The sequence below is a fragment of the Pseudomonas sp. B21-036 genome (assembly GCF_024748925.1).
Lineage (GTDB): Bacteria > Pseudomonadota > Gammaproteobacteria > Pseudomonadales > Pseudomonadaceae > Aquipseudomonas > Aquipseudomonas palmensis.
Map to the genome: position 1 here is coordinate 3,292,673 of NZ_CP087178.1, position 57,200 is coordinate 3,349,872.

Genomic DNA, 57,200 nt, shown 5'->3' on the forward strand with positions numbered 1-57,200 from the left:
CGAATGGTCGGTCATCGGCCCCGAGCGCACGTCCACATCCCGCCAGTACTGCCCCATTACCTGCCACTGCTTGCCCAGCATGGTGGTCGCCGACAGGCCGACCGTGCCGTTGTTGTGGCTGGTTTCCAGGGTCTGCCCGTCCAGCGTCTCGCGCGAGCCCCAGTTGTGCCGGTACGACAGCGCCACCGAGGTGGCCGGGGTGAAGTTGTAGCGCAGGTGGTTGTGCAACTGGATCAGCGGGTCACGGTGCGCACCGGTGTCGCGCTGCTCCTGGTAGAACTCGGTCTCGGCGATCACGTCCCACGTCCAGCGCTCGTTGAAGCCGTGCACATAGCCCACCTGGAAGTCCGCCGCCCAGCGGTTGCCGCTCAGGGCAAAGCCCTGGTTCTTGTCGGCGCCGGTGGGCGCGGTGACGAACAGCGACCAGCCCAGGTGGCGGTTGCGCTCCATGTCGGCCAGGCTCCACACCGTGGCGCCGAAGGTGATGTCGCCCAGGCCGCTGTTCTTCTGGCCGGTGGCGCCGATTTCCTGATGGCCGTAGGGGATGATGATCTGCGGGTCCCAGATCAGGCCGGTGTTGAAGAACTCGGTGAAGTGCACCAGACGCAGCACGCCCACGGTCAGGTCCAGGTCGAGGTTGTCGGCGGCGCGCTTGCCGCCCATGTACGAGCGGTCGATCCGCGGGTTCTGCTGGTACAGCAAGGCCAGGTCGGTGCCCGGTGGCAGCGCGGCATAGTCGCCGGAGTCGGGGCGTACATCGGCCAGCGCGGGGCTGGCGCACAGGGCAAGGAACAGCGAGCACGGCAATGCGCCGCCTTTGTGCAAAAGCGCTTTCATGGGGGTCACCTGTCTACCGGTTAATTGTTATTGGAACGGGTTGAGGCTGCCCCGCTCGCACGCCTGGCGAGCGGGGTCGAGGGGTGGCTTACTGCGCCGCAGTGGCGTCGGCGGCGGCGCGCAGGTCAAGGCTGCGCTTGATGATGTATTGCTGGATCAGTTGCATCTGCGGCATGTCCAGCACCCCGGCAAAGCTCGGCATGCCCTTGCTCATGAACGCACCGCTGACGATGCCGACGAAGGCCTGGTGCTTGTCGGCGCCCAGGTAGCGCAGGTCGGGGATCACCCCGCCGCTGGCGGCGTTGAGGCCGTGGCAGGCGCCGCACATGCCGTTGAACAGGGTGCGGCCCTGGGCGATTTCATCCGCCGAGGCGGTCAGCGCGGGCACTTGCGGTGGCAGCACCGGCGCCTTGCGCGGCGGCGGCAGTTCGCCCTTGGCGCCAAGCTTGAACACCAGCACGCGGGACTCGGGTTGCACCTTGCCCTTGTCGGTCAGGCCGCCTGCGATCAGCGGCATGATGCCGCCCCAGCCGGCCATGAACGCCACGTACTGCTCGCCCTTGACCTCATAGGTGACCGGCCCGCCGAGCACGCCGGAGTTGGCGCGGTGCTCCCACAGCTGCTTGCCCTTGTCGGCGCTGAAGGCCATGACGCGGCCGTCCGAGGTGCCCTGGAACACCAGGTTGCCGGCGGTGCTGAGGGTGCCGCCGTTGCCGGACTCGACATAGTCGTGGGTCCAGGCGGCCTGCTGTTTGACCGGGTCCCAGGCAATCAGGTGGCCGCGCCAGGCGCTGCGGATCTGGTTGAACACCTTCGGGTCTTCCGGCAGGTCGGGCACGTCCAGGCCGAAGTTGACCACCGACTTGGTCGGCAGGAACAGTGGCTTGTCGGCGGCCTTGAGTTCGGCCACGGTGTCCTGGGCCGGGATGTACACATAGCCGGTGTTGGGGTTGTACGACATCGGGTGCCAGCTGTGGCCGCCGAGGAAGCTTGGCTGTATCACCTTCGGCGCCTTGGCGTAGTCGGCCTGGTCGGTGAGGATGGGGCGCCCGGTCTTGGGGTCCAGGCCGCTGGCCCAGTTCACCTGCACGAAGTTGTTGCCCGAGATGAACTCGCCGTTGGTGCGGTCGATCACGTAGAAGAAACCGTTCTTGGGTGCCTGCATCAGCACCTTGCGGGTCTTGCCGTCGATCTGGATGTCGGCCAGCACGATCTGCTGGGTGGCGGTGAAGTCCCAGCGATCGCCGGGCGTCACCTGGAAGTGCCACACGTATTCGCCGGTTTCCGGGCGCAGCGCGACGATCGACGACAGGTACAGGTTGTCGCCCTCGCCCTGGCTGCGGAACTGGTAGTTCCACGGCGAGCCGTTGCCGGTGCCCACGTACAGCAGGTCCAGCTCGGGGTCGTAGGACATCGAGTCCCATACGGTGCCGCCACCGCCCCACTTGACCCAGCCATTGCCCTTCCAGGTTTTCATGGCCTTGGCCATGGCCTCGTTTTCCGGTGGCAGCGCCGGGTCGCCGGGCACGGTGAAGAAGCGCCAGGCCTGCTTGCCGGTATCGGCATCGTAGGCGGTGATATAGCCGCGCACGCCGAACTCGGCGCCGCCGTTGCCGATCAGCACCTTGCCTTTGACGATGCGCGGGGCGCCGGTGATGGTGTAGCTCTTGTTGGGGTCCAGAACGGTGTCGACGCTCCACACCTCCTTGCCGGTGGCCGCATCGAGGGCGATCAGGCGCCCATCGAAGCTGCCCACGTAGACCTTGCCCTGCCACACGGCCACACCGCGGTTGACCACGTCGCAGCAGCCCTGGCTGAGTTTCTCCATGGGGATCTTGGGGTCGTACTTCCACAGCGGCTTGCCGCTGGCGGCGTCGAAGGCATACACGATGCTGAAGGCACCGGTGGTGTACATCACGCCGTCGACCACAATGGGGGTGGCTTCGGTACCGCGATCGATGTCGAGCTTCTGCGTCCAGGCCAGGCCAAGCCCGGCGACGTTCTGGTCGTTGATGCGGGTCAGCGGGCTGAAGCGTTGTTCGTCGTAGGTACGCCCGTGGGCGAGCCAGTTGGCGGCGTCCTGGTTGGCGTTGAGCAGTCGGTTGGCGTCGATGTTGCCGGGCGTGCCGGCGTGGGCGAGCGTTGACACGTAGAGCACGGCAAGCGGCATCAAGCGTTTCATTTTTTATTGTTATCCCGTTCTGGGTGGATCAATGAGTGGCGTGGCAGGCCATGACGGGATTAGAGCAAAGTCGGAGGGGGTAAAGCGCTTGCGTGTGTGCCAGGTATTTTTGTGTGCGTGCCATATTGGTTTGCAGGCCCGGCCCCTTGGTCTGTAGGAGCCGGCCTTGCCGGCGAAGAGGACATGGCACGCTGGCCAGTCATGCCCCTTCGCCGGCAATGCCGGCTCCTACAGGCGAACAAGGTCAGGCCGGGCGCTTGAGCACCAGCGTCAGGATGTCGTAGCTGGCCACCAGCTCACCCAGCTGGTTGGTCACTTCCACATCCCACGCCACCACCCCTTGCGGCTGGCCCAGCGGGCTGGATTTGCCCTGATCGATCTTGCGCTTGCAGGTCAGGCGCGCCTGGATGGTGTCGCCAATGCCCACCGGGCTGATGAAACGCAGGGTGTCCAGGCCATAGTTGGCCAGCACCGGCCCCTCGCCCGGCGACACGAACAGCCCCGCCGCCGCCGACAGCACGAAGTAGCCATGCGCAATGCGCTTGCCGAACTGCGACTGCCTGGCCGCAATGTCGTCGAAGTGCATGTAGAAATGATCCCCCGACAGGCAGCCGAAGTTCACCAGGTCCGCCTCGGTCACGGTACGCCGATGGGTCAGCAGCGACTCGCCGATGCGCAGCTCTTCGAAGTGACGACGGAACGGGTGCACCTCGCTCTCGAACACCTGGGCACCGCGCACATACTCGCCGGTCACCGCCATCAGCATGCTCGGCGAACCCTGCACTGCCGCACGCTGCAGGTAGTGCTTGACCGCCCGCAGCCCGCCCAGCTCTTCACCGCCACCGGCACGCCCAGGGCCACCGTGCTTGAGTTGCGGCAAGGGCGAACCGTGCCCGGTGGACTCCGCCGCCGCCTCGCTGTCGAGGATCAGCAACCGACCGTGCCAGGCCGCGGCCACCGGAATGGCCTTGGCTGCCACCTCGCGGTCGGCGGTCACCAGGCTGGCCACCAGGCTGCCCTTGCCGCGCGCGGCCAGCGCCAGCGCTTCATCCAGGTCGTGGTAGGCCATCAACGTGCTCACCGGGCCGAAGGCCTCGATGTCGTGGGCACCGCCATCGGCGTGCGGGTCGCGTGCCTGCAGCAGGGTCGGCGCAAAGAACGCCCCTTCGCTCACGCCCTCGCCCCGTGGCTCGAAACCATCGCTGGCGCCGAACAGCTGGTCGCAGCTCTGCAGCAGGCTGCGCACCCGCTCGCCCACGTCGCGCTGCTGGTCATGGGAAGCCAGCGCGCCCATGCGCACGCCCTCCACCGACGGGTCGCCCACCACTACCTTGCTCAGGCGCTCGCGCAGGCGCGTGGCCACGGCGTCCAGGTGCTTGGCCGGCACGATGGCGCGGCGGATGGCGGTGCACTTCTGCCCCGCCTTGGTGGTCATCTCGCGCACCACTTCCTTGATGTACAGGTCGAACTCGGCATCGTCCGGCTTCACGTCCGGGCCCAGGATCGCGCAGTTGAGCGAGTCGGCCTCGGCGGTGAACGGCACCGAGTGGCGGATCAGGTTCGGGGTCACCCGCAGCTTGGCCGCGGTGTCGGCAGAACCGGTGAAGGTCACCACGTCCTGGCCTTGCAGGCGGTCGAGCAGGTCGCCGGTGCTGCCCACCACCAGTTGCAGGCTGCCGGCCGGCAGTAGGCCGGACTCATCCATCAGGCGCACCACCGCTTCGGTCAGGTAGCTGGTGGAGGTGGCCGGCTTGACGATGCACGGCATGCCGGCCAGAAAGGTCGGCGCGAACTTTTCGAGCATGCCCCAGATCGGGAAGTTGAACGCGTTGATGTGCACCGCAAGCCCCGCACGCGGCACCAGGATGTGGCTGCCGGCGAAGGTGCCCTGCTTGCCCAGCGGGATGGCCGGGCCTTCGTGCAGCAGGTTGCCCGAGGGCAGTTCGCGGCTGCCGATGCCGGCATAGGCGAACAGCGTGGCGTTGCCGCCCTCGATGTCGATCCAGCTGTCGGCGCGGGTTGCGCCGCTGTGGTGGGACAGTGCGTAGAGCTGTTCCTTGCGCTCGGCCAGGTACAGCGCCAGGGCCTTGAGCCGCGCGGCACGCTGCTGGAAGTCCATCGCCATCAGGCTGCGCAGGCCCTCACGGCGCGCATGCTCGATGGCTTCGGCAAAGTCGGGCCGCTCTTCATGGCTGTACGCCAATACGTGCCCGTCCAGGGCGCTGCGTAGCGGCTGCGCGCCATGCTGGCCGAGCCAGCGGCCGGCGATGAAGCTTTGCAAGGTTGGGGCAACAGACATGAGGTGTCCTCCGGTTCTTTTAAGGGGCGCGCTTACCACAGCGCCAGGGTGTAGCCGATGATCAGGCGGTTCTCGTCCAGGCTGTTGGTCAAGCCGTTGCCTGAGCGGAAGGTGACGTTGCGCCAGCGCAGGCTGACGTTCTTCAACGGGCCGCTCTGCACCACGTAGGTGATGTCGGTGTCGCGTTCGCGCTCGCGGCCGTTGTCCACGGTCGCGGTCCTGGCATGACGCCCGTCGGTGTAGCGGGTCATGAAGCTCAGGCCAGGGATGCCCAGGGCGACGAAGTCGTAGTCGTAGCGCAGTTGCCAGGAGTCGAGCCCGGCGCGGGTGTAGGTGTTGTAGGTCACCAGGTTGACGGTGTACGGGTCGCCGCCGTTGAGGAACGGGAAGGCGCTGTCGCCCGACATCTGCTGGAAGGTGGCACTGACCTTGTGCGCGCCGCTGGCCAGGGTGAACATGCCGTTGAAGTTGCGGTTGTCGATGCGCCCTGCCCGCTCGGCGCCGTCGCCACGGCTGTCGAAATAGCGCAGGTCGCTGCGCAGGCTCAGGCCCTCGCCCAGCGGCTGGGTGTGCACCAGGCCGACGAACTGCTGACGGTAGATCTGGTCGAGCTTGGCGTAGTAGTACGTCAGGTTCAGTTGCGGGGTGAAGGCATAGGTGCCGCCACCAAAATCGAAGCGGTCGCTGCTGGCCGCGCCGTAGCCGATGTCGTCGCGGCTGGAGGAATCGCGCAGGTTGGCCTTGGTCAGCCGCCCGGCGTTGAACGTCAGGCCGTCGATCTCCTGGCTGGTCAGCAGGCCGCCCTGAAAGCTGGCGGCCAGCAGGCGGGTGTCGTTGTATACCACCACCGGCAGGATCGGCTGCAAGGTACCCAGGCGCAGCACGCTCTTTGAGGCGCGCAGCTTGGCGGTCAGGCCCAGCTCGCTGTAGTCGTCGGCCGGCTCCAGGCTGTCGGGCCCGAACGGCAGCAGCCCGGTGCCGCGCCGATCACGGCTGGAGTCGAGCTTGATGCCCAGTTGCCCCATGGCGTCGACGCCTACCCCGATCGGGCCATCGGTGAAGCCGGACTCGAACTTCACGGTAAAACCCTGGGCCCACTCCTCGGCCTTGGATTGCGGCGCGTTGCTCTGGCGAAAATCGCGATTGATGTAGTGGTTGCGCAACTCGACCTTGGCATGGCTGTCGTCGATGAAGTCGGCCAGGGCCGGCGCGGCGACCAGGGGCAAGGCAAAGCCGGCCAGCAGCGAAGCCGGCATGAAGCGAATGTGGTTCATTATTTTTATACCCGACAATCGTTTTGGTTTATTAGTGTTTGCTTGCGCCTGCGGCACCGATGCCGGTCATCGAGCGGATGAACTGCGCCAGGTAGCGGCCGCGTTCCTGCGCTGCCCGCTCCGAGGTGTCGGTGACCGAGAACACCCAGGCGCCCAGGAACGCCAGGCTCATGGAGAACAGCGCCGGGTTGCTGTAGGGGAACAGCGCCGTTTCGTTGTGCAGCACGTTGACCCACACCGCCGGGCTGAGCACCAGCAGCACGATGGCCGAGACCAGCCCGCTCATGCTGCCGATCACCGCGCCACGGGTGGTCAGGCCCTTCCAGTACATCGAGAGGAACAGCACCGGGAAATTCACCGAGGCGGCAATCGCCAGCACCAGCCCGGACAGGAACGCGATGTTCTGCGACTCGAACATCAGGCCCAGGATGATCGCCAGCACGCCGATGGCCAGGGTGGCGATGCGCGACACGCGCATCTCTTCCTTCTCGGTGGCCTGGCCCTTGCGGATCACGCAGGCGTACAGGTCGTGGGACACCGCCGAGGCGCCGGACAACGCCAGCCCGGCCACCACTGCCAGGATGGTGGCGAAGGCCACGGCCGAGATGAAGCCCAGGAACAGGTTGCCGCCCACGGCCTGCGCCAGGTGCACGGCGATCATGTTGCCGCCGCCGATGATCGCGCCGTTGACGTCGCGGTAGCTTGCGTCGGTGCCGACCATCACGATGGCGCCGAAGCCCACCATGATCAGTAGCAGGTAGAAGTAGCCAATGAAGCCGGTGGCGTAGAACACGCTCTTGCGCGCTTGCTTGGCGTCACTCACGGTGAAGAAGCGCATCAGGATATGCGGCAGCCCGGCGGTGCCGAACATCATGCCCAGGCCCAGGGAAATCGCGTCGATGGGGTTGGACAGCAGCCCGCCCGGGGCCATGATCGCGGTGCCCTTGGCGTGCACCTCGGTGGCGGCGCTGAACATCGCCTCGGTGCTGAAACCAAAGTGTTTGAGCACCATGAACGCCATGAAGCTTGTGCCCGAGAGCAGCAGCACGGCCTTGATGATCTGTACCCAGGTGGTGGCGAGCATGCCGCCGAAGGTCACGTAGAACACCATCAGCACGCCCACCAGCATCACCGCATACAGGTAGCTGATGCCGAACAGCAGCTCGATCAGCTTGCCGGCGCCGACCATCTGCGCCACCAGGTACATCAGTGCCACGGTCAGGGTGCCCAGGGCCGAGGTCAGGCGTACCGGGGTCTGGTCCAGGCGGTACGACACCACGTCGGCGAAGGTGTACTTGCCCAGGTTGCGCAGGCGCTCGGCAATCAGGAACAGGATGATCGGCCAGCCGGCCAGCACGCCCAGGGCGTACAGCAGGCCGTCGTAGCCGTTGAGGAACATCATCGCGGAAATGCCCAGGAACGAGGCGGCGCTGATCATGTCGCCGGCGATGGCCAGGCCGTTCTGAAAGCCGGTGAGGCCGCCGCCTGCGGTGTAGAAGTCACTGGCCGAGCGGGTGCGCTGTGCGGCCCAGCGGGTGATGCCCAGGGTGAACACGACGAACAGCAGGAACATGCTGATGGCTGTCCAGTTCATTTCGCGCACTCCTGGCGGACCTTGTCGTTGAGCGGGTCGAGCACGTTGTTGGCGCGGTACACGTAGATCCCGGTGAGGCCGAAGGACACCAGCACCACCAGCACGCCGACCAGCATGCCGACGGTGGTCACGCCGCCGCTGAGCGATTGCCCCAGGGTGCTGGGGGAGAACGCCACCAGCAGCACGAAGCCGTAGTAGATGACCAGCATGGCCAGGGTCAGCGACCAGTTCAGGCGCTGCTTGCGCCGTACCAGTTGCTTGAAGTCGGGGTGCTTGCAGATGCTGTCGATGTCTTCGGGGGTCATTGGGGCGCTCTCTTGGTGTTGTTGTTTTAGTTTTCAGGGCACACAGGTGTTGCGGTGTTCAGGCGGGCCTCATCGCCGTGTAGGAGCCGGCCTTGCCGGCGATGGGACCGACGCGTTATCAGACCTGATCGAAGTCCAGCACCACCCTGTCGCTGACCGGGTACGTCTGGCACGACAGCACATACCCCGCCGCCACTTCGTAGTCCTCCAGGGCGTGGTTGCTGTCCATCTCCACCTCCCCTTCGATGACCTTGCACTTGCAGGTCGAGCACACCCCGGCCTTGCACGAGTACGGCAGCTCGGCGCCGATGGCATTGCCGGCATCCAGCACGCTGACGGTGTTGCGCGGCAGGTCGAAGGCCAGCGCCCGACCGTCGCTGATCACGGTGATCTGGCTGACGGCGGCGTCCAGCTGGCGCGCCGCCTCGCGGGCTTCACGCTTGCGTTCGTCGCCCGCCGCTGCAAACAGCTCGAAATGGATCTTCTCCCCCGCCATGCCATTGGCCTTGAGGCTGTCGCGCACGGTCTCGGTCATCGCCTGCGGGCCGCAGATGAAGGCGGCGTCCAGCGCCCTGGGGTCGAGCCAGCGCGAGAACAGCTGACCGCACTTGTCGGCGTCGATGCGCCCGTTGTACAGGTCCACGTCCTGCTGCTCGCGGCTGAACACGAAGATCAGGTTCAGGCGTTGCAGGTAGCGGTTCTTCAGGTCTTCGAGCTTGTCGCGAAACAGCGCGCCGGAGCTTGAGCGGTTGCCGTAGAGCAAGGTGAAGCGACTGTCGGGTTCGCGCTCCAGGGTGGTCTTGATGATCGACAGGATCGGCGTGATGCCGCTGCCCGCCGCCACCGCCAGGTAGTTGCCGCGACGGGTCGGGTCCAGTGGCACATGGAAGCTGCCCGAAGGCGGCATCACTTCGAGGCGGTGGCCGACCTTGAGCACCTCGTTGGCAAACGCCGAGAAGCGCCCGCCGGCCACGCGCTTGATCGCCACGCGCAGCTCGCCGTCTTCCACGCCGCTGCAGATCGAGTAAGAACGGCGCACTTCCTCGTCGTCCAGTTGCGTGCGCATCACCAGGTACTGGCCCTGGGTGAAACGGAAATCGTCCTGCAGGTGCGCCGGCACCTCGAAGGCAATCGACACCGCATCGCGGGTCTCGGCGCGCACATCCTTGATGGTCAGGCTGTGAAATTGACTCATGCTGTTCTCCCGCTGCACGGCGCCAGCGCGCTCAGATGCATTTGAAATAGTCGAAAGGTTCCAGGCACTCGCGGCACCGGTACAGGGCCTTGCAGGCCGTGGAGCCGAACTGGCTGAGCAGCTCGGTGTGGCTGCTGGCGCACACCGGGCACAGCACCTGCGGGCTTTCGCCCAGCAGGCTGCGCTTGCTGGCACTGCCCACGGGCGGCGCGATGCCATAGGCACGCAGGCGCTCGCGCCCCTGCTCGGTGATCCAGTCGGTGCTCCAGGCCGGCGTCAGGCGCCGCTCCAGGCACGGCGCGGCGAACCCGGCCTGCTCCAGCGCCTGGCGGATATCGCCCTCGATCACCTCGGTGGCCGGGCAGCCCGAATAGGTCGGCGTGACCACAAGGTGCAGGTGGCCGGCCTGCCAGTGCAGGTCGCGCACTATCCCGAGGTCGACCACGCTGACCACCGGCACTTCCGGGTCCATCACCTGCTCCAGCACCGTCCAGGCGTGGCTCAGGTCATCGGCCCGCAGTGCCCGCGCACCGTGGTCGCTGGCGATCAGCTCACCAGGTTGCATCGGGGTAGGCCCGTGGCAAAAACTGCATTTCGGCCAGCAGGATGCCCAGGTGCTCGGTGTGCATGCCGGTACGCCCGCTGAGGTAGAAGTGGCTGGCCGCAGGCGGCAACGGCAGTTCGACCGAGGCGAAGGTGGCCTCGACCTGGTGCAGCCATGCCGCGCCGACCTGCGCCGGGTCGGCGCCGATGCCCGCTGCGGCCAGGCGGGTTTCAGCCTCGCTGCCGCTGGCCAGCTCCACGGTGAAGCGCCACACCTGCGTGATGGCCGCGAGCATGCGCCGGCGACTTTCGTCGGTGCCGCCACCCAGGCGCTGCACCCATTCACTGGAGCGACGCAGGTGGTAGGTGACCTCCTTGAGCGCCTTGGCGGCGATGCCGGCGATGCGCAGGTCGGTGGAGTCGCACAGGCCCTTGAGCACCTGCAGGTGCCAGGCGTCGAACAGGAACTGCTTGGCCATGGTCACGGCGAAATCGCCGTTGGGCTGCTCCACCAGCAGCAGGTTGCGGTAGGCGCGCTCGTCGCGGCGAAACGCCAGGTCGTCGGCATCGCGGCCGTCGGCCAGCAGCTCGGCGGCGTAGTCCAGCCAGTTGCGCGCCTGGCCCACCAGGTCCAGGCCGACGTTCATCAGCGCCAGCTCTTCCTCGATGGCCGGCGCCTTGCCGCACCACTCGCAAAGGCGCTGGCCCTGGATCAGGGCGCTGTCGCCCAGCAGCAGCAGGTAATGGATCAGATCGTCTTGGGTGCTGTTCATGGTCGACCTCACATGTGTCCGACTTCGTCGGGCAGCTCGTAGAAGCTGGCGTGCCGGTAGACCTTGTCGTCGGCCGGGTCGAACAGCGGGTCCTTCTCGTCCGGCGAGGAGGCCACGATCAGCGCCGAGGGCACCACCCACAGGCTTACGCCTTCGCTGCGGCGGGTGTACAGCTCGCGGGCGTTCTCGATGGCCATGGCGTCGTCGGCGGCATGCACACTGCCCACATGCTTGTGGTTCAGGCCGTGCTTGCTGCGCACGAACACTTCGTAGAGGGTCCAGACAGACATCGTGTATCTCCCATCAGTCGCCGGTTCAGGCGGCGTTCTTGTTCTGTTGTTTGCGGGCGTAGGCGACGGCGGCTTCACGCACCCAGGCGCCGCTTTCGATGGCATTGCGCCGGGTGGCCAGGCGTTCCTGGTTGCACGGGCCGTTGCCCTTGAGCACGTCGAAGAATTCCTGCCACTGGATGGCGCCGAAATCGTAGTGGCCGCGCTCGGCGTTCCACTTCAGGTCGGGGTCGGGGGCGGTGCAGCCCAGCAGTTCGAGCTGCGGGATGGTCTGGTCGACGAAGCGCTGGCGCAGTTCGTCGTTGCTCTGGCGCTTGATCTTCCAGGCCATCGACTGCGCGCTGTTGGGCGAGTTGTCGTCGCTGGGGCCGAACATCATCAGCGCCGGCCACCACAGGCGGTTGATCGCGTCCTGCACCATGTCCTTCTGGGCCTGGGTGCCGTGGCGCATCATGGTCAGCAGAATCTCGTAGCCCTGGCGCTGGTGAAAGCTCTCTTCCTTGCAGATGCGCACCATGGCCCGTGCGTAGGGGCCGTAGGAGGTGCGCTGCAGCACCACCTGGTTGACGATGGCCGCGCCATCCACCAGCCAGCCCACCGCGCCCATGTCGGCCCAGTTGAGGGTCGGGTAGTTGAAGATGCTGGAGTACTTGGCCTTGCCGCTGTGCAGCTTGGCGATCTCTTCGTCGCGATCGGCGCCCAGGGTTTCCATGGCGCTGTACAGGTACAGGCCGTGGCCGGCTTCGTCCTGGATCTTGGCCATCAGCTGCAGCTTGCGCTTGAGGGTCGGGGCACGGGTGACCCAGTTACCCTCGGGCAGCATGCCGACGATCTCGGAGTGGGCGTGCTGGGAAATCTGGCGGATGAGGGTCTGACGGTAGGCGTCGGGCATCCAGTTCTTGGCTTCGATCTTGATTTCGGCGTCGATCTTTTCCTGGAAGGCACGTTCCTGGGGCGACATCTCGTCCAGGGACTTGATGCGTTTGACGCCGGTTTCGACAAGCTGTGCGTACATGTTCGGGCTCCCGCCTCAAGGCTGGTTGGGCATGGGAGTATTTATAAGCGATACACAATTCAATATCAAACAGCTTTTTAGTGTATCTAATGTTTTTTTGTATCGCTTTGCTCTGAAAGCGGACCGCTACGCGCTCCATCGCGGGTCAAGCCCGCTCCCACAGGAACACGCTTTACCCAAGAACAAAAAAAAGCCCCGACCAGGTCGGGGCTTCGGCAGCCATCAGCTATCAGCTGGCCAGACGCTTGTCGTACACATGACAGGCCTTGCCTTCCGAACGTTTCAGCGTGCCCAACGGCTGCAGTACGATGCGCGTGCTGATGCCGATGTAGGTCTTGATCTGCTTGCCCAGCTCGGCGGTCAGCAGCCTGCGCTGGGCCTCGTCGTAGTGCTGGCATTCGGCACGCAGCTCCACGTGCACATCCACCGTGTCGAGATTTCCATCACGATACAGATAAATCTCATAGCACCCTGAAAACTGTTTTATTTTCAGAACCTGTTCCTCGACCTGGGTCGGGAACACGTTGACCCCGCGCACGATGAGCATGTCGTCGCTGCGCCCGGTGATCTTGTCGATGCGCCGCATTGGCCGCGCGGTGCCGGGCAACAGTCGCGTCAGGTCGCGGGTGCGGTAGCGGATCATCGGCAGCGCCTCCTTGCTCAGCGAAGTGAACACCAGCTCGCCCATCTGCCCGTCGGGCAGCACCGCACCGGTCACCGGGTCGATGATTTCGGGGTAGAAGTGGTCTTCCCAGAGGGTCGGCCCGTCCTTGGTCTCGGCGCACTCCATGGCCACGCCCGGGCCCATGATTTCCGACAGCCCGTAGATATCCAGCGCGGTGATACCCATGCGCTGCTCGATGGAGCGGCGCAGCTCGTCGGTCCACGGCTCGGCACCGAAGATCCCCAGGCGCAGCGCCAGCTTGTGCGGGTCCAGCCCCTGGCGCTCGATCTCGTCGGCCAGGTTGAGCATGTACGAGGGCGTGACCATGATGATGTCCGGCTGAAAGTCGTTGATCAGCTGCACCTGCTTCTCGGTCTGCCCGCCCGACATCGGGATCACCGTGCAGCCCAGGCGTTCGGCGCCGTAATGCGCGCCCAGCCCGCCGGTGAACAGCCCGTAGCCATACGACACATGCACCTTGTCGCCCTTGCGCCCGCCCGCGGCGCGGATCGAGCGCGCCACCACGTTGGCCCAGGTGTCGATATCGTTCTGCGTGTAGCCCACCACCGTCGGCTTGCCGGTGGTGCCGCTGGAGGCGTGCACCCGCACCACGTCATGCATGGGCACGGCGAACATGCCGTAGGGGTAGTTGTCGCGCAGGTCGGTCTTGGTGGTGAACGGGAATCGGGCCAGGTCGTCCAGCGAACGCACCTCGTCGGGGTGCACCCCCAACTGGTCGAAGCGCTGGCGGTACAGCGGCACGTTCTGGTAGGCGTGGGACAGGCTCCAGCGCAGGCGGTCAAGCTGGTGCTGGCGCAGTTCATCGATGCTGGCGGTCTCCAGCGGGTCGAGTACAGCAGTGTTCAAGGCGGCCATGTTCATGTGTTCACTCTGATTCTTTTTATGGTTCAGCCCCTGACGGGCCCGAGTGTGGGAGCTGCACGGCTCCCGCTGTGTTGCCGGCTCAGGTTCGCTCGATGATCATCGCGATACCCTGCCCCACGCCGATGCACATCGTACACAGCGCGTACCGCCCGCCGCGCTGCTCCAGTTCCACCAGTGCGGTGGTCACCAGGCGAGCGCCGCTCATGCCCAGCGGATGCCCCAGGGCGATGGCGCCACCATTGGGGTTGACCCGCGGGTCGTCGTCAGCCAGCCCGAGCTCGCGCAGCACCGCCAGGCCCTGCGCGGCGAAGGCTTCGTTCAGCTCGATGACATCCATGTCGGCCAGGTTCAGGTTGGCCAGTTCCAGCACCTTGCGCGTGGCCGGCACCGGGCCGATGCCCATGATGCGCGGCTCGACGCCGGCCGTGGCCATCGCCACCACCCGCCCACGGGCCTTGAGCCCGAAGCGCGCAGCCTGCGCCGGGCTTGCCAGCAGCAGCGCACAGGCACCGTCGTTGACCCCCGAGGCATTGCCCGCCGTGACACTGCCGCCCTCGCGAAACGGCGTACCCAGGCGTTGCAGCATCTGCAGCGTGGTGTCGCCACGCGGGTGTTCGTCGTGCTCGACGCGCCTGGGCTCGCCCTTGCGCTGGGCAATCGACACCGGCACGATCTCCTGCGCCAGGCGCCCGCTGGCCTGGGCAGCCGCCGCACGTTGCTGGCTGCGCAGGGCGAAGGCGTCCTGGTCGGCACGGGAAATGCCGAACTGTGCGGCGACGTTTTCGGCAGTCTCCGGCATCGAGTCGATACCATACGCCTTTTCCATCGCGGCGTTGACGAAGCGCCAGCCAATGGTGGTGTCGTACAGTTGCGCCTGGCGCGAGAAGGCCTGTTCGGCCTTGCCCATTACCAGCGGTGCGCGCGACATCGACTCCACCCCGCCCACCAGCAGCAGGCCGGCTTCGCCACTGCGGATCGAGCGTGCACCCAGGCCGATGGCGTCCATGCCCGAGCCGCACAGGCGGTTGACCGTGGTGCCCGGCACTTCTATCGGCAGGCCGGCCAGCAGCGCCGACATGCGCGCCACGTTGCGATTGTCTTCGCCGGCCTGGTTGGCGCAGCCGAACAGCACGTCGTCCACCTGCGACCAGTCCACCTGCGGGTGGCGCGCCATCAGCGCACGCAGCGGCACCGCGCCCAGGTCGTCGGCACGTACCGTGCTCAGCGCGCCGGCATAGCGCCCGATGGGGGTGCGCACGGCGTCGATGATAAGGGCGTCATTCATCTGCGGTCTCCTGGGCAAGCACTGTGCCTTGCACCTTGTAAGATTTGCCATGGAACAGCGCGATCAGCTGCCCGTTCTGGTTTTCCACACGCACGTCGTAGTTGCCGGTGCGTCCACCACGGCTCTGCTCGACGCAACTTGCATTGAGCGTGTCGCCCATCAGTGCCGGGGCGATGTAGTCGATGCTGCAGCCCAGGCCGATAGTGACCTGGTTGTAGGTGTTGCAGGCCACGGCAAACGCCGAGTCGGCCAGGGTGAAGATGTAGCCGCCATGGCAGGTGCCATGGCCCTGGATCATGTCGGCGCGCACCGGCATGCTCAGGCGCGCCCTGCCCGGCGCGACGCTCAGCAGTTGCATGCCCAGCGCGAGGCTGGCGCGGTCACGGGCGAGCATGGCCTGGGCACATTGGCTGGCAAGCTCGGTGGCGTTCAGGTCAGTCATGCAATGCCCTCCCCTCGGCGACCGTGCGCCGCAGCAGCAGTGATGGCCGGTAGCGGCTTTCGCCGTAGGCGGCCTGCAGATTGTCGAGTACCGCCAGCACCTGCGTCGGGCCGATGGCGTCGGCCCAGGCCAGCGGGCCTTGGGGGTAGTTCACGCCCTTGCGCATGGCCAGGTCGACATCCGCCGCCGTGGCCACGCCCTGCAGCACCGCGTCGGCGGCTTCGTTGGCAAGCATGGCCACGGTGCGCATCACCAGCAGCCCCGGCACGTCGGCCAGCGGGCTGACCACCAGGCCCGCGGCCTGCAGCAAGGCCACAGCCTGGTCGCGGGCAGCGGGGGTGGTGTCGGCGGACCAGCTGATGCCGATGCGCCCGGCGGTGGCGTAGTCCAGCGCCAGGTCGAACAGCACGAGGTTGTGCAAGCCTTCGTCGCGGGCACGCTGGCTGGCCAGGCGACCGTCGGTCAGGGCCAGCACGGCGTCGCCCACGCGTATGACTGCGTGCCCGCATCGCGGGTCAAGCCCGCTTCCACAACGACCGGTGGGCGCGGGCTCGACCCGCGATGGGGCCCGCGACACCTTGATGCCGTGCGCCTCGATACGCGCCAGCAAGCCCTGCGCAATGCCCAGGTCGCCTTCGACTTCACAGGCCTCGATGCGCAAACCACTGCGCAGCTCGCTGACCACCGGGCGCGCGGCCGAGGGCCCATAGTCATAGAACCCCTGCCCGCTCTTGCGCCCCAGCCGGCCGGCATCCACCAGCGCCGCCTGGATCAGCGACGGCTGGAAGCGCATGTCGCCGTAATAGGCATCGAACACCGAACAGGTGACCGCGTAGTTGACGTCATGCCCGATCAGGTCGGTCAGCTCGAACGCGCCCATGCGAAAGCCGCCGGCCTCGCGCATCAGCGCATCCAGCGTGGCGCACTCGGCCGCACCCTCCTGCAACAGGCGCAGGCTTTCGGCATAGAACGGACGCGCCACGCGGTTGACGATGAAGCCCGGGCTGGAGCTGGCATGCACCGGCGCCTTGCCCCAGGCCCTGGCCGTTGCATACAGGCTGGCCGCTACCTGCGGCGCCGTGGCCAGCCCCGAGACGATCTCGACCAGCGCCATGACCGGCGCAGGGTTGAAGAAGTGCACCCCCACGAACCGCTCGGGCCGCGCCAGGCCGGCCGCGATGCGGGTGATCGACAGCGACGAGGTGTTGCTGGCCAGCACGCAGTCGGCCGTGCAGATTGCTTCCAGGCGCGCAAACAGCTCGCGCTTGGCGTCGAGGTTCTCGACGATGGCCTCGATCACCAGCCCCGCATCCGCCAGCTCGTCGAGCGCCTGCACCGCGTGCAGGCGCGCCAGGGTGGCCTCGCGCTGCGCGGGGTCGAGCTTGCCCTTCTCCACCCGCTTGCCCAGTTGCACACCCAGCCCCTCGATGGCCGCGCTCGCCGCCCCCGGGCGGCTGTCGTGCAGCAGCACCGGATGCCCGGCCTGCGCCGCCACCTGGGCAATGCCGGCGCCCATGGCCCCGGCACCGATCACCGCCACCACAACGCTTGTGTCCAGTGCGCTCATGCTCAGCACCCCTTGAACACGGGGGCGCGCTTGGCCATGAAGGCGGCCACGCCCTCGCGGTAGTCCTCGCTGCGCCCGGCCAGGCGCTGCAGGTCGCGCTCCAGGTCCAGTTGCTGGTCAAGGCTGTTGCCCAGGCTGGCATTGAGCCCGCGCTTGATCAGTGCCAGGCCCGAGGTGGGCTGTGTCGCCAGCTGTCGCGCCAGGCCCAGGGCCTCGTCGCGCAGCGCCTCATCGTCGACACAGCGGTAGATCAGCCCCCACTGCTCGGCCTGCTCGGCCGACAGCTTGTTGCCCAGCAGCGCCAGGGCCTTGGCCCGCGCCACGCCGACCAGCCGCGGCAGGAACCAGGTACCGCCCGAGTCGGGCACCAGGCCGAGTTTGCAGAACGCCTGGATGAAGCTGGCCGACCGCGCCGCCAGCACCAGGTCGCAGGCCAGCGGGATGTTCGCCCCGGCGCCGGCGGCCACGCCATTGACCGCGCAGATCACCGGCAGCGGCAAATCGCGCAGGGCGCGAATCAGCGGGTTGTAGAATTTTTCGATGGACTCGCCCAGGTCGGGCATCTGCGCATTGGGCGCGACGTTGCGGTCGGACAGGTCCTGCCCGGCACAGAAGCCGCGCCCTTCACCGGTAAGCAGCAGCACACGCACCTGGGCATTGGCGCGTACCTGCTTGAGCGCTTCCTTCACTTCGGCGTGCATCTGCGCGTTGAAGCTGTTGAGTTGCTCGGGACGATTCAGGCGCAGAAAGGCCACGCCGTCGTCTATGTCGAAAAGAATGTGCTCGAAGGTCATGACCAGTACCGCTCGCAAGGTTGAAGTAAAAGGGGCCGGCGCACTCAGCGGCCGGTGAACACCGGTGCGCGTTTTTCGCGAAAGGCACTGATGCCCTCGCGCCGGTCATCGGTGGCGGCCAGCACAGTGAAGGCGTGGCGCTCGAAACGCAGGCCGCTGGCAAGGTCGGTGTCCATGGCCTTGAGCAGCGATTCCTTGGCCAGGCGCACGGCCAGCGGGGCCTTGCGCGCGATGGCCTGGGCGATCTGCACGGCGCGCTCGACGGTGAATTCGGGTTGGGTGATTTCGCTGACCAGGCCGGCCTGTTGCGCGGTGCGCGCATCGATGGGCTCGCCGGTGAGCACCATCTGCATGGCCATGGACTTGCCCACCGCGCGCAGCAGACGCTGGGTACCGCCGGCGCCAGGCATGATGCCCAGGTTGATTTCCGGCTGGCCGAAGCGCGCATCCACGCCCGCCACGATGATGTCGGCGTGCATCGCCAGCTCGCAGCCACCGCCCAGGGCAAAGCCGTTGACGGCCGCCACCAGGGGCTTGCTGAAGCGGCTGATCTGCTGCCAACAGGCAACACGCGGGTCGTTGAGGATGCCCACCGCATCGCGCTCGGCCATCTCGTTGATGTCGGCGCCGGCGGCAAACGCCTTGCGGCTGCCGGTGAGCACCACGGCGCGGCAGCTGTCGTCACGCTCCAGGCGCTCGAGTTCGGCTGCCAGCTCGCCGAGCAGGCGGGTGTTGAGGGCATTGAGCACCTCGGGGCGGTGCAGCGTCACCAGGCAGATGCCGGCGTGGGAGTTATCAAGCAACAGGGTGTCAGGCATGACGGTCACCGCACGGGCCAGTCGAGGCTGGCTGTTATTGTTGGGTCGAGGCCGAATGCGGCAGAGTATAGCCACAATACGATACACAAAATCAACATTACTGTGACTAGTCTGTGTCTGTTTGTTTTCCATGCGTGCCAAACAAACCATGCAAACACTGTACTTATCGCGAGAACATCCCCAAGAAGCGATACATAGAAGCATTGCAAACAAGTAACAATACGTTATATTCGCTGTCATCCCCGTCCACAGGAAACCGACATGACCTGCTACAGCCTTGGCGGAATCACCCCGGTCATCGACCCCAGCGCCTACGTGCACCCTTCGGCGGTGCTGATTGGCGACGTGATCGTCGGCCCCGACTGCTATGTAGGCCCGCTGGCCAGCCTGCGCGGCGATTTCGGACGCATCATTCTCGAACAGGGCGCCAACCTGCAGGACACCTGCGTGATGCACGGCTTCCCCGACAGCGACACGGTGATCGAGCGCAACGGGCACGTGGGCCACGGCGCCGTGCTGCACGGCTGCCGCATCGGTGCCGATGCGCTGGTGGGCATGAATGCGGTGGTCATGGACGGCGCCGTGATCGGTGCCTGCTCGATCGTCGGCGCCACCGCCTTCGTCAAGGCCGGCTTCGACTGCCCGCCCCGCTCGCTGGTGGTGGGCTCGCCGGCCCAGGTCAAACGCAGCCTGAGCGACGCTGAAGTGCACTGGAAGCAGGGCGGCACGGGCGAGTACCACGCACTGACCCGGCGCTGCCTGGAGCAGATGGTGGAATGCAGCCCCTTGAGCCAACCCGAACAGGACCGCAGACGTGTCAGCGACAGTACGTTCCGCCCGAAAAACCACACGGCCTGAAGTGCCGGCGGCAACGCTGGCCTTGAAGGACAAACGGCAGTTATATTCCGGGGTTTCACCCAGCGGATCCTCCATGTCGTCGCTCGCGCCCCTCAATCAGCTCGTCACCCGTTTCCAGGAACAGATCCCGATCCGTGCCAGTTCGCTGATCGTCACCCTGTATGGCGATGCCATCGAACCCCACGGCGGCACCGTGTGGCTGGGCAGCCTGATCCAGTTGCTCGAGCCCTTCGGCATCAACGAGCGGCTGATCCGCACCTCGATGTTCCGCCTGACCAAGGAAGGCTGGCTGACCGCCGAAAAGGTCGGCCGGCGCAGCTACTACAGCCTCACCGGTGCCGGGCGGCGGCGTTTCGACAAGGCTTTCAAGCGGGTGTACAGCTCGGTGGTGCCGCAGTGGGATGGCTCCTGGCACCTGGCGATGCTCACCCAGCTGTCTGCCGACAAGCGCAAGCAGGTGCGCGAAGAGCTCGAATGGCAGGGCTTTGGCGCCATCTCGCCGGTGGTGCTGGCCAGCCCGCGGGCCGACCGCACCGACATCAACGCCACCCTGCTGGACCTGGACGCGCTGGAAGACACCATCCTGTTCGAGACCACCGGCCAGGACGTGATGGCCTCCCGCGCCTTGCGTGCCCAGGTGCGCGAAAGCTGGCGTATCGAGGAGCTGGGGGCGCAGTACAGCGAGTTCATCCAGCTGTTTCGCCCGGTGTGGCAGGCGCTGCGCGAGCAGGACAGCCTGCAGCCGATGGACTGCTTCATGGTGCGCCTGCTGCTGATTCACGAGTACCGCAAGCTGCTGCTGCGCGACCCGCACCTGCCCGACGAACTGCTGCCGGGCGACTGGGAAGGCCGCGCCGCACGCCAGCTGTGCCGCAACCTGTATCGACTGACCTGTGCCCCGGCCGAACAGTGGCTGAGCAGTGCGATGGAAACCGCAGACGGCCCGCTGCCCGATGCCAGCGAAAACTTCTACCGGCGCTTCGGCGGGCTGCGCTAACCTGCAGCGCGTGCCCCCAGCCATCACATGCACCCTAACAACAATGCCAGGTGTGAGGTGTGACCCATGAATACCGCTACTGCCCAGCAGCACTTCCAGCAATGGCTGGCCGACATCAACCATGCCTGCGGCGAGTTCGACGGTGCCGCGCTGGGGGATGCGTTCAGCGGTGAGATTCGCCCCCGCCAGCTGGGCGCCCTGCGCTTCAGTCACGTGAGCAGCTCTCACGCGCGGCTGCTGCGCACGCCGCGCGAGGTGCAGCGCAGCAGCGAACACAAGTACTTTGCGGTGTTCCAGCTCAAGGGCATGGCCAACATGGCCCAGGACGACGCCCGCGAAGTGCTGATGCCGGGGGACATCCTGCTGATCGACAGTGCACGCCCCAGCGACTTCACCTTTGGCGATGCCTCCCAGCAGATCTCGCTGATACTGCCCCACGACCGGGTCGACCAGCTGCTGCGCTTCACCCCGGTGGAGATCGGGCGCAAGATCCCGGCCGGCTCGCCGGTCGCCCTGCTCGCCCAGCAGATGCTGTTGTCCTCGACCCAGCTGGACGAGGTGAGCCTGGCCGAAAGCGAAGCGGTGATCGATGCGCTGATCAGCCTGATGCGCCCGGCACTGTGCGGCAGCGACAGCAACCCCGACCCGCATGAACGCATTTTTCGCAAAAGCCTGGCGCTGATCGAGACGCACATTGCCGACGAGGCGCTGTGCCCGGAGATGATCGCGCGCGACATCGGCGTGTCGATGCGCGGGCTGTACCGGGTGTTCGCCAAGAAGGGCCTGGTGATCGCGCAGTACATCAAGAACCGGCGCCTGGACATCTGCGCCGAAACCCTGCGCAACCCGCAGTCGACCCTCAAGCTGTCGGCGCTGGGGTACACCTGGGGCTTCTCCAACAGCAGCTACTTCACCACCGCGTTCAAGCAGCGCTTTGGCGTGTCGCCCGGCGAGTACCGCAAGCGCTACAGCTGAGCGCCTGCGGCCTGCCAGCCGCCTCAGTGGCGGATGCACACCGACTTGGTCTCGGTGAAGGCGTCCAGCCAGTCGATGCCGAAATCACGCCCGGTACCGGATTGCTTGAAGCCGCCAAACGGCATGTTGGCATCGATCAGGGTGTGGCTGTTGACCCACACGGTGCCGGCCTCGATGCGCGGGGTGAGGTCCATGGCCGACTTGAGGCTGGTGGTCCACAGGCTGGCGGTCAGGCCATAGTCGCTGTCGTTGGCGCGGGCCAGCGCTTCTTCCACATCGGCCACGCGGGTCAGGCTCAGCACCGGGCCGAACACTTCGCTGCGGGTCAGGCGCAGGTTGTCGTCGGGGTTGAGGATCAATGACGGGCTGACGTAGTAGCCATTGGCATCCGGCGCGCTGGCACCGCTGATGATCTGCGCGCCCTGCTCGCGGGCATCGGCCAGATAGGCCTGCACCGACTGCTGGTGCGCGCCGGAAGCCAGGGCGTTGATCTGCGCGCTGGGGTCCAGGCCCGGGCCTACGCTCAGCCCCTTGATCGCCTGCTCGAAGTCCGCTGCCAGGCGGTCGAACAGCGGCGCCTCGACATAGATACGCGAACTGGCAGCGCACACCTGCCCCTGGTTGAGGAAGCTGCCCATCATCAGGCCTTCGATCACCTGCTGCGGATCGGCGTCGGCCAGCACGATGGCCGGGTTCTTGCCACCCAGCTCCAGTGACAGGCGCGTCAGGCGATCGACCGCCGAACGGGCAATGTGCTTGCCGGTGGCGGTAGAGCCGGTAAAGCTGATCTTCGCCACCCGCGGGTGGCTGGTGAGGGCGCTGCCGCATACGCTGCCGCTGCCGGTGATCAGGTTGAACACGCCGTCCGGAATGCCGGCCTCGGTGGCCAACTCGGCCATGCGCATCAAGGTCAACGGGGTGATCTCGGAGGGCTTGATGACGATCGAGCAGCCGGCCGCCAGGGCGGGCATCACCTTCCACATGCCGATCATCAGCGGGAAGTTCCACGGCACGATGCCAGCCACCACGCCGACCGGCTCCTTGCGCGTATAGGCGGTGTAGCGGGCACCTTCGGGCACCGGAATCGACACATCCAGGGTGCGCCCGCAGATCTTGGTGGTGAGGCCGGCGGTGTAGCGCATCCAGTTCAGGGTACTGCCGACTTCGAAGGCGCGGGCGATGTTGATCGACTTGCCTTGTTCCAGGGTTTCGAGCTGGGCCAGCTCTTCACCGTGCTGTTCGAGCAAATCGGCGTAGCGCAGCAGGATACGCTCGCGCTCGGCCGGGGCGCGGCGCGCCCACACGCCACTGACGAATGCCCGATGCGCCGATTGCACGGCCTGGTCGACATCCTCGGCGCTGGCATCGGGGGTCACGGCAATGGGTTGGCCGTTGGCCGGGTTGAAGACGGTAAGGGTCTGGCTGGAGGTGGACGGCCGCCAGCCGCCATTGATGTACAGGCCGTGTTGGCGTCCGAGAAAACGCTGGACACTGGCTAGCAGGGGTACGGTGCCGGCAGTCATGAACACTCCTTTTGTTATGGTTGGGAACATCCCAGGAGAGTGTATGGCGCTGCTGAAGGTGGGGTGTTTCGCTGGCTGCCAGGGAGGTTGGCGGGTGTGCCAATGTGGTGGGTGGTGTGGCTGTTCGCCAGCAAGGCTGGCTCCCACAGGAGCAGGCCTTGCTGGCGAATGGGTGCGGGTCAGCGCAGGCGGGTACGGATCCGGTGGCACACGTTGAGCACCTGCTCCACCTCGCCCTCGCCCAGGTCGATCTTGCACGCCATGTTGCTGAACACCTGCGCCGCCTCGGCCTTGAGCTCACGGCCCTTGTCGGTCAGCAGCAGGTTGCGTCGGCGTCGGTCGCTGGGGTCCAGGTACACGGTGATGAACCCCGCATCCGCCAGGCGCTTGACGATTGGCGTCAACGTGCCCAGGTCGAACAGGGTGAGCTCGCTCAAGGCGCTGATCGACACATCATCCTTGCCCCACAACCCGGCCATCACCAGCAGTTGCGGGTAGGTGACGCCACGGCGCTTGAGCGGTTCGGCATAGTCCCGAACCATGGCGTTGGCTGTCGAATACAGCGAGAAACACAGCATCTTGTCGAAGTCGAACGTCGGGTCAAGCATGCACACCTCCCGCGACGCGGCTGTAGTGATGCACCGCGTCGACCAGTACTGCAACCGCCTCTGGCGAAGTGGCCGGCGAAATGCCCTGCCCCAGGTTGAACACATGGCCGAAACCGGCCGCCGGTGGTCCGAACGTCTGCAGGGTGCGTCGCACCTCGCGGCGAATGCTCGCCTCGTCTGCCAGCAGCACGGCCGGGTCGAGGTTGCCCTGCAGCGCCACGCAGTTGCCCACCAGCTGGCGTGCCAGCGCCAGGTCACACGTCCAGTCCAGGCCCAGCGCATCGGCGCCGCTGTCGGCCAGCGGGCTGAGCCACTGGGCGCCACCACGGGTATGCACGATGGAGGGAATGCGCACGCCATGCTGGGTCTTGTGCAGGCGCGCCAGCACTTCACGCAGGTAATACAGGGAGAAACGCCGATAGGCAGCGTCGGCCAGCACACCGCCGAAGCTGTCCACCAGCATCACCGCCTGGGCGCCGGACTCGATCTGTGCATTGAGGTCGGCAGCCACCGCGTGACCGAGCACCTTGAGCAACCGGTGCAGCAGTTCCGGGCGACGGTAGAGCATCTTCTTGATCAACTGGCAGTCGCCCGGCGGGCCACCCTCGACCATGTAGCAGGCCAGGGTCCAGGGGCTTGCGGCAAAGCCCACCACCGGCACCTTGCCCTCCAGCTCGTGACGCACCTGGGCGAGGGTCTGGTAGGTGTGCTCCAGCGCCTCGGGTTCGGGCACGCGCAGGCGCTCGATGGCCGCCTCGTCACGCAAGGGGTGACGAAAGCGCGGGCCATCGCCGTTCACGCAGTACAGGCCCAGCCCCATGGCGTCGGGCAGGCTGAGCATGTCGGCGAACACCACGGCGGCGTCCAGGCTGAAACGGCGCAGCGGTTGCAGGCTGGCCTCGGTGGCCAGGTCCGGGTTCTTCACCAGGTCCAGGTACGAGCCGGCCCTGGCACGCAGGGCACGATGCTCGGGCAGGTAGCGGCCGGCCTGGCGCATCAGCCAGACAGGCGTATGCGCCGTGGGTTGGCGCAGCAAGGCCTTGATAAACGTATTATTGTGCAAGGACGGGTAACTCATGCTGGTTCGCGAAATTCACTGCACAGCTCATGACTGGCGCCGCGGGGCGGCATCGGCAATCGTGCTGCGCAAGGCGTGGAGCGTGGCGCGGTAATCGGGCTGGGAAAAGATCGCCGTACCGGCCACGAACATGTCGGCACCGGCCGCAGCGACCTGGCCGATGGTGTGAAGGTTGACCCCGCCATCCACTTCCAGGCGGATGTCACGGCCACTGGCCTCGATCAGCTTGCGCGCTGCTTCGATCTTGGGCAAGACCGCCGGGATGAACGACTGCCCGCCGAAGCCGGGGTTGACCGACATCAGCAACAACAGGTCGAGCTTGTCGAACACATACTTGCATTCCTCCAGCCCTGTGGCCGGATTGAAGGCCAGGCCCGCCTTGCACCCCAGATCCTTGATCAGTTGCAGGGAGCGGTCCAGGTGAACGGTGGCCTCGGGGTGAATCGAGATGTAGTCGGCACCCGCCTCGGCAAATGCCTGGATCATCGGGTCCACGGGGGTGACCATCAGGTGCACATCCAGCGGCGCGGTGATGCCGTAGCTGCGCAGGGCCTTGCAGAACTGCGGCCCCATGGTCAGGTTGGGTACGTAGTGGTTGTCCATCACGTCGATGTGGATGACGTCGGCACCGGCAGCCAGAACCCGCTCGGCTTCCTCGCCCAACCGGGCAAAATCGGCCGCCAGCATCGACGGGGCAATCCAGAACTCTTTCACACGCCTACTCCGTTACTCATTGGCTATTCGTCGCACCGGGCCCTGCTCGTTTTGCGCAAGGGCGGTGTTGATCTGTGCGATCAGGCTGTCACTTGCCGCTTCGAGATGAAAATGGTGCCCGCCATCATGCCAGTGCACACGGCTGGCCCAGGGCAACGCTTTTTTGCGCTTGTCGAATTCCGGGCCGGCAAACAGGCCCTGGCGCCCGAGCATCACATGCAGCGGGCAACTGATCTGGCGCAGGAAGTCGCAGGCCTGACGCTCGGTCAGCTGCATCGGTTCGGGCAGCACCAGCCGCGGGTCGTGACGCCAGCGGTAGCCATCCCCCACGCTGAGCAGGTCGCGCATGGCCAGCAGGCGTGCCGAGGCCGGCGAGAGCAGGCCGTCGATACTGTTGCGCCGCTCGTTGACCGCCGCCTCGACGCTGCTGAACTGCACGCTGTCGGGGGCCGAGAACCCATGCAGGCGGGTGCGCAGGGCCAGGCGCATCAGGCGATGGGCCTTCTTCAGGTGCTCCACGGTGTCTTCTTCGGCGATGGTGAACGGAGCGCCCATGCCATCGAGGAAGATCATGCTGTCGATGGACTTGTTCATCGCCCCCAGGATCGACGCGATACCGCTGCCCATGGAATGGCCGATCACCGAAAAGCGCTTCCAGCCCATGCACTCGACCAGGGTATTCATGTCGTCGGCATGTTCCCACAGATAGTAGCCACTGTCGGCACGCCGATGGTCCGAGCGTCCGTGCCCGGCGAGGTCCGGCGCCACCACGAAGCAATCCTTCAGGTACGGCGCCACCTGTTCGAACGAGGCGGCGTTGTCCAGCCAGCCATGCACGGCCAATACCGGATGAGCCCCCTCCTCGCCCCAGACCCGCAGGGCAAACGTCTGCCCGTTGACGTCCAGGGTCTGGTCCCTGCCTTTATTGCCAAGACGCATGTAGATACTCCCTGCGTAAGCACTGTTTCGAGGTAACGGGCAACACCCGCAGCGCCTGTCAGCCGGCGGCCGCCAGCTGTGCCGAGCGTGCCGTGTGTTGCAACTGCTTGAGGTCGAACTTGCCGTTGGCGGTGCGCGGCAAGGTGAGCTCGATACTGATTGCCAGTGGCACCTTGTGCGGCTCGAGCCCGGCGCGGCAGCGTTCGAGCAACTGCTCGGCGCTGAGCGTGACGCCCTGGCTCAAGGTCACGAAAGCCCACAGCCCTTCGCCGGCCGCAGCATCCTCGACACCGACCACCGCTGCCGCGTCGATGCCTGCCATGGCGTAGAAGAAGTCTTCCACTTCCGCCGGGCTGACCTTCATGCCGCGGGACTTGATCACGTGGTCCATCCGGCCTTCGAAATACAGGTAGCCGTCTTCGTCCAGGTGGCAGTAGTCGCCGGTATGCAGCACGCTCTCCCCGGGATAGGGGCCGGGCTTGAGCTTTTTCGCCGTGGCCTGCGGGTTGCGCCAGTAGCCGGCCATGACCGTGGCGCCGCGAATCACCAACTGGCCCACCTGGTGGGCCTGGTCGATGCGCTGGCCGTGCTCGTCGATCAGCCACAACTCGGTGTTGGGAATGGCGATGCCGACGCTGCCCGGCTTGCTGTCGATGTCCTCTGGCGGCAGGTAGGTGCAGCGCTTGCACTCGGTCAGGCCGTACATGGAGAAGATCTGCGCCTGCGGAAACAGCGCCTTCATCTGCGCAATGTGCGGCGGCTTGAGCGCCGCGCCGGTATTGGTGACCATGCGCACGTGCTCGAAACTGGCGTTGCGCTTGCTCGCGTACTCATGCAGCAGCATGAGCATGGTGGGCACGAACGGGATGACCGTGATCTGGTACTGGCGGATCTTCTTGATCAGGAAGATCGGCCAGGTGAATTCCTTTTCCAGTACCAGGGTGGCGCCCGCGCTCAGCGCCATGATCATCTGGTACAGGCCATAGTCGAACGACAGCGGCAATGAGCAGAGCACGTGGTCGCTGTCGTTGTAGCCCAGGTAGGTGTGCAGCGACGACAGCGCCGCGAGCATGTTGCGATGGGTCAGCATCACGCCCTTGGGCTCGCCGGTGGACCCGGAGGTATAGATGATCGCGGCCAGGTCCAGGTCCAGCGTGCCGCAAGGCACCGGAGCTCCGTTGCCCTGCATCAGCACACCCTCGAAGGTGCGTGTCAGCGCCGAGTCGGCCTCGCCGTCCAGCAGCACGATGGTGCGCAGGTACGGCAGGCTCGGGGTGTCCACCGACAGGCTGGCGAACTTCTCCGAGGTGGTGATCAGCACCGAGGCCTCGGCGTCCCGCACGATGTAGTCAAGGCCCTCGGCGTGGGTCTCCAGGCCGACATTGACCACCACGCCACCGGCCTTGAGCACACCCCAGAAGGCACAGATGGTTTCTACCCGGTTGCCCAGGCACAGCACCACCCGTTCCTGACGCTGCAGGCCACAGGCCTGCAAGCCCGAGGCCAGCCGCGAACTGGAATCGTCGAGGTCGGCATAGGTGTAGGTTTCATCGGCATAGATGACTGCCGCCTTGCGCGGGTACAGGCCGTTGCTGGCCTCCAGTACCTGCTGCAGGAGCACGCTAGACCGGCTCATACTGTACCTCTGGCTGGCCTTGCGAGGCGGTTTCGGGGGCGTTCTGGCGGTTGGCGTCGATGTACTGCGCCAGCGTCGTCACGGTATTGAAGTGCCCGGGGGCAATGGTGTCGGGGTTGACGAAGAAGCCTTCGATCTCGTCCTCCAGGCTGACCAGCAGCTCCATCGAGGTGAGCGAGTCGAGCCCCAGGTGGTCACGCAGGTGCGAGTCGGCGCGTACCTCGGTACTGGCTGGCAGCTTGAGCACCACCCGCAGGATCTCGATCAGTTGCGCCTGCGTGGCGCCGCTGGCCGTCACGCCCGGTGCGCTGCTGGCGACAGGTGCGCTGGCCGGGGCGGCGAGCATGTCGTCCAGCGCCACGTCGGCGTGGCTGTCGCGGATCTCCAGTGCGGTCTGACGGGCCCTGGCCAGGAACAGCCGGCCGTGGCTGACGATCACCTCGGCCGGGTGACCATGGCTGTGGAACAGGGTGGGCGAGGCCGTGGGGCCATAGGCACCGGAGGCCGTCACCGCCAGCAGGTCGCCTTCGCTCAGGGTCTCGATGCGCACGTCACGCCCCAGCAGGTCGTCGGGGCTGCACAGCGGGCCGGAGATATGGTATTCGCGCAGCGGTGCGCCATTGCTGCCGGTGGCGTGCACGATGCGGAAGTTGCGCTTGAGCACCTGGCCGCTGCCTGCCGCGGCACCGTGGCAGTTGGTGCCGCCGTCGGTCACGGCGAAGGTCTTGCCGTGGTTGTGCTTGATGTTGTCGACGGTGACCAGCAGCGCGCCGCATTTGCCGGCCACGAAACGGCCGGACTCGACGATGATGCGGGTACGCGGGAACTGACGATGGAAACTGTCGAACAGCGGCGCCAGCAGCTGCTTGAGCTGACGGGTGTCGAGTTCCTTTTCGTTCTCGTAGTACTTGATGCCCAGGCCGCCGCCGACGTCGACCATGCTCAGGTCCAGGTCGTAGCGAAGGGTGAGGTTGCGGTACAGGTCGAGGATGTAGCTGGCATTGTCATACACCGACTGGGCGTCGAGGATCTTGGTGCCGTTGTAGACGTGAATGCCCTTGATATGCAGGTTGGGCAGCGCCAGGTACTGGCCGAAATTGGCCACTGCGGTGTCTTCCTCGATACCGAAATGGGTCGGGCGCCCGCCCATCTTCCAGGGCGAGCCCGAGGCCGAGAAATTGGGATTGATGCGAATGGCCACCGGTGCGGTACAGCCCAGCGAGCCGGCCAGGGCAGAGAGCGCGCGCAGTTCGGTTTCGGATTCGACGACGATGGCGAACACCCCCACTTCCAGCGCCCGGCGGTGTTCCTCGGGCTTCTTGTAGGGGCCCAGGAAAATGATGTCCTGGGGTGCAACGCCCGCCTTCAGGGCGATTTCCAGCTCGCCCAGCGAACAGACCTCGGTGTTGCCGCCGTACGAACGGATCAGCTTCACCAGCGACAGATTCGGATTGACCTTGAGCGCGTAGAAGATATCCACGCAGTCGGGCAAGGCGTCGCGCAGTTCATTGAAACTGCTGCGCAGCACCGCCTCGTCATACAGGTAGGTAGGCGTACCGAATGTCGCCTTTGCCTGGAGGACCAATTCTTTGGAAAGCTTCATCTGTTGCTCCCTTCGTTATTATATTTTCCGGTGCCGAATGCGTGCGCGGGATGCGCACCTGCGTCGTCCCGTTAGCCCTGGCGCGTTAAGTGTCGTATCGGATCGCGCAACGCCTGCAACAACGACAGAAAGCCCCTGCCTGCAAAACTTTGCGCGCAAAGTTTGTGAAATTCTCTACTGCGTTTCGCGGTGATGTCAAGATAATTCCAATGAACCCTGGCTGCGGCCGATGGTCACCCCGTTGACTGCGATTTAGGCCGCATAACAGCGTTCAAATGTCGCACCTGTTACAGATCAGTAGCGCTTTTGCCCAATGAATACAGGGCTTTTATCTGATCCGTATATAAGGCCTGTTTCTGAGTCTGTTTTGTCTGCGGCAGGCTTTCTAGAGTCAGCGCCTGTGCTCGTCCCGTCGGGGGGTGGGCTAGGAAGGAAACGCGGATAAACAGCCATGAGTACTCATCAACAGGCACAGGCCTACAACTACAAGGTGGTCCGGCAGTTCGTGGTCATGACGGTGGTGTGGGGCATCGTCGGCATGGCCATGGGCGTATGGATCGCCTCGCAACTGGTCTGGCCGGAGCTCAACCTGGACCTGCCCTGGACCACCTTCGGCCGCCTGCGCCCCCTGCACACCAGCCTGGTGATCTTCGGTTTCGCCGGCAGCGCGCAATTTGCCGCCAGCTACTACGCGGTGCAGCGCACCTGCCAGGTACGCCTTTACAGCGACTGGCTGACCGCCTTCACCTTCTGGGGCTGGCAGGCGACCATCGTGATCATGCTGCTGAGCCTGCCCCTGGGCCTTACCACCACCAAGGAATACGCCGAGATCGAATTCACCGGCGCGGTGTGGATGGCGATCGTGTGGGTGGCCTATGGCGTGGTGTTCTTCGGCACCCTGCTGCGCCGCAAGGGCACGCACATCTATGTCGGCAACTGGTTCTTCGGGGCCTTCATCGTGGTCATCGCGATGCTGCACGTGGTCAACCACCTGTCGATTCCGGTCAGCTGGTTCAAGTCCTACCCGGTGTACGCGGGGGCCACCGATGCGATGGTGCAGTGGTGGTACGGCCACAACGCGGTGGGCTTCTTCCTGACCACCGGCTTCCTGGGGATGATGTACTACTTCGTGCCCAAGCAGGTCGGCAAGCCGGTGTATTCCTACCGCCTGTCGATCGTGCACTTCTGGGCGCTGATCACCCTGTACATCTGGGCAGGCCCGCACCACCTGCACTACACCGCCCTGCCCGACTGGGCGCAGTCGCTGGGCATGGCGATGTCGATCATCCTGCTGGCCCCGAGCTGGGGCGGCATGATCAACGGCATGATGACCCTCTCGGGCGCCTGGCATAAGCTGCGCAGCGACCCGATCCTGCGTTTCCTGGTGCTGTCGCTGGCGTTCTACGGCATGTCGACCTTCGAAGGGCCGATGATGGCGATCAAGACCGTCAACGCCCTGTCGCACTACACCGACTGGACCATCGGCCACGTACACGCCGGCGCTCTGGGCTGGGTGGCGATGATCACCTTCGGCGCGCTGTACCACATGATTCCCAAGGTGTTCGGCCGCGAGAAGATGTACAGCATCGGGCTGATCAACCTGCACTTCTGGCTGGCCACCATCGGTACCGTGCTGTACATCGCCTCGATGTGGGTCAACGGCATCACCCAGGGCCTGATGTGGCGCGCCATCAACGACGACGGCACCCTCACCTACTCGTTCGTGGAGGCACTGGTGGCCAGCCACCCGGGCTTCATCGTGCGCTTCGTCGGTGGCGTGTGCTTCCTGAGCGGGATGCTGCTGATGGCCTGGAACACCTGGCGCACGGTACGCGTGGCAGACCCGAAACTGGCACTGGACAACGCGCAGATGGCGTAAGGGGCAGCGAATGAACGGCTGGGCATATGGGTTGTATTGCGTGACCGGACTGGTGTTCTTCTACCTGATCACCAGCGCCTGCCTGAGGCGCCATAGCGACCAGGTGGATGACCAGGCAAGCCTCATACCCTTTGCCGATGACCCGGTAGTGGCGCGCCGGGTCGAGCAGGCCATCGGGCGACCGGTGCCTGCCGAGGCACCGGAGGCCTTGCTGAAGGCTTGAGGTTGGTGCTGCACCGGCATGTCCGCAAGAGCGGGTTGATTCGCTCTTGCGGCTTGGCCTATTGGTGACTGACCCAGTAAACCGCCGTCACGACCACCAGCACAATCAGGCAGAGTATCGCCCACGCATCGACACTGCTGTCCGGCTTGCTTGCCTTGCTTGGATTTCCCATTGCATTGCCTCTTGTTGTGGTTATGGGAATGCACTGCACCTGATGCAGTTAAGTCCAGCAATGCCCTTTGCTCAAGCAGGGTTTTTGTACAGCTCGTCGGTTAGTAGTCCATCGCGTCCTTCAGGAACGGGTATCGATACCCTGGCGCCTTGCCAACGGCGCTGAACCCCTTGAAATCCAGCCCATAGTCGCCCTGCTGTTCAAGCGTGAGCCAGCGCCGCGCCTTGACCGCATCGATCAGCTGAAGCACCGGCACCGGCCGCGGCCGGGCGAGCAACTGACCGATCGGCACGCCCTGCGCATCATCGTGCAGCAGCACCATGGCCCACCCGCCCAGAGAAAAGTGCCCGCCCATCAACACGCTCAATCGACCCTCGATTCGCGCCTGCAGGGCCTGCGGCGAACTGTTCACCGCACTGAACAGCACATCCCGGCCCGGCACCCGCCCGGCCTCCTCGAATGCCTGCATCGCGCCGAACGCCATCTCGTCATTGGCCGACCACACCAGCTGCGTACGCGGATAACGCGCACCCAGCAACTGCGCCTGCTCATAGGCGCGCTGGCGACTCCATTCCCCATACACCAGCTGGCGCAGGTGCACGCCGGGCAACTCGGCCAACGCCCGGTGCATGCCCTGCTCACGCAACTGCGCCGCCGGGGTGTGCTTCAACCCCGAGAACGCCAGCAGGTCCACGCCCTGCTCTAGGGCAGCGGGCGGCAACTGCTCGACCAGCGTCTTGAGCATGCGGTAGCCGGCCTCCTCGTCGTTGCCGGTCAGGGTGCCGAGGACCGGCGGATAACGGTCCGGATACTCGTGCACCTGCCGCGCCTGGTCGACCGTCAGGCCGTTGTTGACCAGAAACAGCCTGACCCCGCTGCCGCGCGACAGGCGGATGATCTCCGGCGCCACGTACTGCTCGTTGACCAGCACCAGGTAGTCCGGCCGCTGCGGCCCCTGAAGTGCCTGTCGCGCCTGATGCAACACACGCTGGCGATCACGCCCGCTGTACTCGACACGCAGGGACATGCCCAGGTTCTGCGCGGCGCCTTGCATGAAACGCGAGTAACTGACCCAGAAGGTCTCGTCGGCATTGCCCGGATTGAGAAACACCACCGAGGCCGCCTGGGCGCCACTCACCAGCGACAGGCCCAGCCACACCGACAGGCACAAGGCCTTGAGCATTCGAGTACGCTCCTGCAACGCAAAGCGCCGAGTATAACCGCGACGGCACGGGCAACGCTCAGGTGACAGCCAAACGCTAGCCAGTCTCACTTAGTCCATATAGTTCTTTTCATATGCAAAAACATCACTTTTGCGCATAAACGCAAACTGCTATCTTGCCTCGGCTCCGCCCCGGAGTGCGCGGCCGTGCGCGCGATTAGCTGCAAGCAGCCTGAGAACAGGACCCCTATGTACGTATACGACGAGTACGATCAGCGGATCATCGAGGACCGCGTCAAGCAGTTCCGAGACCAGACCCGACGCTACCTGGCCGGTGAGCTGAGCGAAGAAGAGTTCCGCCCCCTGCGCCTGCAAAATGGCCTCTATATTCAACGTTTTGCCCCGATGTTGCGGGTAGCCGTGCCCTACGGCCAGCTGACGTCGCGCCAGACCCGGATGCTGGCCAAAATCGCTCGCGACTACGACAAGGGCTACGCGCACATCAGTACCCGGCAGAACGTGCAGTACAACTGGCCTGCCCTGGAGGACATCCCCGAGATCCTCGCCGAGCTGGCCACGGTGCAGATGCACGCGATCCAGACCAGCGGCAACTGCCTGCGCAACGTCACCACCGACCAGTTCGCCGGCGTTGCCGCCGACGAAGTGATCGACCCGCGCCCATGGTGTGAAATCGTGCGTCAGTGGACCACCTTCCACCCCGAGTTCGCGTACCTGCCGCGCAAGTTCAAGATCGCCATCAATGGCTCGGCCAGCGACCGTGCGGCCATCGAAGTGCACGACATCGGCCTGGAGCCGGTGCACAACGCGGCCGGCGAACTGGGCTTTCGCGTGCTGGTCGGCGGCGGCCTGGGCCGTACCCCGGTGGTGGGCGCCTTCATCAACGAATTTCTGCCCTGGCAGGACCTGCTCAGCTACCTGGACGCGATCCTGCGCGTGTACAACCGTTACGGTCGCCGTGACAACAAGTACAAGGCGCGCATCAAGATCCTGGTCAAGGCCCTCACGCCGGAGGTGTTCGCCCAGAAGGTCGACGCCGAAATGGAGCACCTGCGCGGCGGCAGCACCACCCTGACCGATGCCGAAGTGCATCGCGTGGCCAAGCACTTCGTCGACCCCGACTACCTGGCGCTGGACAACCTCGACAGCCAGCTGGCCGAGCTCGACCAGCAGCACCCCGGCTTCGCCCGCTGGCGCACGCGCAATACCCTGGCGCACAAGAAGCCGGGCTATGTGGCCGTTACCCTGTCGCTCAAGCCGACCGGCGTGGCGCCGGGCGACCTGACCGACAAGCAGCTGGACGCGGTGGCCGACCTTGCCGAACGCTACAGCTTCGGCCAGTTGCGCACCTCCCACGAGCAGAACATCATCCTGGCCGACGTCGAGCAGCGCCAGCTGCACGCGCTGTGGCTGGAGCTGCGTGAAAACGGCTTCGCCACGCCGAACATCGGCCTGCTGACCGACATCATCTGCTGCCCGGGCGGCGACTTCTGCTCGCTGGCCAACGCCAAGTCGATCCCGATCGCCGAATCCATCCAGCGCCGCTTCGACGACCTGGACTACCTGTTCGACATCGGCGAACTGGACCTGAACATCTCCGGCTGCATGAACGCCTGCGGCCACCACCACGTCGGCCATATCGGCATTCTCGGGGTGGACAAGAAGGGCGAGGAGTTCTACCAGGTGTCCCTGGGTGGCAGCGCCAGCCGCGACGCCAGCCTGGGCAAGATCCTCGGCCCCTCGTTCGCCCAGGACGACATGCCGGACGTGATCGAGAAGCTGATCGATGTGTACGTCGAGAAACGTACTGAAGACGAGCGCTTCATCGACACCTACCAACGTATTGGCATCGACCCTTTCAAGGAGCGCGTCTATGCAGCGAATCATTAAGGGCAACCAGATCGTCGACGAAACCTGGCACCTGCTGCCCAAGGACGTCACCCTGGACGAACTGACCAACTGCGACGACTATATCGTGCCGCTGCACCTGTGGCGCGAGCACGCCCATGCCCTCAAGGCCCGCGACGGCGGCCTGGGCGTGTGGCTGGATGCCGACGAGGAAGCCGAGGAAATCGGCGATGACGTGGCCAGCTTCCAGGTCATCGCGTTGAACTTCCCGGCCTTCACCGACGGGCGCAACTACTCCAATGCGCGCCTGCTGCGTGACCGCTACAAGTTCACCGGCGAGCTGCGTGCAATCGGCGACGTGCTGCGCGACCAGCTGTTCTACATGAAGCGGTGCGGTTTCGACGCCTTCGCCCTGCGGGCCGACAAGGACCCGGTCGAAGCGCTGCAGAGCCTGCAGGACTTCTCGGTGACCTACCAGGCCGCCACCGACGAGCCGCAGCCGCTGTTCCGTCGACGCTGAACACCGCCTGTCTAGTCCTGAAATAGGTTTACACCTGTTCAGGTAGGCCGATAGGCCTCAAAACGCCCGATGCACCGCATCGGGCGTTTTGTTTTTCAGGGCCATATGGGGCCGTTCTGTGTTGTAGATCTGTACTGCCTCATCAACCATCTGCCTCGCTTGCTCCAGATCTTCAGGGCTACTCAACAGCAGCTCCATCTTGAGGATTCCGTTGATTCGCTCAGCCAGCGCGTTCTGGTAGCAGTCATACCCATCAGTCATGGAGCACTGAACGCCGTGCCGTTGGTGCAGTGACTGGTATAGCGCCGAGCAATATTGGATGCCTCGATCCGAATGGTGGACTAATGGCTGGCGACGACGTCGCTTTCGTAAGGCCTGCTTGAAGGCTTGCGCTACTGACTCGGCATGCAGGCTTTCATGGACGTGGTGACCAACAATTTTCCTGGAGTACGCGTCCGTTACCAGGCTCAGGTACAGCGGGCCGTTGCGTGCGGGCAGATAAGTAATGTCGGCAACCCAGACGTGCTCCGGCCTTGTCGGAACGACTTGGCTTGGACCGGGCTTGATTAAGTTGGGATGGCGGTAGAAGCGATGAAAGCTCTGTGTTGTCTTGTGGTATGCCCGCTTGGGCAGTACCAGCAAACGGCGCTCTCCCAAGACCTGAAACAGTCTATCTCGGCCGACCTGGAATCGTTTGTCAGGTTGGCAATGCAGCAAATAGTGCAGCTTACGGGTACCCAGACGGGGCTGGCGCAGCCGGACTTGCTGAACAAACTGAACCACCCGATCTGCCTGGCGCTCTTTGCCATCAGCAGCTCGGTTGCGCTTGTAGTAAGCCTGTCGACTGATGCCTAGAAACTGACAAGCCCTGGCAATGCTCAGTCCTGCGACTTGACCTTGCGAGAGGACTTGCCGGATCGCTTTTTTACGACCGAGACACCATAGTCATTTTTCAGAACATCAACGACCGTTTCAAAGAACTGGGCCTTCTGGCTCATCAGCTCAAGCTGCTGCTCAAGCTCTTTGATCCGCTGCTCTGGAGTGAGCGTTTTGGGGTCAGACATCGCGCAGCTCCTCTCGTCGCGGATCGAGGCCCCCTGGCTCCAATCCTGCCGACCGTGCTTACGCAACCATACCAGAACCGTCGACCGTCCCTGGATGCCATACCGCACCTGGGCCTGCTTGTAGGTCAGTTCGCCTTTTTCAATCTGATCAACCACCGCCAATTTAAAAGACAGTGAGTAATCACGCTGTGTGCGCTTTACACCTTGCTCCATCTGACTCTCCGGAAATTCGGGATGGGAGGTGTAAACCTTATTCAGGACGGGACAGCCCCATGAAAAAGGCCCCTTGCGGGGCCTTTTTTTGTGGCGTCGAATTTACAACCGGGTGACCTGGTCAGGCACGCTGTTCCAGATTTCTGCCGTCAGCGTCTCCAGCAACTTTTTCTCCTCCTTGGCCAGGTTGGCTTGCAGTACGTGGCTCTGGCGCAGGTACGCCGCTTCGGTGATGTGCCCGGCATCGGCATCTGCCTGCAAGGCCTCCATGCGGGCATGCAGCGGCTTGGCGATGCGCTGGTAGCGCTCGGCATACTGCACCTTCAGGTAGCTGACCCAGAAGTCGCGCTGGGCAATCGAAGCCTTGAGCACTGCCGGCGTCTCGCCCTCTTCGATCTCCTTCTGCGCAGCCTTGATATCGGCATCGGTGACCTGGGCAGTGGCTCGGTAGCGCATGGTGTTGGGCTGCCCCGGCAGTTCGAGCGGCTCGGTCAACGCGGTACGGTAAGCCAGCCGCACTTCGACCTCGTCCACCACCGTGCCAGCACGCACACGTGCATCGATGACCCGTTGGGCAATCAGCTCGACCTGCTCCAGACGATACAGCCCACGCGCCAGCTTCATCAGTGACCACTCGGCACCCAGCTGGCTACCCAGCGCCAGGGCCTGGTTGATCAGCACCTGCACCTCAAGCTGGCTGAACACCAGGATCACCGCATCGCCACAGTTGCGCACGCTGTCCAGGGTCTGCAGTACCTCCTCGCGCAGCGCCGTGTTGGCGCTCACTGCCTTGATCAGCGTCCACACCCGCTGCTTGAGGTCGTCGTAGGTCTCGCGAAAATCGGACGTCTCCCCCAGGTCATCGAACAGCCGGAACAGTTCGCCGGTGCCCGGTTCGGCCTTGAGCGCATCCCACATCGCCTGCAGTTCGGCCGCCTGCACCGCATCTGCACCGGCAAGCCAGGCCGTGGCACCGGCAGCCATCGGCTCGGGCGCAAAATGGACGCGCAGGTTCGGCGTCACGCCAAAGCTGATACGCGTGCGCTGACGATAGACCGTCAGCCTGACCTGGCTGTCGGCATCGATCGGGTTGCCGTGCAGGCTGGTGACCCGATTGATCCTCAACACCCGATCGACACGCTCGGCTGAGGGCGCCAGCACGTCCTGCGGCACCACCTGAATGTTGTTGGCGCGCAGGTCGACCTCTTCGAGCATGTCAAGGTCCATCAGGCCGGTCGGCCAGGTACTGATGCCCGTGTGCTGCAGCCTGAGCCCGCGCAGGTCGACCAGGGTCGAAACATCGGGCGCGGTTATCAACGGGTTGTGGTCCAGGTTGAGGATTCTCAGACGAACCAGTTTGGCCAGCACCGCATTGGCAGCAGCATCCATGACCAGGCTGTTGTAGCTGAACGTCAGCCGGGTGATGCGCGGTATGGCTTCCAGCGCGGCAGGCAGGGTGCTGAACAGGTTGTTGGAAAGGTTGAGCCAGCGCGTATTGGCAAACTGCTCGATAAAGGCCTCGGGCAACTCACTCAACTGCATGTCGCGCATGAACAGCGACGCCACATGGCTGAAATCGGCACTCAGAATCGGCAGACCGTCAAGGCGCGTCTCCGACAGGTTGAGGGTGTAGCCGACGGTTCGCCCTTCAAAGGTTACCACCGGGCTGGTCTGGCGCCGCCAGCAACGCTCGATGCGATCGGCCGCCACCTCCCGGTGGCCACGGGTGGCGAAACTCACGGACTGATCGTTGCGCCAGGCGGTCAGCTCATCGATCAGCTTGAACAGTTCCTGGCGACGCCCCTCAAGCTTGACCAGCAGCTCCTCCTCACTGAGCCCCTCGCCTAGCTCCTGCAAAAAGGCCTGCACCTCGTCCACCGCCAGGTCGGGGTACAGCGCCCGGACCCTCTGCATCGGCGTCTGCGGCCTGCCGAACGGGCGCCGGCCACTGAGCGGATAACCGATCTGGCCATCGAGCATGCGCATTGGCGGCTTGAACCAGCGCGTGCGCGGACGCACGCCGATGCTGCTACACACCGCAGCCGTATCCTTGGCGGCATTCTCGGCCAACATCAGGCGCAACGCGTCGGCCTGGTTGATGTTCAGGCCCAGCAGCACGCGCTCGCTGTCGGGCAGCGCATGCAGCATGGCGGCGCACAACGGCTCCACCCCGCCCAGCGCGTTATGCTCGCTGTCATAAGCCTGATAGCCTTCGTCCAGCCGCGCGAGAATACGCTTGGTGCCGGTGGCCGTGCTGCGCCCGACCGCCTTGAGCTCATCGCCCCACGGGCTGCCCTCACGTACCTGCAACAGCACATCGCCAGACCAACCCGGCAAGGCCTGCAACTGGTCCATGGCAACCTTCAGGCAGTCCAGGCGATCGGTGTAGCCCAGGTAGAGGCCCTCACGGGCACGCACCACGCGCGCCTGCTCCGCCAGCCAGCGGGCCTGTTCGGCCAGGCGCAACGGCACCCGCGGCGGGTTGGCGGTGAGCTGCGCTCGCTCGCTGACGCTGGCACTCTCGACCAGCTCTCTGGCCTGCCGCCACGCCAGCCCGGCAAACTGCTTGCGTACCACCGCCATGCCCGCCACCTCCTGCACCGGGTCGGCGCGGTAGAGGCTGTCGAACACCTGGCTGCGGTTGACGCTGGCGTAACGGGCATAGGCTTCACGCAATTGCGTCAGGCGACCAGCCTCGGTCCTGGCCAGGTAGGGGCCGAACAGGGCCTTCTCTTCCTGTTCGGTCAAGCCCTGCAGCAGCGTTGTCAGGAAGCGACCGTCGACCAGTTCCTGGCGCGTGATCGACAGGGTCCGGTTGTCGGCGCTCAGCGGCGTACCGTACTCCTTGACCAGCTGCCCGTCCTCCATCACCCGTACCAGCACGCCGGCCGGCCAACCCGGCATGCGTGTTAGCAAGGCCAGGGGCAAGGCATCGAGCTCGGTGGCCAGTGGTTGCCCGTCGCGCATGGCCGCAATCACATCCGTTACCCTGCGGCTCATCTGCCAGCGCACCAGGCTGTCGCCGAGCAATGCCGGCAAAGGCTCGTTGTTGCTGTGCAGGCGGCGCAGGCGTGCCTCGTCGATGCCGGTGATGGCGGCCATGTTCAGCAGGTCCTCGTCACCCATGCCGTCCACCAGATGGCCCAGGCGCCGCCACAACGTCAGGCCTTCCCACTGCTGCGGGTCTTCGGCCTCGAGGCGCCAGGCCCCGGCGCCGTTGTGCACCACCGGCGGCTGGTAGGCGTCATCGCGAGGATGGCGGACCTGGTACTGGCCCGCTTTGGTGCCGACCACCTCGTAGGCGCGGCCCTGCACACGAATGTAGGTCTTGTCGCCCACGCTGTAGCGCCCCTGAAGGTCCGGCACGACCCCCGACAGATCGACATCCGCGGCATAGGGCTCCAGCTGCGGCTTCCACAGCCGGTACTGCCCGTTGGCCAGCCTGATCTGGACTGTGCCTTCCAGCAACTCGCTGCCCGGCCCGACGGCCAACGGCTTGAGGGCAAGCCCCAGGCCCACGGCGAATGCAATGTTCAGTGCCACCGACTGCAGGTGCGCCATGGCCAGCTCGCGATCACCCACCTCCCAGTCCTCGATGCCCTCGACCACCTCCCCGATCAACTGGCCGGCCGCCACAACCGCCATCACCTCCCCCAGCCCGGGTACGAAGAAGGCGGCGCTGTTGAGCACGTTCAGACCGATGCTTTCCCAGTACGCCAGGCGCGCCTCGCGGGCCGCTTCGTCCGCGTCGGCACTGGGCACGGCCAGGTGCCGCGCATCAGCCTTGGCCTTCTCGATCAGGCGTCGATGCTGCAACTCGAACAGGTCTTCTTCCACCCGGTGTTCACGCAGGTACAGGTCCGCCTCCAGGTTGGGCTGGCGCTCCAGCAGCCCGTGCTGGCCATCGACCAGGTGAAACAGATTGCTTTCCAGCAGCCCGAAGAAGCGCTCTTCATCGGCCCGGGCCACACACCCGCGCATGGCCTGCTGATAGGCGGGCGAAATCAGGTTGATGCGCAGGTCGCGCTTGAACGCCTCGATGCTCGGGTATTCCTTGAGCGGGTACAGGGGCGCGCCAGGCACATACACCAGCACAGGCTCGGTCTGCTCGCTGAGCAGGCGGTCGGCACTGGCCACCCAGATACCGGACAAGCCAATGCCGAACATTTCCAGGGTGCTGAACACCAGCGGCTTGCCGTTGTACTGGGCGGCACCGGTGCCATCGAGCCAACCGAGCAAGGCGCTGCGGGCAGCCTCGCCAATCTCGCCCTTCATCGCCGCAATCCAGGTGCGCACGCGCAGGCGCGCCTTGTAGGCCTCGATGGACTGCCGGCGAACCCGATCATGGGTGGCCGGCGCCTCGTACACCGCAGCCAGGTGGTCCTGGTACTGCTTGCCCAGGTCCAGCTCATGGCACACACGGGCAAAGTCGCGCGGGGCCACCGCCAGCTTGCTGCTGTAAACGTAGCGATAGCGCGGCGCGTGCTCGCTGCCAGGTACCAGCGTCATGGAAAATGCGCCCTTGGCCGCCAGGGCCGTACCGGCGTCGAATTCGGCATCCCGGGCAAAGTTCTGCAGCGCCGCCTGCAGCAGGCTCTGGCGCCTGGGCACCACGCGCACCAGCGCACCCAGCAGTTCGGTGTCGTGGGTAACGTGCACGAATTCGTGGGTGTTGACGTCGTCGTCGCGCTGCAAGTCGCGCTTGAGCCTGGCCTTGAGCAGCGGTTCGGCGAACTCGACGATGCCTTTGAGGGGGCGCAGGGTACGCGCCAACGCGTCGGCGCAGGCGCGGGCGCGCTGCTGGCAGGCGAGCAGTGCCTGGCGCTGGTCCTCGCGGGCATTGCTGAACCAGGGCGCCGGCGCATCCCCTGCGCCCTGGTGCTGTTCGGCGCCCCAGGGCCGGCTCAGGGCCGCGAAACTTGCAGGGGTGGAGTGCTTGAGCCAGTCAGGCATGCGCTGATGGATGAAGGGGCCGTGCGGCCCCGGGGTGACATAGGTGTCGGTGGAATCGGTGGGAGTGGTCATGATGGTCCTCGGGGTAGATTGAACCCCAAGCAGACCCCATCATGACGCAGGTGAAGTGCTACATATTGCTCAGCGCCAGCGGCCCAGGCGGCTCCACAAGCCCACCAGGGTGTTCTCGATGGAGGCGCTGGCAGCCAGGCCAACGCGCTCCTGCAGGCTCTTGCGTTCGGCAAAATGCAGGTGATACAGGTTCGAATCGCGAGCGCGTTCGCTCAGGTATTCGTCACTGGTGCGCAGCTCGTCCACCAGTTGCTTGTTCAATGCCGCCACACCCAGCCAGACCTCGCCGGTGGCCACCTCATCGATGTGCAACTGCGGGCGGTAACGCGAGACGAAATCCTTGAACAGCTGATGGGTCACGTCCAGGTCTTCCTGGAACTTCTCGCGGCCCTTCTCGGTGTTTTCGCCAAACACGGTCACGGTGCGCTTGTACTCACCCGCCGTGAACACCTCGAAGTCTACATCGTGCTTTTTCAGCAGGCGGTTGACGTTGGGCAACTGCGCCACCACCCCGATGGAGCCCAGAATGGCGAAGGGCGCACTGACGATCCTGTCACCGATGCAGGCCATCATGTAGCCGCCGCTGGCCGCCACCTTGTCGATGCACACCGTCAGCGGCACGCCGGCCTGGCGGATACGCGCCAGCTGCGAGGAGGCCAGGCCATAGCTGTGCACCATGCCGCCACCGCTTTCAAGGCGCAGTACCACTTCGTCCTTGGGCGTGGCGAGGGTCAGCAGCGCGGTGATTTCATTGCGCAGGCTCTCGGTGGCCGAGGCCTTGATGTCGCCGTCGAAATCCAGCACGAATACCCGCGGCTTGTCCTCGGGCTTTTTCTTCTGCTGCTTGTCGCGCTTGGCCTGCTGCTTGCGCAGGGCCTTGAGCTGGGCCTTGTCGAGCAGACCCGACTCCAGGCGCTCGCGCAGGTCCTTGTAGAAATCGTTGAGGCGAGTCACATGCAACTGCCCCCCGGCCTTGCGCCGGCCCTTGCCGCGCAACCCGGCAATGGCCGACAACACCACCAGGAGCGCGATCACCAGGGTCGCGGTCTTGGCCAGAAAGCTGGCGTATTCAGCAAGAAAATCCACAGTAGCTCCTTAACATGTCTGCGCCCGTACGGCGCCAAACGTGGCCCAAGCATACCGGCGCGGCCACGCCTCCACCAGCGTGGGCAACGCCCCGAAACGCAGTTCAAACGACCTTTTCAAACGCTTGTATGTTTTTTCGTTGACAGGCCGCCATCGGCCACCTACCCTCGCCAGAACCTTCACTCCAGGCATACGACGTGGGCAGCATCTACCTCATTCGACATGGCCAGGCCTCCTTTGGTGCCGACGACTACGACGTGTTGTCGCCGACCGGCATTGCCCAGAGCGAAGCACTGGGCGATCACCTCGCCCAGCTGGGCCTGCGCCTGGATCGCTGCGTGGCCGGCGACCTGCGCCGCCAGCAGCACACCGCCCGCCTGGCCCTGGCCCGCCTGCAGGCTGCCGGCAGCGCGGTACCCAGCCTGGAAACCGACCCTGCCTTCAACGAGTTCGACGCCGACGCCGTCATCCGCGCGCTGCTGCCCGGCCTGCTGCCGGACGAGCCCGAGGCGCTGCACATCCTGCGCAATGCCCGCGACAACCGCAGCGAGTTCCAGCGCCTGTTCGCCCTGCTGGTGCAGCGCTGGCACGGCGGCGAGCACGATGTCGACGGCCTGCAAAGCTGGCAGGGCTTCGTCGAGCAGGTGCACGACGGCCTGCAACGCCTGCTGCGCGAGGCCGGGCAAGGCGACAACATTGCCATCTTCACCTCCGGCGGCACCATCACCGCCCTGCTCCACCTGATCACCGGCATTACCCCCAGCCAGGCGTTCGCGCTGAACTGGCAGATCGTCAACACCTCGCTCAGCCAGCTGAAGTTTCGTGGCCGCGAGGTGGCGCTGGCTTCCTTCAACAACCAGGCCCACGTGCAGTTGCTGAGGGTGCCGGCGCTCATCACCTACCGATGAGCACCGGCCTGTTGCGGCCCCAGGGTCGCTTACATCACTTAATAAGGAATACACCATGACCGACGTAGCTAAAGCCGTTCAAGCCATGCAAGAGAAGTTCAACCCTGCCGCCGCTGCCGGCCTGGACCTGGTGTTCGGCTTCAACATCACCGACGAAGACAAGCACTTCTCGCTGATCGTCAAGGACGGTACCTGCGACCTGCAGGAAGGCGAAAACCCTGACGCCAACTGCACCCTGGTGCTGGACAGCGAAACCCTCAAGGGCATCGTCAGCGGCGAAACCGACGGCATGCAGGCCTTCATGGGCGGCAAGCTGCGCGTCGAAGGCGACATGATGCTGTCGATGAAACTCAGCGAGCTGTTCCCGGCCTGAGCCTTGCGCTGATGCCGACCAGAACCGAAGCCTTGTGCTTCGGTTTTTTTTCGCCCGGCATCAGGGGTGGTGATCGTGGTGCAACACGCTGGCCTATAACACAGTCAAACACTTGTTCGGTTTATCCACGAGAATTAGATTAAACAATAATCAGCGACTTTCAGAATAAGGGAAAAGCATGACGCTCACCGACCAGTCGACCCAGGTTCGCCCCGGCGAAGAACTCGATGCCGCCCTCATCGACCCTTATCTCAAGGCCAGCATTCCAGGCCTGAGCGGCACGCCGGTGATCAGCCAGTTCCCCGGTGGCGCGTCCAACCTCACCTACCTGCTCAGCTACCCGGACCGCGAGTTCGTGCTGCGCCGCCCGCCGTTCGGGCAAAAGGCCAAATCGGCCCACGACATGGGCCGCGAGTTTCGCATCCTCAACCAGCTCAACAGCGGCTTCCCCTATTGCCCCAAGGCCTACGTGCACTGCACCGACGAATCGCTGATCGGCGGCGAGTTCTACGTGATGGACCGGGTCAAGGGCATCATCCTGCGCTCGGACCTGCCCCCCGAACTGGGCCTGGACAGCCAGCGCACCGAAGCCCTGTGCAAGAGCTTCATCGACCGCCTGGTCGAGCTGCACCAGGTGGACTACACCGCCTGCGGCCTGGCCGACCTGGGCAAGCCCGAAGGCTATGTGCAGCGCCAGATCGAAGGCTGGAGCGCACGTTATGAAAAGGCCCTGACCCCGGATGCGCCGCGCTGGGAAGCGGTGATCGCCTGGCTGCGCGAGAAGATGCCGGCCGACCACCCACGCCCCGCCATCGTGCACAACGACTACCGCTTCGACAACGTGATCCTCGACGCCGACAACCCCATGCGCATCATCGGCGTGCTGGACTGGGAAATGACCACCCTCGGCGACCCGCTGATGGACCTGGGCAATACCCTGGCCTACTGGATCGAAGCCGGCGACCCTGCGCCCGTGCAGCTGATGCGTCGCCAGCCGAGCAACGCACCGGGCATGCTCACCCGGCGCCAGTTCGTCGACTACTACGCCGAACGTGCCGGGCTGCAGATCGACAACTTCGACTTCTACTACACCTACGGCCTGTTCCGCCTGGCCGGCATCGTGCAGCAGATCTACTACCGCTTCTTCCATGGCCAGACCCAGGACAAGCGCTTCGCCCAGTTCGTGCACATGAACAAGCTGCTGGAGCACATGAGCCTGCAGGTCATCGGCAAATCCACGCTCTGACGCCCTACAACTACAAGGAACCCGCCCCATGTCCAAGACCCAGTTGTTCGACCTCGACGGCAAGATCGCCTTCGTGTCCGGCGCCAGCCGCGGCATCGGCGAGGCGATAGCCCACCTGCTGGCCCAGCAGGGTGCCCACGTGATCGTGTCCAGCCGCAAGCTCGACGGCTGTCAGCACGTGGCCGACGCGATCATCGCCGCCGGCGGCAAGGCCACGGCGGTGGCCTGCCACATTGGCGAGATGGAACAGATCGGCGCGGTGTTCGCCGGCATTCGCGAGCAGTTCGGGCGCCTGGACATCCTGGTCAACAACGCCGCCACCAACCCGCAGTTCTGCAACGTGCTGGACACCGACCTGAGCGCCTTCCAGAAGACCGTCGACGTGAACATCCGCGGCTACTTCTTCATGTCGGTCGAGGCCGGCAAGCTGATGCGCGAAAACGGCGGCGGCAGCATCATCAACGTGGCATCGATCAATGGCGTATCGCCGGGGGTGTTCCAGGGGATCTACTCGGTGACCAAGGCGGCGGTGATCAACATGACCAAGGTGTTCGCCAAGGAATGCGCCCCCTTTGGCATCCGCTGCAATGCGCTGCTGCCGGGGCTGACCGACACCAGGTTCGCCTCGGCGCTGGTCAAGAACGAAGCGATCCTGAACACGGCGCTGCAGCAGATCCCGCTCAAGCGCGTGGCCGATCCGAAGGAGATGGCGGGCGCGGTGCTGTACCTGGCCAGCGATGCGTCCAGCTACACCACCGGTACGGCGTTGAATGTGGATGGGGGGTTCCTGTCCTGATACCGCATAGCGGGTCAAGCCCGCTCCCACAAGGATCACCGCTATTTCTGTGGGAGCGGGCTTGACCCGCGATAGGGCCCTGACAGGCACGCACCATCTCCTTTACCATAGCGCCCCTCAGGCGCAGCTTTACCGTTCTGCGCCCCAGTCGAATAAGCCCAACACCATGCCCTTCGAACTCAGCGTAGATCTCACCACCCTAGCCATTCTTGCCGCCGTGGCCTTCGTGGCCGGGTTCATCGACGCCATCGCCGGCGGCGGCGGCCTGCTCACCACCCCCGCTCTGCTCACCGCCGGCATGCCGCCGCACCTGGTGCTGGGCACCAACAAGCTCAGCTCCACCTTCGGCTCGGCCACCGCCGGCTTCACCTACTACCGGCGCAAGCTGTTCCACCCCGCACAGTGGCGACATGCCCTGGTCGGTACCCTGGTAGGGGCCTTCATCGGCGCCATCGTTGCCCACTACCTGCCGGCCGAATGGCTGAACAAGATGCTCCCGGTGGTGGTGTTCGCCTGCGGCGTTTACCTGCTGTTCGGCGGCACGCCAAAGGCGCCGCTGGACGCCGATGCGCCGATCAAGAAGAAGTGGCAACTGCCCCAGGGCTTGACCCTGGGTTTCTATGACGGCGTGGCCGGCCCGGGCACCGGCGCATTCTGGACCGTCAGCACCCTGCTGCTCTACCCCATCGACCTGGTCAAGGCCAGCGGCGTGGCGCGCAGCATGAACTTCGTGAGCAACGCCGCAGCACTGTCGGTGTTCATCTTCTCCGGCCAGGTAGACTGGGCGGTGGGCCTGGCCATGGGCTCGTCGCTGATGGTCGGCGCGTTCTTCGGCGCACGCACCGCCATCAGCGGCGGCAGCAAGTTCATCCGCCCGGTGTTCATCACCGTGGTGCTGGCCCTGACCGTGCGCCTAGCGTGGCAGCACTGGTTCGGCCAGGCCTAGGCGGCGCGCCACGTACAGGTCGATCAGGTAACGCGCAATCGAGCGGCCCGCCGGCAACGGCGGCAGCGCATGCACGCTGAACCACTGGGCATCCTCGATCTCGTCGGCCTGCATCACGATCTCGCCGCCGGCGTATTCGGCATGAAAGCCCAGCATCATCGAATGCGGGAACGGCCAGCACTGGCTGCCCACGTACTGGAGGTTCTTCACCTCCAGCGCCACCTCTTCACGCACCTCACGCACCAGGCAGTCCTCGGCCGACTCGCCCGGCTCGGCAAACCCGGCCAGGGTGCTGTACACGCCGGTCACGAAGCGTGGCGAGCGCGCCAGCAGTATCTCGTCGCCACGGGTGATCAGCACGATCATGCTCGGCGAAATGCGCGGGTAGCTGCGCAGCTCGCAGCCGGCGCAGTACATCGCGCGCTCCCACTGGATCTGCACCATCGCCTGCCCGCAACTGCCGCAAAAGCGGTGCTCGCGGGCCCAGGTGGCGATCTGCGCGGCATAACCAAGGAGGGTGTAGGTATCGGAATCGCCTTCCAGCATGAACTGGCGCAGGCCCCGCCAGCTGCAGCCCTGCGGCGCCTGTGCCGAACGCAGTTCGAGCAGAAACATCGGCTGGCCGTCGAAATGGCCGATGCCGTGCTCGCACACCACGTCCAGGTCCTGGCGCCTGAGCCAGTCCCGCGGGAACAGCGCGCCGTTGGCGTCCACCAGAAAGCCCTCGGCACAGTGGGCGACGGCCAGGCCGCCGGGGGTGTTGGGGTCCAGTACTGCAGTGGTCCAGCGCGCTGACATGTTGCGTTCCTTGAGGGTTCGCGACCGGGCTCAGTCGTCGAACTGCGGTTTCTGTTTGCTCATGCTGGCGGCCATCGCCACCCGCAGGTCGGTGGATTGCAACATGGCAGCGTTCCAGGTGGCAATGTATTCCAGCCCGTCGTCGATGCGGTGATCACGCATGTAGCTGAGCATCTCCTTGGTGCCGGCCACGGCAATCGGGGATTTGCCCGCGATCTCGGCGGCAATCGCAAAGACCCCGTCCAGCAGGCTGGCCTGATCGTCGAAGGTGCGGTTGACCAGGCCGATCTGGCGCGCCTCGTCGGCGCCGACAGTGCGCCCGGTGTAGGCCAGCTCGCGCAGCATGCCGTCGCCGATGATGCGTGGCAGGCGCTGCAGGGTGCCGACGTCGGCGGCCATGCCCATGTCGATTTCCTTGATCGAGAACTGCGCATCGGCAGCCGCGTAGCGCATGTCGCAGGCGGCGATCAGGTCGATCGCGCCGCCCAGGCAGTAGCCCTGGATGGCTGCCAGCACCGGCTTGCGGCAGGTATCCACGGCGTTGAACGAGGCCTGCATCTGCAGGATCTTGCGCCGCAGCAGGCGCGCGTTGCGGCCTACGTCCTTGCCCATTTCGTTGGCCACCGAGGCCAGCAGCATCAGGTCGATGCCGGAAGAAAAATGCTTGCCGGCGCCGCTGATCACCACCACGCGCACCGCGTCGGTCTCGTCGATCCACTGGAAGATCTCGACGATCTCGCTCCAGAACGCGGCATTCATGGCGTTGATCTTTTCCGGGCGGTTGATCTGGACGTGGGCGATGCTGTTCGACAGTTCGACCTTGAACGCGGTGTAGTCGGTCACGTGGCACTCCTTGGGCTGACGCGGGATGGGGTGGCTGGACTATATCGCAGACCATAGGCGGCGCTTGTGCCAAAGGCTGGGCTGTTGCTCCTGCACTGCAGGAGCCGGCCTTGCCGGCGAAGCGGCCGCCGCAGTCACCCGCAGCGGGCCCTGTCGCGCACCGGACACTGCGCCCGGTGCAGGTTCAGCGCCGTGTTGATGATGCCGATATGGCTGAAGGCCTGCGGGAAATTGCCCAGCATGCGGCCACCTTGCGGGTCGTACTGCTCGGCCAGCAGCCCCACATCGTTGCACAGCCCGCACAGGCGTTCGAACAACGCCTGGGCCTCTTGCTGACGCCCCAGCAGCACGTACACGTCCGCCAGCCAGAACGAGCACACCAGAAACGTACCCTCCCCCGGCGCCAGCCCATCGCAGCCGCTGTCGCTGTCGTAGCGGCGCACCAGCCCGTCATGCAGCAGGCGCTTCTCGATCTGCGCCAGGGTTGCCAGAAACCTCGGGTCGTCGGCTGGCAGAAAACCGGTCAGGGCAATCTGCAGCAGGCTCGCGTCCATCTCCTGCGAGCCATAGGCCTGCACAAAACAGCCCAGCTGCGCATCGACGCCCTGCTCGCACACCTGGCGATGGATCTGCGCGGCCACCTCGCGGTAGTGCGCAGCCTGGGCCTTGCCCTCCTCGGTCGGCTCGCTAAGGCTGGCCGCCCGATCGAACGCCACCCAGGCCATCACCTTGGAGTGGGTGAAATGCTGCTGCGGCCCGCGCACCTCCCAGATGCCCTCGTCGGGTTGGCGCCAGATGGTCTCCAGGTACGGCATGATCACCCGCCCGATCGCCGCACTGCGCGGCAAGCGCGGCAGGCCGCCGCGCATGGCCTGACACAGCGCATCGGCCACCTCGCCATAGATGTCCAGCTGGTGCTGCACCGCCGCGGCATTGCCCACCCGCACCGGCTGCGAACCGGCATAGCCGGCCAGCCAGGGCAGCTCGTACTCCGGCAGCCGGCGCTCGCCGGCCAGGCCGTACATGATCTGCATCTGCTCGGGGTTGCCCGCCACCGAGCGCAGCAGCCATTCGCGCCAGGCCTGGGCCTCCTCGAAGTAGCCCAGGTTCATGAACGCCAGCAAGGTCATGGTGGCATCGCGCAGCCAACAGTAGCGGTAATCCCAGTTGCGCTCGCCACCCAGGTGCTCCGGCAGCGAGGTGGTGGCCGCGGCCACGATGCCGCCGGTGGGTGCATAGGTCAGCGCCTTGAGGGTGATCAGCGAGCGCTTGACCCGCGCCGTGTGCTCGCCCACCTGCGGGCAGCGCGCAGCAAACTCGCGCCACTTGTGCGCGGTGTCCAGCAGCGCCTGCTCCGGCTCGAAGGCAGGCTGCAACGGCAGGTGCGATGGCTGGTGGCTCAGGCTGAAGGTGTGGCGCTGCCCGGCCTTCACGCTGAAGCGGCTGCCGGTATGGTGATCGCGTGCGTGGGTGCTTACCGTGCTGCGCAGGGTCAGGCGGTCCGGCCCGGCCACGGCGGTCAGGGTCAGCGGGTCGAGCTTCTCGACCCAGGGCACGCTGCTGCCATAGTCGAAGCGCATCACCAGGTCCATGTCGAAGGCCACCTCGCCCTCCAGCCCCTCGACGATGCGCAGCACGCTGTGGTGCGCGTCGTCCAGCGGCATGCAGTCGATCAGGCGCGCACGGCCGCTGGCAGTCACGAAGGTGGTGTGCAGGATCAGGGTGTCCTGCTGGTACTCGCGGGTTACCTCCAGTGGTGCTTCGCGCGGCGCGATCTGCCAGCGCCCGTTTTCTTCGTCGCCCAGCAGCGCGGCAAAGCAGGCCGGCGAGTCGAAGCGTGGAAAGCACAGCCAGTCCAGCGAGCCGTCCCGGCCCACCAGTGCTGCGCTGCGGCAATTGCCCAGTAGTGCGTAGTCTTCGATAGCGCCCGTCATGAACCTCCCGTCAACCAATGCTGTGCCAGACCCGCCGATCGCGGGCCAGCAGTTCGTCGGCCGCCTGCGGCCCGTCTTCCCCGGCCGCATACGGCTGCACCTCGCCGCCCTGCGCCCAGGCGTCCAGGAACGGCTGCACCGCACGCCAACCGTTCTCGATGTTGTCGGCACGCTGGAACAGCGTCTGGTCGCCCGTCAGGCAGTCGTAGATCAGGGTCTCGTAGCCCGTGGAGGGCTGCATCTTGAAGAAGTCCTTGTAGGCAAAACCCAGCTCGACGTTCTCCATGGCCAGGGTCGGCCCCGGCCGCTTGGCCTGCAGGTCGAACCACATGCCCTCGTTGGGCTGGATCTGGATCTTCAGGTAGTTGGGCTTGGGCCGCTCGGCGTCGCTGTCGCGAAACTGCGCATAGGGCGCCGGCTTGAAGCAGATGGCGATCTCGGTGTCACGCACGCTCATGCGCTTGCCGGTGCGCAGGTAGAACGGCACGCCCACCCAGCGCCAGTTGTCGATCATCACCTTGAGCGCCACGTAGGTTTCGGTCTGGCTGTCGGGGTCGACCCGTGGCTCTTCGCGGTAGCCGGCCAGCTTCTTGCGCCCCTGCTTGCCGGCGGTGTACTGCCCGCGCACCGAGTTCTTCAGGGCCATGGCCTTGGACCACGGGCGAATCGCGCCGATCACCTTGGCCTTTTCACTGCGCACCGCGTCCGCGCCAAAGGCGGCGGGCGGCTCCATCGCCACCATCGCCAGCAGCTGGAACAGGTGGTTGGGCACCATGTCGCGCAGTGCCCCGGTGGTGTCGTAGAAGGCGCCACGGGTTTCCACGCCCACCGTCTCGGCAGCGGTGATCTGCACGTGATCGATGTAGTGGTTGTTCCAGAACGCCTCGAACAGGCCGTTGGAAAAACGGCTGACCAGGATGTTCTGTACCGTCTCCTTGCCCAGGTAGTGGTCGATGCGGTAGATCTGCTTTTCGCTCATCACCTTGAGCAGGCAGGCGTTCAGCGCCTCGGCGCTGGCCAGGTCCGAACCGAAGGGCTTCTCCACCACCACCCGACGAAAGCCGTTGGCCTCGTCCAGCAGCCCGGCCGCCCCCAGTTGCTGCACCACGCCGCTGAAAAAACGCGGCGAGGTGGCCAGGTAGAAGATCGCGTTGCCGGTGCGCCCCTTGTCGATGCGCTCGGCGATGGCCTGGTAGGTGGAGGGCTCCATGAAGTCGCCGGTGAGGTAGCCGATGCCCTTGGCCAGGCGCTTCCACAGCTTGTCGTCCAGGCACCGGGTGGCGCCCTCGCCCTGGTCGCGTTCACGCATGAAGGTTTCCAGGCGCTCGGCGAATTCGCCGTCGGTGGCCGGGTTGTGGTCGACCCCGACGATGCGCATGCCTTTGTCCAGCAGGCCGTCGCGGTGCAGGTTGTACAGCGCCGGCATCAGCAGGCGTTTGACCAGGTCGCCATTGGCGCCAAACAGGAACAGGGTACAGGCTGGTGCCGCTTCGACGTCATGTTCACTCATTCGGGCTTCTCGACATGGCCACCAAAACCGAAGCGCATCGCCGACAGCAGCTTGTCACCGTAGGTGCCCTGCTGCTGGCGTGAGCGAAAGCGCGCGAACAGTGCGCTGGACAACACCGGTACCGGCACCGCCTGCTCCACCGCCGCATCGATGGTCCAGCGCCCTTCGCCGCTGTCGGACACCGAGCCGCTGTAGCTGCCCAGCTGCGGGTCGGCCACCAGTGCATCGGCGGTCAGGTCCAGCAGCCACGAGGTGACCACGCTGCCGCGGCGCCACACCTCGGCGATTTCGGGCAGGTTGAGGTCGAAGCGCTGGTCGGCCGGCAGGCTCTCGCTGGCCTTGGTCTTGAGAATGTCGAAGCCCTCGGCATAGGCCTGCATCAGGCCGTACTCGATGCCGTTGTGGATCATCTTGACGAAATGCCCGGCGCCGGGTGGCCCGGCATGGATATAGCCCTTTTCGGCGCGCTCGCTGGGGCCGGTTCGGCCACGGGTACGTGGAATGTCGCCCTCACCCGGTGCCAGGGTGGCGAACAGCGGCTCGAGGCGTTCGAAAATCGCCTGCTCGCCGCCGATCATCATGCAGTAGCCGCGCTCAAGGCCCCACACGCCACCGGAGGTGCCGACGTCCACGTAGTGCAACTGGCGCTCGGCCAGGTGCTGGGCGCGGCGGATGTCGTCCTTGTAGAAGGTATTGCCGCCGTCGATGATCACATCGTCCGCTTCCAGCAGGTCGGCCAGTTGCGCGATGGTCTGCTCGGTGGCCTCGCCCGCCGGCAGCATCACCCAGACCGCGCGCGGCGCGTCCAGTTGCTGCACCAGTGCGGCCAGGTCGGCGGCGCCTGTGGCGCCCTCGGCCACCAGCGTATCGATGGCGGGCGCGTTGCGGTCATGCACCACGGTGTGGTGCCCCTTGCGCATCAGGCGCCTTGCAATATTGCCGCCCATGCGGCCCAGCCCCACGATTCCCAGTTGCATGTGCCGATGCTCCGTAAAGTGTAGAAAGCCTGCTCAGGCCTTCAAGGTTAGTCCAGGCAGGCCCGGGTTGGTTTCATCGACCAACGGCACGACAGCGATAAACAAAAAAGTTCCCATGACAGGAAAAAGAATTCAGAATCGCGGCCGATCGAGCGTCTACGCTCAAACCATGTACCAAACCAATTGCGAGGTGTGCAATGGGAACCTTGATGTCAGCGAGCCCACCCCAGACCCTTTACGTGAGCGTGCGCCGCGACGAACTGCGCCGCCTCAAGGAAGAACGCGACCAGTTGCAGCGTCAGGTGGCGCAGCTGAGCCTGCTGTTGCAACAGGCCCAGGGCAGCGACAAGGCCGTGGTCACCCTCTAGGCGGCCAGCAGCGCCCGCGCCGAATACACAGCGCCGGCCACCGCCACCAGCAACAGCACCAGCCCCGACAGCCGGGCCACCAGCGCCCGGTGCCGCTGCGCCAGGGCGCCGCGCATCAGCGCGATGTACAGCGCCAGCACCCCCAGGTCGACCACCAGCCACAACGCCGCCAGCACCCCGATGCTGGTGCCGAACGAGGCCGTGACGTGGATGAACTGCGGGAAGAACGCCACGAAGAACAGAATGTCCTTGGGGTTGGCGATACCCACCGCAAAGCCGTGCCACCAGCCACTTGCCCTGGGCGGCGGCGCATCCTCCACGGCTGGCGCACGCAGCGCCCCCAGCCCCAGCCAGGCCATGAACACGCACCCCACCAGCGCCACCGCATTGAGAACCACCGGGCTGAGTGCCAGGCTGCCGGCCAGGATCAGCGCAGCGGCGGCCACCAGCACCAGGGAGGCGGCATTGGCCCCCAGCGCCGTGCGTATGGCCGCCCCGGTGCCCGAACGCCCGCTGGTGCCGACCACCAGCGCCACCACCGGCCCAGGGGTAGCGATCAGAATGAGTACAGTGCCCAGGTAGGCCAACAGCAGCGTGGTGTTCAAAATAGGCTCCTTTGTCTTCAATGCGGGTCAGGTGCAGAGTGTGCGCAGCTGCATGGCCCTTGAAAAACGCAAAATGCTCTGCCCTACTACGACAAATACTCATCATGGACTGTCCCTGGCATGGTTGAACGTCTGCCCCCGTTGTATGCACTGCGCGCCTTTGAAGTGGCGGCGCGTACCTGTTCGTTCACCCGCGCCGGGGAAGAGCTGGCGCTGACCCAGAGCGCCATCAGCCGCCATATCCGCACCCTGGAGGCCCAGTTCGGTTGCCGCCTGTTCGAGCGCCACGGCCCGCGCCTGCGCCTCACCGATGCCGGGCGGCGTCTGGCCGAGCAACTGGGGGCGGGCTTTGCCCTGATCGAACAGGCCTGCCAGCCGTTTCGCAGCGCTTCGCGCCACCTGCGCCTGAAGGCGCCCTCCACCCTGACCATGCGCTGGCTGCTGGGCTGCATCCAGCGTTACGCCCTGGCCGACACCGTGCAGCTGGCAAGCGTGTGGATGGACGTCGACAGCGTGGATTTTGCCAGCGAGCCCTACGACTGCGCGGTGCTGCTGGGCAATGGGCAGTTCGGTGGGCAGGTCGAGGTGTGCAGGCTGTTCGATGAGCGATTGATCCCGATCTGTGCGCCGGGGTTGCTGGGGGATGGCGTGTGGGATGCGCAGCGGCTGGCCAGGGTGGCGTTGCTGCACCCGTCCAATGACCGGCGGGACTGGCAGCGCTGGCTGCGCGGGGCGGGCCTGCTCGAGCAGGTCGACCTGCAGCGCGGCACGCTGTTCGATACGCTGGAGCAAGGGATTGCGGCGGCCATGGCCGGGCATGGCGTGTCGATCGGCGACCTGGCGCTGGTGAGCGACGATGTACGCGCCGGGCGGCTGGCGTTGCCGTTCGAACAGGCGGTGGCAACGGGGGATGCTTACTACCTGGTGTGGCCGGTGGGCAGTGCGTGGCGCGAGAGCATCGAGCGATTGCGGGTGTACCTGCTGGCCTCTTCGCCGGCAAGGCCGGCTCCTACAGACGGCGCAACCTTGTAGGAGCCGGCCTTGCCGGCGAAGAGGCCCGCAAGAGCGACCTCAGAACCGCGTCGTGGCACTCACCCCGAACGTCCTGCGATCCCCCCGCGCATCCCACGCCACATCGAACGGCAGCGGCACGCTGTCGGTCTTGTACTGCTTGTCGGTGAGGTTGTTCACGTAGGCGGTGAAGTCCAAGTCATATTGCCCGCCCACATGGTACGTGGCGCTGGCATTGCCCAGTGTGTAGCCACCCTGCGACACGCTGTGGTCGGCCTGCGCGGTGGGCAGAAAGAAGATCCGGCTCTGGTAGCGCCAGTCGGTGCCCAGGGTGATGTCGTCGCCGTTCTCCAGCGCAATGCGATAACTGCCCCCCACCGCCAGCGTGCGCGACGGCGAACGTGCAATGCGGTTGCCCGAGTAGTCCACACCCCCCGACTCGAAGTCCTGCAACTCGGTATGCAGCAGCCCCAGCGAGCCATGCAGTTCCAGGTTGGCCAAGGGCAGCGCCTGCAACTCGAACTCGGCACCGCGTATCACGCCCTGGCCGCTGTTGGTCAGCAGCGACACCACCTGCCCGTTGCGCACCGACACCGCGTTTACCTGGATGTCCGAATAGTCGTAGTAGAACACGTTGGCATTGGCGATCAGGCGCTCGTCGAACCACTCGCTCTTGACCCCCAGTTCGTAGGCGTCGACGTTCTCCGGCGCCACCACCGAGGCCTCGGCCTGCACCTGCGCCCCGCCGCTGAAGCCGCCGGAACGAAAGCCCTTGGCATAACGCAAGTACACCCGCGCGTTGTCGTTGAGCTGGTATTCGGGGGTGAAGTCGTAGGTCAGCTTGTTCCAGGTGCGTTTCTCGTCCTGCACCACCGTGGTCGCCAGCGGCCCGCTGTAATGCTTCCACCAGTCGTTGCGGTTGCTGAAGTCGACACTGGCAGCGTCCGGCGCGGCCACCCGGCGCAGGTCGATGTCCTTGGTTTCGCGGGTCCAGCGCAGGCCGGCGGTGAAGCTCAGGTCGTCGGTGGCCTGCCAGGTGCTGCTGCCGAACAGCGCGAAGCTGTCGGTCTTCTGGTCGATGTCGGTACGCCCGAAGTCGGCCACGCCGAAGGCCTGGTTGTAGGCTTCGGGGAACAGCGCGTTGCTGTTGTGGCTGTCGAGCTGTTCGTGGAACAGGTGGGTGCCGACGATCCAGCTCACCGGCTGGTTCTTCGCCGACGACAGGCGCAGCTCCTGCGACACCTGCTTCCAGCGGTCGTCGTTATAGCCACGGCCGAACTCGTAGATGCTCATGTTCGGGCTCTGGGCCTTTTCGTGCACGTCGTCGAAGGCGGTGATCGAGTCCAGCTGCAGCTCGCCCAGGTCCCACTTGAGCGCCAGTTGCAGGCCGTTGTGCTCGATGCGGTCATCGGCCTTGCCGGTGAAGGCGACCTTGTCGGAGGCAGGCTTGGGCGCAGGCCCGAACAGCGTGCTGCCGCCCGGCCCGGCACCCCAGGCGCGGGCCACGATACCTTGCCCCTTGTAGTCACGGGCGTGCAGCTGCAGGGTGGCCTGCAGGTCGTCGTTGACCTGGGCCAGCAGTTGCAGGCGCAGGGCCTGGTCGTGGATGTCGCCGGCAGTGTGGCCATCGACCTCGTTCTTGAGCTGGCCGTCGCTGCTCTGGTCGATGAACGCCACCCGCGCGGCCAGGCGGTCCTTGACCAGGGTATCGCCGTAGGCACCTTCGTACAGGCGCGAATTGTAGTTGCCCAGGTCGAGCTTGAAGTAGCCGTTGGCGCCGTCTTCGAAGCTTGGCTTGCGCGACACGAAGTTGATCGCGCCACCGGTGGTGTTCTTGCCCCACAGCGTGCCTTGCGGGCCGCGCAGCACCTCGACGCGCTCCATGTCGTAGAGCGGGAAGCCGGTGGCCACGTGCGGGTCGATGTACACGTCATCGGTATAGATGCCCACCGGGTACACGGTGGTCGAGGCCATGTCGCCCG

At 65.3% G+C, this 57,200-nt stretch carries 47 protein-coding genes and 2 pseudogenes (2 of these 49 running past the window's edge); 14 read left to right on the top strand and 35 right to left on the bottom strand.

All coding sequences use genetic code 11. The features are described 5' to 3' along the window. From LOY33_RS14830 to paaF, 17 genes and pseudogenes are all read right to left on the bottom strand, one after another. On the bottom strand, window positions 1-837 hold the 5' portion of the coding sequence (locus LOY33_RS14830; RefSeq protein WP_043862995.1) for a transporter. The gene continues 30 nt to the left of window position 1, outside the view; the window shows 837 of its 867 coding nt (coding positions 1-837); it begins with the start codon at window positions 835-837; its stop codon lies off the left edge, out of view. An 88-nt stretch (window positions 838-925) separates the two neighbouring features. After that, window positions 926-3,019 carry a PQQ-dependent dehydrogenase, methanol/ethanol family gene (locus LOY33_RS14835; protein ID WP_043862996.1) on the bottom strand — a complete coding sequence of 698 codons (2,094 nt, stop codon included), beginning with the start codon at window positions 3,017-3,019 and terminating at the stop codon, window positions 926-928. 244 nt (window positions 3,020-3,263) lie between these two features. Then, window positions 3,264-5,318, bottom strand: a complete 2,055-nt coding sequence (gene paaZ / locus LOY33_RS14840; protein WP_236176862.1) for a phenylacetic acid degradation bifunctional protein PaaZ — start codon at window positions 5,316-5,318, stop codon at window positions 3,264-3,266. A gap of 32 nt (window positions 5,319-5,350) precedes the next feature. Next, window positions 5,351-6,592: an OprD family porin gene (locus LOY33_RS14845; RefSeq protein WP_043862998.1), complete on the bottom strand. Its 1,242-nt coding sequence runs from the start codon at window positions 6,590-6,592 to the stop codon at window positions 5,351-5,353. 31 nt (window positions 6,593-6,623) lie between these two features. Continuing rightward, a pseudogene (locus tag LOY33_RS14850) lies at window positions 6,624-8,192 on the bottom strand (cation acetate symporter); the annotation flags it as partial. Further along, entirely contained in the window at window positions 8,183-8,491 is a 309-nt protein-coding gene (locus LOY33_RS14855; RefSeq protein WP_043863000.1) for a DUF485 domain-containing protein, read from the bottom strand. The pseudogene LOY33_RS14850 and the gene LOY33_RS14855, both read right to left, overlap by 10 nt. A 118-nt stretch (window positions 8,492-8,609) precedes the next feature. Further along, window positions 8,610-9,686: a 1,2-phenylacetyl-CoA epoxidase subunit PaaE gene (paaE, locus tag LOY33_RS14860; RefSeq protein WP_258659218.1), complete on the bottom strand. Its 1,077-nt coding sequence runs from the start codon at window positions 9,684-9,686 to the stop codon at window positions 8,610-8,612. 31 nt (window positions 9,687-9,717) lie between these two features. Next, window positions 9,718-10,251, bottom strand: a complete 534-nt coding sequence (paaD, locus tag LOY33_RS14865; protein WP_054915435.1) for a 1,2-phenylacetyl-CoA epoxidase subunit PaaD — start codon at window positions 10,249-10,251, stop codon at window positions 9,718-9,720. Continuing rightward, window positions 10,238-11,002: a 1,2-phenylacetyl-CoA epoxidase subunit PaaC gene (gene paaC / locus LOY33_RS14870; RefSeq protein WP_088515418.1), complete on the bottom strand. Its 765-nt coding sequence runs from the start codon at window positions 11,000-11,002 to the stop codon at window positions 10,238-10,240. Before paaC ends, paaD begins: the two co-directional genes overlap by 14 nt. Window positions 11,003-11,010: 8 nt before the next feature. Beyond that, window positions 11,011-11,292 carry a 1,2-phenylacetyl-CoA epoxidase subunit PaaB gene (gene paaB, locus LOY33_RS14875; RefSeq protein WP_043863004.1) on the bottom strand — a complete coding sequence of 94 codons (282 nt, stop codon included), beginning with the start codon at window positions 11,290-11,292 and terminating at the stop codon, window positions 11,011-11,013. A gap of 25 nt (window positions 11,293-11,317) precedes the next feature. After that, window positions 11,318-12,307 (bottom strand): 1,2-phenylacetyl-CoA epoxidase subunit PaaA, encoded by a 990-nt coding sequence (gene paaA / locus LOY33_RS14880; RefSeq protein ID WP_054915436.1) that lies wholly within the window; start codon window positions 12,305-12,307, stop codon window positions 11,318-11,320. A 229-nt stretch (window positions 12,308-12,536) separates the two neighbouring features. Then, window positions 12,537-13,853: a phenylacetate--CoA ligase PaaK gene (gene paaK / locus LOY33_RS14885; protein ID WP_258659222.1), complete on the bottom strand. Its 1,317-nt coding sequence runs from the start codon at window positions 13,851-13,853 to the stop codon at window positions 12,537-12,539. Between the two features lie 82 nt (window positions 13,854-13,935). Beyond that, window positions 13,936-15,141, bottom strand: a complete 1,206-nt coding sequence (gene pcaF / locus LOY33_RS14890; RefSeq protein WP_123752470.1) for a 3-oxoadipyl-CoA thiolase — start codon at window positions 15,139-15,141, stop codon at window positions 13,936-13,938. Further along, on the bottom strand, window positions 15,134-15,583 hold the full coding sequence (paaI, locus tag LOY33_RS14895; RefSeq protein ID WP_043863008.1) for a hydroxyphenylacetyl-CoA thioesterase PaaI: 450 nt from the start codon (window positions 15,581-15,583) through the stop codon (window positions 15,134-15,136). The genes pcaF and paaI overlap by 8 nt, the downstream gene beginning before the upstream one ends. After that, window positions 15,576-17,150 (bottom strand): 3-hydroxyacyl-CoA dehydrogenase PaaH, encoded by a 1,575-nt coding sequence (gene paaH / locus LOY33_RS14900; RefSeq protein ID WP_043863009.1) that lies wholly within the window; start codon window positions 17,148-17,150, stop codon window positions 15,576-15,578. Before paaH ends, paaI begins: the two co-directional genes overlap by 8 nt. A gap of 2 nt (window positions 17,151-17,152) precedes the next feature. After that, complete coding sequence (gene paaG / locus LOY33_RS14905; protein ID WP_258659225.1) at window positions 17,153-17,944, bottom strand: 2-(1,2-epoxy-1,2-dihydrophenyl)acetyl-CoA isomerase PaaG; 792 nt, start codon at window positions 17,942-17,944, stop codon at window positions 17,153-17,155. 44 nt (window positions 17,945-17,988) lie between these two features. Beyond that, window positions 17,989-18,762 carry a 2,3-dehydroadipyl-CoA hydratase PaaF gene (gene paaF / locus LOY33_RS14910; protein ID WP_054915468.1) on the bottom strand — a complete coding sequence of 258 codons (774 nt, stop codon included), beginning with the start codon at window positions 18,760-18,762 and terminating at the stop codon, window positions 17,989-17,991. Window positions 18,763-19,023: 261 nt separating this feature from the next. Here paaF and paaY point away from each other — a divergent pair, with 261 nt between their 5' ends. The 3 genes from paaY to feaR all read left to right on the top strand — a co-directional run bounded on the left by paaY (window position 19,024) and on the right by feaR (window position 21,592). Beyond that, complete coding sequence (gene paaY / locus LOY33_RS14915; RefSeq protein ID WP_043863012.1) at window positions 19,024-19,620, top strand: phenylacetic acid degradation protein PaaY; 597 nt, start codon at window positions 19,024-19,026, stop codon at window positions 19,618-19,620. 73 nt (window positions 19,621-19,693) lie between these two features. After that, window positions 19,694-20,617 carry a phenylacetic acid degradation operon negative regulatory protein PaaX gene (gene paaX / locus LOY33_RS14920; protein ID WP_054915441.1) on the top strand — a complete coding sequence of 308 codons (924 nt, stop codon included), beginning with the start codon at window positions 19,694-19,696 and terminating at the stop codon, window positions 20,615-20,617. 66 nt (window positions 20,618-20,683) lie between these two features. After that, on the top strand, window positions 20,684-21,592 hold the full coding sequence (feaR, locus tag LOY33_RS14925) for a transcriptional regulator FeaR (RefSeq protein WP_043863014.1): 909 nt from the start codon (window positions 20,684-20,686) through the stop codon (window positions 21,590-21,592). 23 nt (window positions 21,593-21,615) lie between these two features. Here the strand turns inward: feaR and LOY33_RS14930 are convergent, their stop codons facing one another. From LOY33_RS14930 to LOY33_RS14960, 7 genes are all read right to left on the bottom strand, one after another. Continuing rightward, on the bottom strand, window positions 21,616-23,115 hold the full coding sequence (locus LOY33_RS14930) for an aldehyde dehydrogenase family protein (protein ID WP_258659228.1): 1,500 nt from the start codon (window positions 23,113-23,115) through the stop codon (window positions 21,616-21,618). A 179-nt stretch (window positions 23,116-23,294) separates the two neighbouring features. Further along, the gene (locus LOY33_RS14935; RefSeq protein WP_043863016.1) at window positions 23,295-23,723 is read right to left on the bottom strand and encodes a MarR family winged helix-turn-helix transcriptional regulator; all 429 of its coding nucleotides are present in this window, start codon (window positions 23,721-23,723) and stop codon (window positions 23,295-23,297) included. Further along, on the bottom strand, window positions 23,716-24,801 hold the full coding sequence (gene hemE / locus LOY33_RS14940) for a uroporphyrinogen decarboxylase (protein ID WP_054915444.1): 1,086 nt from the start codon (window positions 24,799-24,801) through the stop codon (window positions 23,716-23,718). The genes LOY33_RS14935 and hemE overlap by 8 nt, the downstream gene beginning before the upstream one ends. Before the next feature lie 27 nt (window positions 24,802-24,828). Further along, the gene (rpe, locus tag LOY33_RS14945; protein WP_258659231.1) at window positions 24,829-25,515 is read right to left on the bottom strand and encodes a ribulose-phosphate 3-epimerase; all 687 of its coding nucleotides are present in this window, start codon (window positions 25,513-25,515) and stop codon (window positions 24,829-24,831) included. 12 nt (window positions 25,516-25,527) lie between these two features. Next, on the bottom strand, window positions 25,528-26,454 hold the full coding sequence (locus LOY33_RS14950; RefSeq protein ID WP_043863019.1) for an alpha/beta fold hydrolase: 927 nt from the start codon (window positions 26,452-26,454) through the stop codon (window positions 25,528-25,530). Between the two features lie 58 nt (window positions 26,455-26,512). Continuing rightward, window positions 26,513-28,090 carry a class I adenylate-forming enzyme family protein gene (locus tag LOY33_RS14955; RefSeq protein ID WP_052504287.1) on the bottom strand — a complete coding sequence of 526 codons (1,578 nt, stop codon included), beginning with the start codon at window positions 28,088-28,090 and terminating at the stop codon, window positions 26,513-26,515. Continuing rightward, window positions 28,077-29,693 (bottom strand): phosphopantetheine-binding protein, encoded by a 1,617-nt coding sequence (locus LOY33_RS14960; RefSeq protein WP_210014632.1) that lies wholly within the window; start codon window positions 29,691-29,693, stop codon window positions 28,077-28,079. The genes LOY33_RS14955 and LOY33_RS14960 overlap by 14 nt, the downstream gene beginning before the upstream one ends. Window positions 29,694-30,144: 451 nt before the next feature. Between LOY33_RS14960 and ccoN the strand changes: the two genes are divergently transcribed. Then, on the top strand, window positions 30,145-31,572 hold the full coding sequence (gene ccoN / locus LOY33_RS14965) for a cytochrome-c oxidase, cbb3-type subunit I (RefSeq protein ID WP_043863022.1): 1,428 nt from the start codon (window positions 30,145-30,147) through the stop codon (window positions 31,570-31,572). Between the two features lie 10 nt (window positions 31,573-31,582). Next, a complete protein-coding gene (locus tag LOY33_RS14970; RefSeq protein WP_054915446.1) occupies window positions 31,583-31,795 on the top strand; it encodes a hypothetical protein in 213 nt (70 codons plus the stop codon). A 272-nt stretch (window positions 31,796-32,067) separates the two neighbouring features. Here the strand turns inward: LOY33_RS14970 and LOY33_RS14975 are convergent, their stop codons facing one another. Further along, the gene (locus LOY33_RS14975) at window positions 32,068-33,150 is read right to left on the bottom strand and encodes an ABC transporter substrate-binding protein (RefSeq protein ID WP_058541135.1); all 1,083 of its coding nucleotides are present in this window, start codon (window positions 33,148-33,150) and stop codon (window positions 32,068-32,070) included. Between the two features lie 228 nt (window positions 33,151-33,378). Between LOY33_RS14975 and LOY33_RS14980 the strand changes: the two genes are divergently transcribed. Beyond that, complete coding sequence (locus LOY33_RS14980; protein ID WP_043859916.1) at window positions 33,379-35,037, top strand: nitrite/sulfite reductase; 1,659 nt, start codon at window positions 33,379-33,381, stop codon at window positions 35,035-35,037. Further along, complete coding sequence (locus tag LOY33_RS14985; protein ID WP_043859917.1) at window positions 35,021-35,515, top strand: DUF934 domain-containing protein; 495 nt, start codon at window positions 35,021-35,023, stop codon at window positions 35,513-35,515. The genes LOY33_RS14980 and LOY33_RS14985 overlap by 17 nt, the downstream gene beginning before the upstream one ends. A gap of 57 nt (window positions 35,516-35,572) precedes the next feature. Here the strand turns inward: LOY33_RS14985 and LOY33_RS14990 are convergent. The 3 genes from LOY33_RS14990 to sohB form a co-directional block, all read right to left on the bottom strand. Continuing rightward, a protein-coding gene (locus LOY33_RS14990) for an IS3 family transposase (RefSeq protein WP_152644058.1) occupies window positions 35,573-36,792 on the bottom strand; the annotation gives its coding sequence in 2 pieces (ribosomal slippage) (window positions 35,573-36,444 and window positions 36,444-36,792; 1,221 coding nt in all). A 102-nt stretch (window positions 36,793-36,894) separates the two neighbouring features. Beyond that, window positions 36,895-41,817, bottom strand: a complete 4,923-nt coding sequence (locus LOY33_RS14995) for an NEL-type E3 ubiquitin ligase domain-containing protein (RefSeq protein WP_258659247.1) — start codon at window positions 41,815-41,817, stop codon at window positions 36,895-36,897. Between the two features lie 69 nt (window positions 41,818-41,886). Beyond that, the gene (gene sohB, locus LOY33_RS15000) at window positions 41,887-42,903 is read right to left on the bottom strand and encodes a protease SohB (RefSeq protein ID WP_054915449.1); all 1,017 of its coding nucleotides are present in this window, start codon (window positions 42,901-42,903) and stop codon (window positions 41,887-41,889) included. 197 nt (window positions 42,904-43,100) lie between these two features. On the opposite strand from sohB, the gene LOY33_RS15005 reads away from it, so the two are divergent. The 5 genes from LOY33_RS15005 to LOY33_RS15025 all read left to right on the top strand — a co-directional run bounded on the left by LOY33_RS15005 (window position 43,101) and on the right by LOY33_RS15025 (window position 47,172). Next, a complete protein-coding gene (locus tag LOY33_RS15005) occupies window positions 43,101-43,811 on the top strand; it encodes a histidine phosphatase family protein (protein WP_043859920.1) in 711 nt (236 codons plus the stop codon). A 55-nt stretch (window positions 43,812-43,866) separates the two neighbouring features. After that, window positions 43,867-44,184, top strand: a complete 318-nt coding sequence (locus LOY33_RS15010) for an SCP2 sterol-binding domain-containing protein (RefSeq protein ID WP_043859921.1) — start codon at window positions 43,867-43,869, stop codon at window positions 44,182-44,184. 178 nt (window positions 44,185-44,362) lie between these two features. Then, window positions 44,363-45,430, top strand: coding sequence for a phosphotransferase family protein (locus LOY33_RS15015; protein WP_054915451.1), 1,068 nt, complete (start codon window positions 44,363-44,365; stop codon window positions 45,428-45,430). 28 nt (window positions 45,431-45,458) lie between these two features. Next, window positions 45,459-46,226 carry an SDR family oxidoreductase gene (locus LOY33_RS15020; RefSeq protein WP_043859923.1) on the top strand — a complete coding sequence of 256 codons (768 nt, stop codon included), beginning with the start codon at window positions 45,459-45,461 and terminating at the stop codon, window positions 46,224-46,226. 166 nt (window positions 46,227-46,392) lie between these two features. Next, window positions 46,393-47,172, top strand: coding sequence for a TSUP family transporter (locus LOY33_RS15025; protein WP_043859924.1), 780 nt, complete (start codon window positions 46,393-46,395; stop codon window positions 47,170-47,172). Here the strand turns inward: LOY33_RS15025 and nudC are convergent. The 5 genes and pseudogenes from nudC to gnd form a co-directional block, all read right to left on the bottom strand. Continuing rightward, entirely contained in the window at window positions 47,140-47,970 is an 831-nt protein-coding gene (gene nudC, locus LOY33_RS15030; RefSeq protein ID WP_100633833.1) for an NAD(+) diphosphatase, read from the bottom strand. The genes LOY33_RS15025 and nudC overlap by 33 nt on opposite strands. Before the next feature lie 30 nt (window positions 47,971-48,000). Next, on the bottom strand, window positions 48,001-48,813 hold the full coding sequence (locus tag LOY33_RS15035) for a crotonase/enoyl-CoA hydratase family protein (RefSeq protein WP_043859926.1): 813 nt from the start codon (window positions 48,811-48,813) through the stop codon (window positions 48,001-48,003). Between the two features lie 134 nt (window positions 48,814-48,947). Beyond that, window positions 48,948-50,747, bottom strand: coding sequence for a glycoside hydrolase family 15 protein (locus LOY33_RS15040; RefSeq protein ID WP_054915454.1), 1,800 nt, complete (start codon window positions 50,745-50,747; stop codon window positions 48,948-48,950). Window positions 50,748-50,757: 10 nt separating this feature from the next. Then, the gene (gene zwf, locus LOY33_RS15045) at window positions 50,758-52,257 is read right to left on the bottom strand and encodes a glucose-6-phosphate dehydrogenase (protein ID WP_054915455.1); all 1,500 of its coding nucleotides are present in this window, start codon (window positions 52,255-52,257) and stop codon (window positions 50,758-50,760) included. Beyond that, window positions 52,254-53,240, bottom strand: a pseudogene (gene gnd, locus LOY33_RS15050) (phosphogluconate dehydrogenase (NAD(+)-dependent, decarboxylating)); the annotation flags it as partial. The pseudogene gnd and the gene zwf, both read right to left, overlap by 4 nt. Before the next feature lie 191 nt (window positions 53,241-53,431). Here gnd and LOY33_RS15055 point away from each other — a divergent pair. Continuing rightward, window positions 53,432-53,602: a DUF6026 family protein gene (locus LOY33_RS15055; RefSeq protein WP_221181553.1), complete on the top strand. Its 171-nt coding sequence runs from the start codon at window positions 53,432-53,434 to the stop codon at window positions 53,600-53,602. Here the strand turns inward: LOY33_RS15055 and LOY33_RS15060 are convergent. Continuing rightward, window positions 53,599-54,207: a LysE family translocator gene (locus LOY33_RS15060; RefSeq protein WP_043862636.1), complete on the bottom strand. Its 609-nt coding sequence runs from the start codon at window positions 54,205-54,207 to the stop codon at window positions 53,599-53,601. The two genes, LOY33_RS15055 and LOY33_RS15060, sit on opposite strands and share 4 nt — an antisense overlap. A 120-nt stretch (window positions 54,208-54,327) precedes the next feature. Here LOY33_RS15060 and LOY33_RS15065 point away from each other — a divergent pair, with 120 nt between their 5' ends. Beyond that, on the top strand, window positions 54,328-55,239 hold the full coding sequence (locus LOY33_RS15065; protein ID WP_258659254.1) for a LysR family transcriptional regulator: 912 nt from the start codon (window positions 54,328-54,330) through the stop codon (window positions 55,237-55,239). A gap of 39 nt (window positions 55,240-55,278) precedes the next feature. Here LOY33_RS15065 and LOY33_RS15070 read toward each other — a convergent pair whose 3' ends face one another. Beyond that, a protein-coding gene (locus tag LOY33_RS15070) for a TonB-dependent receptor (protein WP_258659257.1) crosses the window boundary here: on the bottom strand, window positions 55,279-57,200 show its 3' portion. Its footprint extends 301 nt past the window's final position; the window shows 1,922 of its 2,223 coding nt (coding positions 302-2,223); its start codon lies off the right edge, out of view; it ends in the stop codon at window positions 55,279-55,281.

What these genes read in the sequence shown, in the direction of transcription:
- LOY33_RS15020 (WP_043859923.1), top strand. Translation starts at nt 45,459, where the DNA reads ATGTCCAAGACCCAGTTGTTCGACCTCGACGGCAAGATCGCCTTCGTG.
- paaG (WP_258659225.1), bottom strand. Translation starts at nt 17,944, where the DNA reads ATGACCTTCGAGCACATTCTTTTCGACATAGACGACGGCGTGGCCTTT.
- paaC (WP_088515418.1), bottom strand. Translation starts at nt 11,002, where the DNA reads ATGAACAGCACCCAAGACGATCTGATCCATTACCTGCTGCTGCTGGGC.
- LOY33_RS14995 (WP_258659247.1), bottom strand. Translation starts at nt 41,817, where the DNA reads ATGACCACTCCCACCGATTCCACCGACACCTATGTCACCCCGGGGCCG.
- paaX (WP_054915441.1), top strand. Translation starts at nt 19,694, where the DNA reads ATGTCGTCGCTCGCGCCCCTCAATCAGCTCGTCACCCGTTTCCAGGAA.
- paaH (WP_043863009.1), bottom strand. Translation starts at nt 17,150, where the DNA reads ATGAGCGCACTGGACACAAGCGTTGTGGTGGCGGTGATCGGTGCCGGG.
- LOY33_RS14835 (WP_043862996.1), bottom strand. Translation starts at nt 3,019, where the DNA reads ATGAAACGCTTGATGCCGCTTGCCGTGCTCTACGTGTCAACGCTCGCC.
- paaZ (WP_236176862.1), bottom strand. Translation starts at nt 5,318, where the DNA reads ATGTCTGTTGCCCCAACCTTGCAAAGCTTCATCGCCGGCCGCTGGCTC.
- LOY33_RS15040 (WP_054915454.1), bottom strand. Translation starts at nt 50,747, where the DNA reads ATGACGGGCGCTATCGAAGACTACGCACTACTGGGCAATTGCCGCAGC.
- LOY33_RS14985 (WP_043859917.1), top strand. Translation starts at nt 35,021, where the DNA reads ATGCAGCGAATCATTAAGGGCAACCAGATCGTCGACGAAACCTGGCAC.
- paaI (WP_043863008.1), bottom strand. Translation starts at nt 15,583, where the DNA reads ATGACTGACCTGAACGCCACCGAGCTTGCCAGCCAATGTGCCCAGGCC.
- paaB (WP_043863004.1), bottom strand. Translation starts at nt 11,292, where the DNA reads ATGTCTGTCTGGACCCTCTACGAAGTGTTCGTGCGCAGCAAGCACGGC.
- nudC (WP_100633833.1), bottom strand. Translation starts at nt 47,970, where the DNA reads ATGTCAGCGCGCTGGACCACTGCAGTACTGGACCCCAACACCCCCGGC.
- LOY33_RS14845 (WP_043862998.1), bottom strand. Translation starts at nt 6,592, where the DNA reads ATGAACCACATTCGCTTCATGCCGGCTTCGCTGCTGGCCGGCTTTGCC.
- LOY33_RS14975 (WP_058541135.1), bottom strand. Translation starts at nt 33,150, where the DNA reads ATGCTCAAGGCCTTGTGCCTGTCGGTGTGGCTGGGCCTGTCGCTGGTG.
- LOY33_RS15010 (WP_043859921.1), top strand. Translation starts at nt 43,867, where the DNA reads ATGACCGACGTAGCTAAAGCCGTTCAAGCCATGCAAGAGAAGTTCAAC.
- LOY33_RS15025 (WP_043859924.1), top strand. Translation starts at nt 46,393, where the DNA reads ATGCCCTTCGAACTCAGCGTAGATCTCACCACCCTAGCCATTCTTGCC.
- LOY33_RS14955 (WP_052504287.1), bottom strand. Translation starts at nt 28,090, where the DNA reads ATGAGCCGGTCTAGCGTGCTCCTGCAGCAGGTACTGGAGGCCAGCAAC.
- paaD (WP_054915435.1), bottom strand. Translation starts at nt 10,251, where the DNA reads ATGCAACCTGGTGAGCTGATCGCCAGCGACCACGGTGCGCGGGCACTG.
- LOY33_RS14855 (WP_043863000.1), bottom strand. Translation starts at nt 8,491, where the DNA reads ATGACCCCCGAAGACATCGACAGCATCTGCAAGCACCCCGACTTCAAG.
- hemE (WP_054915444.1), bottom strand. Translation starts at nt 24,801, where the DNA reads ATGAGTTACCCGTCCTTGCACAATAATACGTTTATCAAGGCCTTGCTG.
- LOY33_RS15015 (WP_054915451.1), top strand. Translation starts at nt 44,363, where the DNA reads ATGACGCTCACCGACCAGTCGACCCAGGTTCGCCCCGGCGAAGAACTC.
- LOY33_RS14960 (WP_210014632.1), bottom strand. Translation starts at nt 29,693, where the DNA reads ATGAAGCTTTCCAAAGAATTGGTCCTCCAGGCAAAGGCGACATTCGGT.
- paaE (WP_258659218.1), bottom strand. Translation starts at nt 9,686, where the DNA reads ATGAGTCAATTTCACAGCCTGACCATCAAGGATGTGCGCGCCGAGACC.
- zwf (WP_054915455.1), bottom strand. Translation starts at nt 52,257, where the DNA reads ATGAGTGAACATGACGTCGAAGCGGCACCAGCCTGTACCCTGTTCCTG.
- LOY33_RS15065 (WP_258659254.1), top strand. Translation starts at nt 54,328, where the DNA reads ATGGTTGAACGTCTGCCCCCGTTGTATGCACTGCGCGCCTTTGAAGTG.
- paaA (WP_054915436.1), bottom strand. Translation starts at nt 12,307, where the DNA reads ATGTACGCACAGCTTGTCGAAACCGGCGTCAAACGCATCAAGTCCCTG.
- paaK (WP_258659222.1), bottom strand. Translation starts at nt 13,853, where the DNA reads ATGAACATGGCCGCCTTGAACACTGCTGTACTCGACCCGCTGGAGACC.
- LOY33_RS15055 (WP_221181553.1), top strand. Translation starts at nt 53,432, where the DNA reads ATGGGAACCTTGATGTCAGCGAGCCCACCCCAGACCCTTTACGTGAGC.
- LOY33_RS14930 (WP_258659228.1), bottom strand. Translation starts at nt 23,115, where the DNA reads ATGACTGCCGGCACCGTACCCCTGCTAGCCAGTGTCCAGCGTTTTCTC.
- paaF (WP_054915468.1), bottom strand. Translation starts at nt 18,762, where the DNA reads ATGCCTGACACCCTGTTGCTTGATAACTCCCACGCCGGCATCTGCCTG.
- LOY33_RS14980 (WP_043859916.1), top strand. Translation starts at nt 33,379, where the DNA reads ATGTACGTATACGACGAGTACGATCAGCGGATCATCGAGGACCGCGTC.
- LOY33_RS14935 (WP_043863016.1), bottom strand. Translation starts at nt 23,723, where the DNA reads ATGCTTGACCCGACGTTCGACTTCGACAAGATGCTGTGTTTCTCGCTG.
- LOY33_RS14970 (WP_054915446.1), top strand. Translation starts at nt 31,583, where the DNA reads ATGAACGGCTGGGCATATGGGTTGTATTGCGTGACCGGACTGGTGTTC.
- paaY (WP_043863012.1), top strand. Translation starts at nt 19,024, where the DNA reads ATGACCTGCTACAGCCTTGGCGGAATCACCCCGGTCATCGACCCCAGC.
- ccoN (WP_043863022.1), top strand. Translation starts at nt 30,145, where the DNA reads ATGAGTACTCATCAACAGGCACAGGCCTACAACTACAAGGTGGTCCGG.
- pcaF (WP_123752470.1), bottom strand. Translation starts at nt 15,141, where the DNA reads ATGAATGACGCCCTTATCATCGACGCCGTGCGCACCCCCATCGGGCGC.
- feaR (WP_043863014.1), top strand. Translation starts at nt 20,684, where the DNA reads ATGAATACCGCTACTGCCCAGCAGCACTTCCAGCAATGGCTGGCCGAC.
- LOY33_RS14950 (WP_043863019.1), bottom strand. Translation starts at nt 26,454, where the DNA reads ATGCGTCTTGGCAATAAAGGCAGGGACCAGACCCTGGACGTCAACGGG.